The sequence below is a fragment of the Fodinicola feengrottensis genome, from assembly GCF_010993775.1.
GTDB classification, from domain to species: domain Bacteria; phylum Actinomycetota; class Actinomycetes; order Mycobacteriales; family HKI-0501; genus Fodinicola; species Fodinicola feengrottensis.
On sequence record NZ_WOTO01000019.1, the window covers coordinates 1 to 54055 of the forward strand.

The window sequence follows — 54055 nt, forward strand, 5'->3', positions numbered from 1 at the left end:
GAACTCACGAACAGCATACTTACGACACGTAACAGCGGCTTGTACGGATGTTATAGGGGCTATGAATGGTGTTAGAGGGTGTGATAGTGTCACCACCAGTTGATGGGTTGAACCAAACAGCACGGAAGTTTCGATGATCCGGCCCGCGCTGAGTCATCCTCATTCATTGAACGCACGAACAGCAGACTATACGACCGTACAGCGGCTTGTACGGATGTATAGCTATGAATGTGTTAAGGTGGTGGTCGACCACCAGTTGATGGTTGACCAACATCATGGAGGTTCGACATGCGGACCATCGCGCTCGAAGAGCACTACGTCACGCCGGAATACATGGCCAGCGAGGGCCGCTGGCTGGAGCCATACCAGCAGGTGGTCAGGCCATTGCTGGACCTCGGAGCGGGCCGGATCGCGGCGATGGACGCCGGCGGTGTCGACCTCGCCGTGCTGTCCCTGACGCGCCCCGGCGTCGCAGCAGCTCGCCTCCGAAGAGGCCATCACGCTATCTACCTGCACCCGACTCCGCCACCGACGGCCGTCACGGAGGCCATTTACGGCGGCTTCTCCGCCGATATCTCGTTCTCGCTGTCCACCACGGGCTGGGGATGGCATATCGACACCGCATTGCACGTCTTGCGGTTGATCGTCAGCGGAGTTTTCGACCGGTATCCGACTCTTCAGGTCATCGTTGGCCACATGGGCGAGACACTGCCCTTCATGTTGCCGCGTTTCGACGTGGCTTTCGCGCAGCGAATGAGCCGCCTGGAGCTGCCGGTCAGCGGTTATCTGCGCAGGAATATCAGCTACACGTTCTCCGGTTTCAACGAGCGGCCGACTTTTGACATCCTGCTGGCCCAAATGGGCGTCGACCGCATCATGTTCTCCACCGACTACCCGTACGGGTCAATGGCCACCGCCACCGAATTCCTCGCCGGTTTGCCACTGGACGAGGCCAGCCGGGAAAGCATCGCCTTTGGCAACGCCGAAAAGCTCATGAAACTGTGACTGGGCAACCGATCGGCCGCAGAGAGCGAAAGAAGGCGCAAACCCGCGACGCGATCCAACAACACGCGCTGCGGCTTTTTCACCGAGCGCGGGTACGACGCGACCACGCTCGCCGAGATCGCGGAGGCCGCCGACGTGTCGGAGACGACCCTCCTGCGATATTTCCCCACCAAACAGAGCTTGGTTCTGTGGGACGACTTCGGCACTGGCATCGCCGCGGTTTTCCGGGCGCAGCCCACCGATCTACGTCCGGTGAGCGCCTTGCGGGCCACCTTCCACCAGGTGTTCGGCGCGGCGATCACGCAGACCCAGCGAGCGGACGTACGAGCCCGGGTCGCATTGCTGCTTTCGGCGCCACCGCTGCGATCCCTGCTGCTGGACGAACTGCACGGACCGGCCCAACTGATGCGCGAGCTGATCGCCGAACGCACCGGGGCCGAACCGGACGATCTGCCGACCCGTACGCTCGGCGCTGTCATCGGTCGGCGTCTCGCTGTCCGCGCTCTTCGCCGCCGAACGAGATCCGTCCGCCGACATCCTTACTCTCCTGGACGACGCGATGGGCGAGCTCGAGCGTCTCGTCTGAAAGACTTTTCTATCGCTGCAAAGCCCACCGAAACGCTGCACCGTCGCCGACGGGACGCCAGGCCTGCACCCAGCCTGATTAGAGATCCAGGTCGACCACGACTGGCGCGTGGTCGGACGGCGATTTTCCTTTGCGGGCCTCACGGTCGACGTACGCGTCGGTGACCGCGGTCGCGAAGGGTTTGTTGCCCAGCACCAAATCGATCCGCATGCCGCGGTTCTTCGGGAACGCCAGCTGCCGGTAGTCCCAGTAGCTGAACGGCTGGTCGTACTTCAGCGGCCGTGGCAGCACGTCCCTGCAAACCGGTGCCCTGCAACGCCGCCAGCGCTTCCCGCTCGGGAGCGGTCACGTGCGTCATGCCCTCGTACGCCGACGGGTCCCACAGGTCGGCGTCGGTCGGCGCGATGTTGAAGTCACCCAGCACCGCGTACGGCCGCTCCCCCGCGGCGTCCTGGACCGAAGCCGCGCGCAGGGCGTCCAGCCACTTCAGTTTGTAGAAATAGTGCGGATGTTCGACCTCGCGGCCATTGGGGACATACACCGACCACACCCGGACCGGCCCACAGGTGGCGGCGATCGCGCGCGGCTCCCTGACCTCGATCATCGAGTCCTCGGCCTGAAAACCCGGCTGATCCGGCAGATCTCTGACGACGTCCTCGAAGCCGACCTTGGACAGGATCGCGACGCCGTTCCACCGTCCGGTGCCGTGCGCCTGCGCCTCGTACCCGAGCTCGCGGATCTCCTCGTATGGGAAGGCATCCGTCGAGCATTTCAGCTCCTGCAGGCAAAGCACGTCTGGCTCGGCCGTGCCCAGCCAGGCCAGCACCTGCGGCAGCCGGACCACGACCGAGTTCACATTCCAGGTAGCGACACGCATGCCCAGATGCTAACCGTCAGGAGCGCAGGGCGTGTTCCCAGTGGGCGCGCTCGGCGTCCAGGATGCGCAGATCGCGCATCGGGCGCCGGAGGTGGCCGCGTTGGACGATGCGTACGAACGCGGGCTCGCCGGCGGCGGCCATCCGGCGGATGCCTTCGACGTGGTCGACGATGCGGCGGCGGATGACGCGTACGAGCCGCTCGCGGTCGCGGGGGGTCAGGCCGTACGCGTCGGCGAACAGGCGCAGCCGGCGGGCTCGGTCGGGCTGTTTCCAGCCGAGGGTGGACGAGTCGCGGTCGGAGAACAGCGGGACCCAGGTCCACGCCGAATACGCCACGTCGTAGATGCGCGCGCCGGGGCTCGCGAGGTCGAAGTCGATCATCGCGAGGGTGCCGTCCGGCCGCCAGACCACGTTGTGCGGAGCCGCGTCGTGATGGCAGATGACCTCGGTGTCCGGCGGCGGCGGCCCGAAAGACCGCCAGGTCGCGCCGGCCGGCGGCACGAACCCGCGCTGCGCGTCGTGGTAGAGCCGCAGCATGGTGGCCACCGTCGTGAGCGCCTCGTCGGTGGTCCAGTGCTCGGCCAGCGGGTAGTCGCCACACTCGCCGTCCACGAAGGACAGCACTTCGCGGGACTTCTCGTCGATGCCGAGCGCGCGCGGAGCTCCCGTGTAGCCAACGGACTCCAGGTGCCGCAGCAGCGCGTGCACGGCCGGCGTCCAAGGACCGGTGGTCCGGCGGACCGTGTCGCCAACCTTGACCACCGTCGACACGTTCCCGCCATGCAGCGGGATCTCGTCGTCGTCACGCTGCTGCGACGGCGGCTGCCCGTACAAGTTGTGCGGCGGCGTCACCTGCTGAGCAATCGAGGTGTGCGGGTGTTGGTACGGCTGCGGCTGTCCGTACGGCTGTCCCTGTCCCTGCGGTTGCGGCTGTCCGTACGGCTGCCCTTGCGGTTGCGGCTGCCCGACCGGCGGGCCCTGCTGCGGCTGGCCAGGCGCCGCTGGATAGGGCGGCGGCGGTTGCTGCGGATACGGCGGCTGGCCGCCCGATCCCGGTGGACCGGGCTGACCGGGCTGACCAGGTTGTCCGGGTTGTCCGGGTGGCGGATACCCCGGCCAGTTGCCGGGCTGCCCACCAGGTCCGGGCTGTCCAGGCTGTCCAGGCGGCGGCTGGCTCACGCGGTTTCTCCCAGCAGCGCGTCGACGAACTGTTCGGCGTCGAAGGGCGCCAGGTCGTCCGGACCCTCACCGAGGCCCACCAGTTTGACCGGAATGCCCAGCTCGCGCTGGACCGCGATCACGATGCCACCCTTGGCCGTACCGTCCAGCTTGGTCAACACCAGCCCAGTCACGTCCACCACCTCGGTGAACACCCGCGCCTGGGCGAGGCCGTTCTGGCCGGTGGTGGCGTCCAGCACGAGCAGCGTCTCGTCCACTTCGCCATGCCGGGAAATCACCCGCTTGACCTTGCCGAGCTCGTCCATCAGACCGGTTTTGTTCTGCAGCCGGCCGGCGGTGTCGATCAGGACGGTGTCGACCTTGTCCTGGATGCCGCGTTTGACGGTGTCGAACGCCACCGCGGCGGGGTCACCGCCCTCGGGTCCACGGACCACCTCAGCGCCGACTCTGGATGCCCAGGTGGTCAGCTGGTCGGCGGCGGCGGCCCGGAACGTGTCGGCCGCCCCGAGCAGCACCGTACGGCCGTCCGCGACCAGCACCCGGGCGAGCTTTCCGCAGGTAGTGGTCTTGCCGGTGCCGTTGACGCCGACCATGAGCACGATCGCCGGACGGTCGTCGTGTGGCGTGGTGTGCAGCGTACGGTCGGTGTCCTTGCCGATCGCGGCCACCAGCTCCTCGGCCAGCAAGGCACGCAGCTCACCGACCTCGCGAGTGCCCAGCACCCGGGTCCGCTCGCGCAGCCGTTCGACGATCTCGCCGGTCGGCTTCACCCCCACGTCGGCGGTGAGCAGCGACTCCTCGATCGCTTCCCAGGCATCGTCGTCGAGATGCTCGCGGGAGAGCAGGGTGAGCAGGCCGCGGCCCAGCGTGGACTGCGAACGCGCCAGCCGGGCGCGCAGCCGTACCAACCGGCCGGCGGTCGGCTCCGGCACCTCCACGGCAGGGGGTGTCGGCAGCACCTGGGCCGGCGGCTTGGTCTCGACGACTCCAGGGCGAGGCGCGTCGGTCGTGACCGTGCCTGCTGGAACGCTGTCCGCTGGAACGCTGCCTTCTGACGCGCTGTCCGCTCCGCTGTCCAGTTGCCGGCGTTCGGCGCGGCGGCGCAACGCCGGCACGGCGTACGCGGCACCGCCGACAACGGCGGCCAGCACGATGATCGCGGCCACGACAATCGTGATGAGCACCGGGTCCATGGCGGCAATCCTCCCAGATTCCCACCACCACCCTCGTCACCGGCTCACAGAAACCGTCCAAAAACTCGACTTGGTGCGTTCCGGCAGCCCTCTACCGCAGCCCTTGGTGATGCCTGTCTAGTGGTCTGTCTGTGATGTGGGATGGTGGACTAGCACCGGACGGGATGCCGATCCACCCACATCCAGCCGAGTCAACGGCGTGACGCCGGCCTCCCATATGCTGCTATTTAAGACACCGCTACGTATCCTACGAACGTGCGCATTCTCTTCGCTTCCCAACCGTCGTATTCCCACCTCGTGCCGCTGGTGATCCCGGCCGCGCTGGCGGCCGTCCGAGCTGGCCACGACGTACGCGTCGCGTCCGGTCCGGTGGTGACCACCGAGATCACCAGCCGTGGCCTCGAGGCGACCGTCCTTCCGCATTCCATTCCGATGGGTCAGCTGATGGCCGATCCCCAGGTCCGGAAGAAGGTCGGCTTCGCGGCGGCCGGCTCCCGGCCCGGGAAAGCGACCACCGACCTGCCTCCCAGCATGTTCGCCGACTTTCGTCGGCGCCCTCGGCGGGCCTTTCGCCCAGGATCTGCTGAAAGTCATCGACGACTGGAAACCGGACCTCATCGTCCGCGAATCCACCGAGTTCGGCAGCTATTTGGCGGCCGAGCGCCGCGGCATCGCGCAGGCGGCGATCGACATCACGCCGATGGCGCCGTACGCGGACCCCGCGGTCCTTCAGGAAATCAACGAACAGCGTGTCGCGTTGGGCCTGGACCCCGTCGACGACCCGTGGCATCCGATGCGGAACTTCCGCGCCGGAGTGGTGCCAGAAGCCTTCTACCGGCCGGAAACTCGGCTCCCGCATGCCCATTACTACCGGCCGCCGGTGCCGTCGGACGACCGGCCGTTGGACCCGGCCATCGCCCACCTGCCCAGCGACCGGCCGCTCGTATTGGCCAGCCTCGGCTCGAACATCACCCATTTCGTTGGCGACGACGGACCGTCCATTTTAGACACCATCGTGGCAGCACTGGCCAAGCTGCCGGTCACGCGCGGTGCTGGCGTTGGGCACTGGCCGTGACCCGGCGCAGTGGCAGGGTGCGCGCGCCGACAACGTGCACTTGACCTCGTTCGTCCAGCAGAACCTGATGTTGCCGGCCTGCGACGCCTTCATCACGCACGCCGGTTTCAGCGGTACGCGGGAAGCGCTGGCCGCCGGCGTACCCATGGTCACCTTGCCGATGTTCGCCGAACAGCCGGAAAACGCGGTCCGGATCGCCGAAATCGGCGCTGGCACCGGCTTCCGACTGGAAGACGTCACCGCGGATTCGTTGCGTACGGCCGTAGAACAGGTCCTCACCGACCCCACCTACCGCTCCCACGCCCGCGGCCTGCAGCGCCAGATGCTTGCCCTGCCGCCGTTGGAAGGCTTCCTCACCGACCTGTAACTCCCGCCGACGCTAGTGATTGTGGCCTAGCGAACATCTGCGCTACTGATGACAGCTGTCACTAGACGTGCCCATTCGACTGTTTTAATGTAACGAAAGTTCGTTGGCGCCCCGACTTTCTCGGCATTCTTTCGCTGCCTCGTCAACGACTCACTGTCAAAAAGCTGACGGTCGAATACTGCTGTTGGAAGGGAAGAAATGAGTTCATTGCGAAGACTTCTGGTAGTGCTCGTCGCACTTGCCGGGGTCATCGCCGGTGCGCAGGCGCCGGTAAGCGCATCGGTGAAACCCGCCATGCCCGCCAGTGTCGACACGCAGCTCCAAATGCTCAGACAGTCCGATACGACAGTGAAATTCCGTCGCGCCACCGCCGCCGACCACCAGATTCCCGGCGCCCGGGTTGCCTTGCGCCCAGCGGGATCGGCGACACCGGCGGACAACTGTTCCGGCCTTTATCTCTGCCTTTACGCCGACGCCAATGCCGGCGGCCTGGAGATCATTATTCCCCAGGGCGTGAGCATCCCCTATCTGGGAAACGCCTGCGTTGGTGGGATCTGCTACCAGTTCAACGACCGCATGACGTCCTGGGAGAATGTGAGCTCCTGGACTTACTGCTGGTATTACGACGCGAACTACACCGGGCAGCAGAGGTTCATGGAGTACTACGGATTCAACGTACGGAACGTCGCCCCCCCCAACGACAATGACCAGGCCTCGTCGGTGCTGGCACTCGCGCCGAGCGAACAGCGAGTGACGTGCTGACTTTGGTCAAGAAAATCCCCAGAGCGAGAGGATAGCCACCCCATGACAAAGCGTTCCCTGAAAGGTGTCGTTGTCGGCGCGATGGCAGCGGCGGCCATTCTCGGCGCCGCCGCACCAGCGGCCGCGGCAACGCACGAGCCCGCCAGTCCACAGACTTTCAAGTACGTGCAGTCTTTCTTCTCATATACCTCCTGCGAATCGTACGGATACAACCACTACAACGGATACAACAACACGTGGTTCTGCACGAATGCGAGCAGCCCGGACACCTTGCCGTGGTCGCTTTTCCACGAAGACACAGCCTGACTACCACCTGGAAAGGTGATCGCATCATGAGGGAAACTCGCGGCGGCCATCGCGATGATCGCGCTCGCGGTCGGGCTCGTACTGGCCGGTCCCGGCGCTGTCAGCGCTCACCCGCTGGGCTACACCAAGTGGTGGACGGGGGTCTCCACCGTCCACATCGCCGGCATCAAGTATGACCTGACCTTCACTTTGTGGCAGAACAACGACAACGGCTATTTCCACGCCGAGGCGAACGGCTATCCGGCCGGCTACGTCGGGCTTTACAACAACTCCGGCAAGCTCATTGTCGGGGCCTCGAAAGCCGTCGCATGGGCCGACATCAACACCAACGAGGCCGGCGGCACGCTGCAGGCCTGCGGCCAGGCCACCCTGCCCGCGGACAACGGCCAGGCGGGAAATCCGACCTGCAGCGGAATCGTCGTCTGAGGCCGCTGATTTCACTTTGACTGTCGTACAAAGTCCCGCACTCGACGTCGAGTGCGGGACTTTGTACGGGACTGGATTCGATAAACCGCGCCTATTTCCAGCGGAAGTGGACGAAGACTCGACCGAAGTTGTCGGAGTCCTTTTCGATCCGGTGGTAGAGGGCCTTGACTTCCTTTTGTTGCAGGAAACGCAGCACTCGCTTCTTCAGTTGGCCGGACCCCTTGCCGGGAATGATCTCGACCAGGGGTGCCTTCTTCGTGACGGCCTCAGCCATGATGTCCTGCAGCGCTTTCTCGATCTGGTCACCTTTGTTGTAAATATCGTGCAGATCGAGTTTTAGTTTCATCTATGCCGGCTCGGGTTCGCGGATCCGCTGGCTGATCACCTGGGTGATGCCGTCGCCGCGCATGGACACGCCATACAGTGCGTCGGCGATCTCCATCGTACGTTTCTGGTGGGTGATGATCAGCAGCTGCGAGGTGTTGCGCAGTTGCTCGACAAGAACGAGCAGGCGGCCCAGGTTGGTGTCATCCAGGGCGGCCTCGACCTCGTCCAGCACGTAGAAAGGCGACGGGCGGGCCCGGAAAATGGCCACCAGCAAGGCAACCGCGCGGCGGTCAGCGACCGCTCGCCGCCGGACAGCAGCGACAGCCGCTTGACCTTCTTACCGGGCGGGCGCGCCTCGACCTCGATGCCGGTCAGCAGCATGTCGTCGGGGTCGGTCAGAATCAACCGGCCATCGCCGCCGGGGAACAAAGTGCGGAAAACAATCTCGAATTCCGCGGCCACGTCGTTGTAGGCCTCGGTGAAGACTTCCAGGATCCGCTCGTCCACGTCTTTAATGACGGTCTGCAGGTCCTTACGCGTCTTCTTCAGGTCTTCCAGCTGCGTCGACAGGAATGTGTGCCGCTCCTCCAGTGCCGCGAACTCCTCCAACGCCAGCGGGTTCACCTTGCCCAACAGCGCCAGGTCCCGCTCGGCGCGGGCCGCCCGCTTCTCCTGGACAGCCCGATCGTACGGCTTCGGGCCAGGCGCCTCCTTGCCGTCGGTCTCGGCCTTGGCGACCTCGGCCAGCGACGGCGGCACCAGCTGCTCCGGGCCGTATTCGGTGATCAGCGTCTCGATCTCGATGCCGTGGTCCTCGGCCGCCTTGGTTTCCAGCGCGTCGATCCGCATGCGCTGCTCAGCGCGGGCCATCTCGTCCTTATGGACGGCGTCGGTGAGCCGGTCCAGCTCGCTGGACAGCTCGCGCGTACGAGCCCGCAGGCTCACCAGCTCAGCGTCCACCGCGGCCCGCCGCTCACTGGCCGCATCCCGCTCGGCGGAGGCGATCTCCAGCGACATGGCGACCTTGGTGGCCGCCTCCCGGCCGGCGATCCCGACGGTCTTGGCGATGGCGGCGCCGCGGATGCGGGCCGCACGGGCCCGCTGCGCCCGCTCCCGGGTGGCCCGCTCGGCGGCGGCCGCCCGCTCCAACGACTCGGCCCGGCCGTGCAACGCACGGACGCGCTCCTCGGCCGTACGCACCGCGAGCCGCGCCTCCATCTCGCGCTGCCGGGACACCACCACCTCGGCGTTCAGGTCGTCCCGCTCATCGCTGGACGGCTCGTCGTCGACGGGCGTGTCCTCGGCCATGAACAGCCGCTCCTCCAGCGCGGTGAGGGCCTCCAGGTCCTGGTCGCGGGCCTCTTCGGCCTTGCGCCGGGCCGCGGTCAACCGCTCCGCCTCGCCGGTCGCGGACCGGGCCGCCGCGCCCAGCTGGGCGAGCTGCTCGGTCGGTCCGCGTTCATCCGGGCGTCCGACTCGTGCAACCCCTGCAGAGCCGTCTCCACCTGCGCTTTTGTCGCCGTCGCGGCACCAGTTGCGGCCTCCAGCTCGGCGGACAGGCGGCTGACCTGGTCGCCGTACTCACGGCGGTGCTGCTCGGCCTCGTCCACCGCCGCCTGCACCTCGATCAGGCTGGGCGCCGAAGCCGATCCGCCGGCGGCCCAGTCCGCGCCGAGCTGGTCACCTTCGGCGGTGACGGCTCGTACGGCCGGGTGATAAGCGACCAGAGCGCGCGCTGCAGGCAGATCCGGTACGAGCGCGACCCGGTCCAGCGAACGCGCAGAGCCTGTCGGAGGTGTTCGGGGGCTTGCACGGCATCGACGGCCCAACGGGCGCCGGCCGGCAGCGGCGGCCAGCTGTTCCGATCCACCGGCGCACCGGCTCCGCCAATCAGGATCCCGGCCTGACCGGAATCCTCCGCACGCAACAGCTTCAGGGCGGTGATCGCGTCGTCGGCGGTGGCCGCGGCCACCGCGTCCGCGATCGGCCCGAGGGCGGCCGCGATCGCCACCTCGGCGCCGGTGTCCACGGTCAGCAACGCGGCGATGCTGCCCAGCAGGCCCGGGGCGCGGTCGCCGGCGGCGAGCAGCGCGGCGGCGCCGTCCTTGCGACGCAGGCCCAGCGCGAGCGCCTCTTCGCGGGCCTTCCACTCGCTGGCCGATTTTTCGGCTGCCCGCAACGCATCGCGCAGCTCGTTGACGCGCGCCTTCGCGGTCTGGTGCTCTTCGGTGGCGGCCTCGTGCCGCTCGTCCAGGCCCAGCTCGCCCTCGTTCAGCCCGATCTGGGACTGCAGCGTGTCGAACTCGCCCTGCGCCTGCTGCGCCCGCTCGACCGCCTGCGCGATGGTGGCCGACAGCCGCTCGATCTCGTCGGCCTTGGCGGACGTACGGCTGCGGGCCGCGTTCACCTGGCCGGTCAGTTTGGCCAGGCCCTCCCGCCGGTCTGCGACCGATCGTACGGCCGCGACCAGCGCTTTCTCGGCCTCGGACAGCCGCCGTTCGATGTCCTTGCGGTAGTCGAGGGCGTCTTCCAACCGCTCGCCCTCAGTCTCCTGCAGGGCGGTGAGCTCGGCCTCCTGCTCCCGTACGGCGGCGGCTTCGCGGTCCAGCGCCTCCGGATCACGGCCGGAGGCGATCTCCTCGGCCTCGCCGGCCAGGAACCGGACCCGCTCCTCGGCCAGCTGCGCGGTGCCCCGGAACCGCTCAGCCAGCGCTGACAGCCGATACCAGGTCTCCTGCGCGCGGGACAGCGCCGGCGCCACGTCGGCGACCGCGATGTCCAGCTCGGCTTCGCGCTCGCGCCGCTGTGCCAACTCCCGCTCGACGATCCCGCGGCGGTCCCGGATGGCGGCCTCGTCGGCCACCTCTTTTTCCAGTGTTCCGCGCAAAGTCAGGAAATCGTCGGCCAACAGCCGGAGCCGGGAGTCGCGCAGATCCGCCTGCACGGTGGCGGCCCGGCGGGCCACCTCGGCCTGTTTCCCCAGCGGCTTGAGCTGGCGGCGCAGCTCCGCGGTGAGGTCGGTGAGCCGGTTGAGGTTGGCCCCCATCGCCTCCAGCTTGCGGACCGCTTTTTCCTTGCGTTTGCGGTGTTTCAGTACGCCGGCGGCCTCCTCGATGAAGCCGCGCCGGTCCTCGGGTTTGGCCTGCAACACCGAGTCGAGCTTGCCCTGGCCGATGATGACGTGCATTTCCCGGCCAATGCCGGAGTCGGACAGCAGCTCCTGGACGTCCAACAGACGGCACTTGGTGCCGTTGATCTCGTACTCACTCTCGCCGGACCGGAACATCCGACGGGTGATCGAGACCTCGGTGTAGTCGATCGGCAGCGCGCTGTCGGTGTTGTCGATCGTCAGGGTGACCTCGGCCCGCCCGAGCGGCGCCCGGCCGGCGGTGCCGGCGAAGATCACGTCCTCCATCTTGCCGCCGCGCAACGACTTGGCGCCCTGCTCCCCCATCACCCAGGCGAGCGCGTCCACCACGTTCGACTTGCCGGAGCCGTTAGGCCCCACCACGGCGTTGATGCCGGGCTCGAAACGCAGGTGCGTCGCCGACGCGAAGGACTTGAATCCCTTCAGGGTAAGGCTTTTGAGGTGCACAAACTCTCCGGACGTAGCAGTCGACTCAACAGCTCTGCCCGGCCGCGATCAGGCCGGGTGAACTTCCTTTTGGAGGCCGACGCCGAGTGAGTGGAGGTGCACCGGCGGGGAAAGGGCCTGTCGCGCAGGCTACCTGGAAGGACGAGAAATCAGGTGAGCGCGGGCTCTTCGAGTATCGAAAGTCGGATCTGATCGTCAGCTGCGGACACCGCCGCGTGAAGCCGGTCATTGTCGGCACGCAGCCGAGCGACCTCGAACTCCATCGCGCGTACCCGAGCGCGCAGCCGATGTACCTCATCGGCCAAGCGCCGATCGGGCGCCGTACCGATGTGGCCGAGCAGGGCCTTCGCCATCATGACTCCTTGTTGCAGCGCCAGCTGGTTGCGGGCGCAGACTTTTTGACCTTGGCAGTTATCTGTACTCCAAGGCGGTCACTCCAGTGTCCGCCGGGCGGCACGACCGGTCAAGTTCATCCCCCCACTGCCCGGTCACACCCCGCGCGACCAGCACAAACTCCCCAAATTCCAGGATTGGGCCGATCAGCGCTCCCTGAATCCTACCGCCAACCCACGAGCGGGCGACCAGCGCTCCACGACAGCCTCGACCTGGCCGGGCGTACGACCACCGCCGAGCACCTCGAGCAGTCGCTCACAGTCCGCTTTGGGCCCTTCCGCGACCACTTCCACACGGCCGTCGTCGAGGTTCGACGCCCACCCGCGCAACCCGAGCTCGAGTGCTCGAGCCCGTGTCCACCAACGAAAACCGACGCCCTGGACGTAGCCGCGCACCCACGCGGTCAGCCGTACAACGTCGTCCGCGGACTCCGCCACCTGCCTCGCTCCTCTTCAGAAACTTCTCATGCGTGACTCGCATTACTCTCGACGATCACCTTGAGGCGCTCCAGCGTGCGGCGGATGTTCTGGTTGTTCTCGGCCGTCCGGTCCCGCACCCCGGTGGCCGCGATGCTGGCGATCCGCAACCAGCCGGGCCGCTGGTCCCAGGTGCTCTCGGTGACGCGCGCACCGCCGTCGGCAGCGGCTATCTCGTACTCCCAGCGCGCCACCCGGGTGCCGACGGTGACCACCTCGAAGGCGAACCGGGCGCCCGGCTCGGCCGCGACGACCTCACTAATCGTCGTCCACCGCCGGTTGCCGTGCCGGTTGTTGCCACGAAACCGGACCCCGACGGCCGGGCCGGTGCCGCCGACCCACTCGCACCGGACGCATTCGACCGCGTATTCAGGCGTACGGGTGACATCGCTGACCAACGCGTAGACCTCGTCAGGCGTGGCGGCGACGGTGATCTCAGCGCTCGCGGTCGGCTCGCTGGTACGTGTCGGCATCGGTCCCCACCTCGGGTTCGCTGGCAGCCCCGGCCGGCCGCCCCGCCTTCGCAGCGTACCGGCGCGCGAGCCACGCGCAGGCCATCAGCTGGATTTGGTGGAAAAGCATCAACGGCAACACGACCAACCCGACCCCGTGCGCCGCGAACAGGATATTGGCCATCGGCAGCCCGGTGGCGAGGCTTTTCTTGGAGCCGCAGAAAACAATGGTGATCTGGTCCGGGCGGGAGAATTTCAGCGCCCGCGCCGACAGGCTGGTGACAGTCAGCACCACGGCGAGCAGCACGACATCCACCAGCAACAGCGCGAAAAGCTGCCAGCCGGACAGCCGAGCCCAAATCCCGGCCGCCACCCCGGCACTGAAAGCGGTGTAGACGACGAGCAGGATCGAGCCTCGATCGACCAGACTCAGCACCTTGTGATGGCGCTGCACCCAGTCGGCGATCCACCGCCGGGCCACCTGACCGAGCAGGAAAGGCGCCAGCAACTGGAGCGCGATGTCCTGAATGGACGATGCGTTGATGCCACCGCTCGCGGCCAGGAAGGTGCCCACCAGCAGCGGGCTGATCACCACACCGGCCAGATTGGACAGTGACGCGCTGCAGATCGCGGCAGCCACGTTTCCGCCCGCTATCGAGGTAAACGCGATCGATGACTGCACAGTGGACGGCAACACACACAAAAACAGGACGCCGGCATAAAGCTGCGGAGTAAGCACGCTCGGGACGAGCACCCGGGCGGCGAGTCCCAACACCGGAAACAGGACGAACGTCGACGCCATCACCACCGCGTGCAGCCGCCAGTGCTTGATGCCCTCCCATGCCGCCTGAGTGACAGTCTCGCGCCGTACAGGAAGAACAACAGTCCAATCACGACAGTGGTGGCACGGCTGGCAATCGCCGTCCCGATCCCGCTGGCCGGCAGCAACGCGGCCAGCCCGACGGTGGCCAGAATGGCCAGGATGAACGGATCCACCGGCAGCCGGCGAACCAGGTCCGGTAGGGATTTCACCAGTGCGCCCGGCGGGGCCGCGGCTGGCAATGCGGGCAGCTGTAGCTCGATCTGTTCATGAAAGGATCGCGCCGGATCGGCGTATCGCAGCGCGGACACGGCAGGCCCTCCTGCCCGTACGCGTTCAGGGAGCGGTCGAAATATCCGCTGCTCCCGTTGACGTCCACGTAAAGGCTGTCGAAACTGGTGCCGCCCTGTTTCAACGCTTCGGCCATCACGTCGCGGATATGTCCCAGCAACTGACCGATCGCCGGCTTGGTCAGGGTTTCGGTCGGCCGGGCGTAATGCAGTTTCGCCCGCCACAGCGACTCGTCCGCGTAATGTTGCCGACGCCGGAAATCAGGGACTGGTCCAGCAAAGCGCGTTTGATGCCGGTCGTACGCGCCCGTACGGCGGCCGCGAACGCCGTTTCGGAGAAGACCTCTTCCAGCGGATCGGGGGCGATGTGCTGCAGCGTCTCCGGCACTTCCGAAGACAGCGCCAGCTCGTACGGGACGAGGGCGTCGACGAACATACCGCCAAAAGTCCGCTGGTCCACGAACCGCAACTGCCGGCCGCCGTCGGTGAAATCCCACCGGATCCGCAGGTGCTTCTCGTCTTCGGAGTCCGCCGCCTGGACGAGCAACTGCCCGCTCATCCCCAGGTGCGCGACGACCACGTCACCGGAATCCAGCGGAAGCCACAAATACTTCCCGCGCCGCTGCGCCGACAGCACCGTCCGCCCGACGATCCGCTCGGCGAACCCGACCGCGCCACCGGCCTCGCGCCGGATCGCCCGCGGATGCAGCACCTCGACGGCGGCCACCGTCCGACCGGCCACCCACTGCTGCAGCCCAGCTCTTACGGTCTCGACTTCCGGCAACTCGGGCACCGCGAAACTGTATCCGCCCCGCTACCGCGGCAGCTCGCGCGTACCAGCCGCTGTGGCCAATCTCGCTACCCACGTCCGCAACGACTCCAGCCTTTACCGCATCGACGCGATGCGTGCGGAAAACGCACGCATCGCGTCGATGCGGTAAAAGAGTGAAGCGAGTGTCAGCGGACGTGATGGGCGGCGCCGTCGGCGAGGGCTGGTACGGACGCGGCGTCGGGCTGCCGGGAGCGCAACAGCCGCCAGGCGGCCTCGGCGGCCTCCTGCTCGGCTTCCTTCTTGCTGTGCCCGCTGCCGGAGCCGACTTCCTCGCCGTGCACCACGGCGACCGCGGAGAAGGTCTTGTCGTGGTCCGGACCGGTCGCGGTGACCTTGTACTCAGGGACGCCGAGCGAGTCGTTCGCGGTCAGCTCCTGCAGGCTGGTCTTCCAGTCCAGGCCGGCGCCACGCTCGGCGGCGTCCGAGATGACCTGCCCGAACAGCTTGAGGACGACCATCGTCGCGGTGTCCATGTCATATTGCTCGTACACCGCGCCCAGGACCGCTTCCAGGGTGTCCGCGAGGATGCTGGACTTGTCCCGACCACCGGTGGCCTCCTCGCCTTTGCCGAGGTAGACGTGCGCACCCAGGCCGCCCGGCCCGAGCTTGCGGGCCACCGCGGCCAGGGCGCGCATGTTCACCACCGAGGCGCGCAGCTTGGCCAACTGGCCTTCCGGCAGCTCCGGGTAGTCCCGGTAAAGACGCGTGGTGACGACGACGCCGAGCACCGAGTCGCCGAGGAACTCCAGCCGCTCGTTGGTCGGCAGACCGCCGTTCTCGTACGCGTACGAGCGATGCGTCAACGCCCGCATCAGCAGTTCGTCGCCGATCGGTACGCCGATGGCGGCGGCCAGCAGGTCCGCGGACGGCCGCTCGCCCTTCTTCTGACCGCCGCTGCGAGTAACGCCGATGTCCTGTCCGTTGGCTACGGGCATAAGGTCCGGGGCCGCCGGTCAGACCGCGATGACCTGGCGGCCGTTGTACTGACCGCAGACGCTGCACGCCGTGTGCGGGAGCTTGGGCGAGTGGCACTGCGGGCACGGCTGTGTCGCCACCGCCGTGGTCTTCCACTGCGAGCGACGCGAACGGGTGTTGCTGCGCGACATCTTGCGCTTCGGGACGGCCACGGTCTTAGTTCTCCTTCAAGCGGTCCGGGCGCTGGTCGCCCGTGGAATCAGCGACCGCCGTCGGCGGCGGTCCGGTTGGTGCGTCCGGGCTGGTCAACGCCTGCAGCGCGGCCCAACGCGGGTCAGCCAGGTCATGGCTGTGGTCATCCGGCAGATCATCCCAGCGGCCACCGCAGTCCGGGCACAGGCCCGCGCAGTCGGGCTGGCACAACGGGTTGGGCGGCAGGGCCAGCACGATCGCCGTGCGGACCACTTCCTCCAGGTCGATCGTGTCGTCCTTCAGCCGGGGAAGCTCCTCTTCGTCGGTGGTCTCGGCGGTCGTACTGTCCGGGAAGACGAAGAGCTCCTGCACGTCGACCACCACCTCGGTGTCGATCGCCTCCAGGCAGCGGCCGCACTCGCCAGCCAGCGGCGCGGTCACAGTGCCGGACGCGTACACGCCCTCACTCACCACTTCCAGCCGCAGATCCAGGTCAAGCAGGGCACCTTCGGGAACCGCGATCATGTCCAGCCCGAGACCCGCCGGAGCGGGCACGTCCACCTGGAAAAGCCGCATTTCGCCGGGATGCCGATCGAATTGGCGCACGCCAACAACGAACGGCGACCGGTGATCAACGCCGGCGCGGCTCTGAGTCTGACCAGTTCTGTTCTCGGGCATAGCGGTTTCTTGGCGACTTCTCCGATTGGCAACGCACGTGACGGTCTGAATGCAAACCGAAGAACGAGGCTACCCCAACGGCTCCCGAGCGTCGAAACCGGCTCCTCAGAAGGGCAGCGGCCCGGCCTCGTCATCCGCTTCGTACGGGCCGATCTCGGACAGCGCCTTCAGCTTGTCCCGGCTGCGCTCGACGAAGGCGAGGTTGCGCTGCAGGGTCTGCTCGAAGTTGGCCAGCGCGGTGTCGATGAGCTGGTCGGTCTCCTCGCGGCGCCGGTGGGCCGAGGCCTTGGCCTCGGTCCGGATCCGGTTCGCCTCGTGCTGCGCGGCCACCGTCACCTCGGCGGTGGACACCAGTCGGGCGTGCTCGCCGTGCGCCTCCCCGATGATCCGGTCGGCCTCGCGCTGACCAGCGGCGATGAGCTTGTCGCGCTCCTCCAGCAGGGCCTGCGCGCGGCGGATCTCGGTCGGCAGCTCGACCCGTAGCTCGTCCAGCAGGCCCAGCATCTCGCCACGGTTGACGATGCAGTTGGACGACATCGGCACCCCACGGGCGTGCTCCACCATCGCGGTCAGCTCGTCGATCCGGTCCAGCGAGTCCTCGGTGCTGGCCCGGCGCTCCGGTATCGGCATCGACGGGAGTGCCCCGGTGGGTAGGTCAGAGCCGTCTAGGCCGTCCACGGGTTGGTCTCCTGCCTGGAAGAACTGGTGTCTGCCGGTCTGGTCGATGTCGCTCATTGGTTCCGTTTCCCCCTGCGCCGGTCAGGCCGGCGCACCGCCCGACTCGGAGCCGGACCGGCCGAACTGCTCGACCAGCCGCTTGCGGACGGCGTCCGGCACGTGCTCCGAGACATCACCGCCCCAGCGTGCCACGTCCTTGACCAGACTGGAGGACAAGAAAGAGTGCAGCGGGTTGGTGGGCATGAAGAGGGTCTCCACCCCGGCGAGGCCGTGGTTCATCTGAGCCATCTGCAGCTCGTAGTCGAAGTCGCTGACCGCCCGCAACCCCTTGATCACCACCGGGATGTCGTTGGTCCGGCAGTAGTCGACCAGCAGCCCCCGGAACGAGTCGATCACGACATTGCCGTACGACGACGTCACCTCGCGCAGCAGCTCGATGCGCTCCTCGACCGGGAACAGCCCCTGCTTGTTCTGGTTGATCAGCACGGCCACCACGACCTGGTCATACAGCCGACAGGCGCGGCCGATGATGTCCAGGTGTCCGTTGGTGACCGGATCGAAGGAACCGGGGCACACCGCACGCCGCACCGCGAGACCTCCCGTTGCGCTCAGGCTGGGACGGCCTGACCGTACCAAAGCGCGCATTCGCCGTACGTGCGCCGACGGATGGCGCCCAGTGGTTCCGGCCACACCCACTCCGGATCCCGGGACGACCGCTCCACCACCACGACCGCCGCCGGGGCGAGCCAGCCGTTGTCATGCAGGTCCGTGATCACCTTGCCGAGATCGTCGGCCGGCAGCGCGTACGGCGGGTCGGCGAAGACGCAGTCGTACGCGTGCGGGGCCGGGGTCGCCGCCAGCCGCTCGACCGCCAGCGCCTCGACGGCGATGCCGGTGAGCCCGAGCTCGCTGATGTTGGCCCGCAGGATCGCGAGCGCCGGCCTCGCGCTCTCGACCAGCGTGACCTCCGGCGCACCCCGCGAGGCCGCTTCCAGCCCGATCGCGCCGGACCCCGCGTACAGGTCCAGGACCCGGGCCGACTCCAGGTCGACCAACGAGTCCAGCGAGGAGAACAGGGCCTCCCTCGTACGATCCGCGGTCGGCCTGGTGTGCCGCCCCGGCGGCACCCGCAGCCGCCGCCCCCCAGCCTTCCCGGCCACGATCCTGGTCACGTCCGCGAGCCTACTGACCTTGGTCCGGCTCGCCGGTCAGCCCTTGGACAGGTAGTCGGCGGAGTCGGGGTCCAGGAAGGCGCGCACGGCGGCGGCCAGGGGCTGGTGGTCAGACAGGCTCGGGTCTGCCTCCACAATCGCGGTGGCCTCGTCTCGGGCCTCCTGGATCAGGTCGTGATCGCGCAGCAGCGACAGCAGTTTGAGCTGCGATCGCCGCCCCGACTGCAGGGCGCCCAGCACGTCGCCCTCGCGACGCTGCTCCAGGTCAATCCTGGCCAGCTTGAAGCCGTCAATGTTTTCAGCGACGCTCTTCAGCCGCTGCCCGGTCGGGGTTTCCGGGGCCGTCCCGGTGACCAGCAGGCAGAGCCCGGGCGCGCCACCGCGGCCGACCCGGCCACGCAGCTGGTGCAGCTGGCTCACGCCGAAGCGGTCCGCGTCGAGCACCACCATGACGGTGGCGTTGGGCACGTCGACGCCGACCTCGATGACGGTGGTGGCGATCAGTACGTCGAGTTTGCCGGCGCCAAACGCGGTCATCACCGCCTCCTTCTCGTCGGCGGACATCCGGCCGTGCAGGATCGCGCAGCGCAGCCCGGCGAGCGGGCCCTCCATCAGCATCGGCGCGACATCCAGCACGGCCAGCAGCTCACGCTTCTCGGACTGCTCCTGATCGAGATCGGCGGGGATCTCCAGGTCATCCTCGGGCCCGCCGGTGCCGCCGGTCTCTTCGCCGATCCGGGGGCAGACGATGTAAGCCTGGCGGCCGGCGGCGACCTCTTCCCGGACCCGCTTCCAGGTCCGGTCCATCCAGCGCTGGTCACCGGCCGGCACGACGTGTGTGGTGATGCCGGCGCGGCCGGCCGGCAGCTCAGCCAGGGCCGACACCTCGAGGTCGCCGTAGACGGTGATCGCCACGGTCCGAGGGATCGGGGTCGCGGTCATCACGAGCACGTGCGGGGGCAGCTTGGACTTGGCGCGCAGGGCGTCCCGCTGCTCGACGCCGAAGCGGTGCTGCTCGTCGACGACCACCAGCCCGAGGTCGGCGAACTGGACGGCGTCGGTCAGCAGCGCGTGCGTCCCCACCACGATGCCGGCCTCGCCGCTGAAGACTTCCAGCTCGGCATTTCGCCGGGCCGCGGCCGTCATAGAGCTCTTCCCGGTCACCAACGTGATGCGGGTGGCGTGCTCGACGGCGCCCAGCTCACCGGCCATCGCGAACGGTCCGAGCAGCTTGCGCAGCGAGCGGGCATGCTGGCTCGCCAACACTTCGGTCGGTGCCAGCAGGGCGGCCTGCCCGCCCGAGTCGACCACCTGCAACATCGCCCGGAGCGCGCACACGGTCTTGCCGGAGCCCACCTCGCCCTGCAGCAGCCGGTGCATCGGATATGAGTCGGTGAGCTCACGCGACACCACCTCGCCGATCTCCCGCTGGCCCCCGGTCAGGGTGAACGGCAGCCGCGCGTCGAACGCGTCCAGCAATCCACCTCGTACGCCCGGGCGTGGCGCCGTCGGGTGCGCTCGCGCCTCATGCCGGCGCTGGGCCAGCGTGATCTGCAAGGCCAGCGCCTCGTCGAAGGCCAGCCGCGCTTTTTCGCCCTCTGCAGCAGGCCACGGCTGGAGGGCCGGTGGATCTCCCGCAGCGCGGTGTTCAGGTCGAGCAGGCCGCGGCGCGGCGCCGCAGCAGCGCCACCGACAGCGGGTCCAGCGGCGGCTCCATGGTCGCCAGCGTCACCTGCACACATCGCGCGATCGCCCAGGTCTGCACCTTCGCGGTGGCTGGATAGACCGGGATGAGCTCGCCGGCGAACACCTCCACGGCCTCCTTGGCGGCCGCCTCGGGATTGTCCGCGAAATCCGGGTCGAGCAACTCCAGCGGATCCAACGCGTTGAACTCGGCGTTGGTGATCTGCAGGTTGTTGTTGAAACGGGTCACCTTGCCGGCGAACAGCGCCCACGTGCCGACCTGGAGCTGCCTCATCCGCTGCTTCTGGTTGAAGAAGGTCAGCTTGAGCTTGCTCCGGCCGTCCCCCACGGTGACCTCGGCGATCTGCAGCCGGGAGTTCCCCTTCGCCCGCGAGGTGAACGTCTGCCGCTCGTTCATCGCCTGCACCTGCGCCAGCACGGTGACCTCTTCCCCCACCTCCAGGGAACCCAGATCGGTGTGCTCGCCACGCTCGGCATAGCGCCGGGGGAAGTGGTGCATCAGGTCGCTGACCGTGTGCATGTCCAGCCGATCGGCAAGCTTCTTAGCCGTGCTGTTCCCCAGCACGGTCCGCAGCGGCGTCTCCATCGAATGCATAACGGCTAAGAGTTTGTCATTCCACCCCGACAAGAACGGGCCGGGAGGGCTGCCCGCCGTCGATCACCTGGACTTCGGCCAGCGGCCAGCGGGCTCGTACGTGCTCCTCAACCAACGCACCCAGACCCTCGGTCGCGTCCGCGCCGGTGACCACGGTGACCAGCTCGCCCCCGGCGCCCAGCAGCCGGTCCACCAGATCGGTCAGCGCGCCTGCCAGGGCCGCGGCGGCCGGGCCGTCGGTGACCGCGATGACCTCGCCCTCCACCAGCGCCACCACATCCCCGGCGCGGGCCCGGCCGGCGACCGTCAGGGACTCCTTCGCGGCCACCACCAGCTCGGCCCAGCGGGTCGCGCCGGCCGTCTCGGCCATCGCGATAACGGTGTCGTCGAACCGCCTGACCGGGTCGTAGACAGCGGCCGCAGCCAGCGCCTGGACGGGCGAGGCGACTGGTACGACCGCGATCAGCCGGCCATCGGAGCGTGCGCTCGCGGCCGCCGCCTCGACCGGCGCGTAACCGGCCTCTCGGCGGTGTTCTTGCCGCTCAAGCACACCACGATGACCTCCCAGGCGCCGGTGGCATCGACTGCGGCTCGTACGTCGTCGCTGGTCAGCGGCCTGCTCTCGGGCACTTGCAGGACGGTCGCGCCAGCCTCGGTGAGCACGTCCGCGAGGCCCGGGCCGGGCATGATCAACAGTGCCGCGCGGCCAGGTGGCGGCTCGGGCTGGTGGACGTGCCCGGCGTGCGGTGCGTGGTCGAGCTGGTCGGCGAACCGGGTGACCGAGATCCGGTGCGGCCGACCGGCTTCCACGCCTGCCTCGATCGCGGCACCCACGTCGTCCACGTGGACATGGACGTTCCACGTCCCGCGCTCGGCATCGGCCCGTACGACGGCCAGCGAGTCACCCAGCGCCGCCAACTGTCGCCTCAGCACCTCGACCGCCGGCGCGTCGGTGTCCAGCAGGTATTGGACCTCGTACGCAGGTGCGACCGGCCGGCCGGCCGGCGCCGGCTCGTCCTCGGGCTCGGGCTCCTCGGCCAAGATCGAGCCGCCGGCCGCGACCACGCTCAACGCCTCCAGGAGCACCACCAATCCCCTGCCGCCAGCGTCGACCACGCCGGCGAGCGCCGCGAGCTGGTCGGGCGTACGAGCGAGGGCTTCGGCGGCTCCACGCGCGGCGGCCTCGCAGACCTCGACCAGATCGGTGGTGGTCTTTATGGCCGCTTCGGCAGCCGCGCGCGCCACCGACAAGATCGTCCCGTCCAGCGGTTCTTCGACCGCCGCGAAGCAGGCGTCCGCGGCCGTACCGAAAGCCGCCGCCAACTCCACCGGCGTGGCCACCGTGTGACCGGCGAGCGCGTCGGCCAGCCCACGCAGAAACTCGGCGACGATCACCCCGGAGTTGCCCGCGCGCCCCCAGCAACGCACCGCGGGCGGCCGCCCGGAGAACCTCACCGACTCGGTCCGACTCCCCCGCGTCGGCCAACGACCGGCACGCCGACCGCATCGTGAGCACCAGGTTCGTACCGGTGTCCGCGTCCGGCACCGGGAACACGTTCAGCCCGTTGATCTCGTCTCGGTGCCGCCGCAGCTTGGCCAGCCCCGCCGCACACCACCGGCGCGCGTGGGCCGCGTCGAACACGCCATCGGCGGCTGCGGGAGACGGGCTGGTCAACACGGTGTCAGAGCCTATCCGCGAGCCTCGCTCATGCCTCATCCCCTCGCGATCCCCCTCGCGCGTGGAGGCTGGGGGCGACCCGGTTTGGCCATCGCTCGTACGGCCGGTTAGGCTTGACCGGTTGCCTGCGGCGAGTTGTGACGCGGGCCTTCTTATCGTCTGAGCTCGAACCTAATGTTCTGGAGTTGCAAAGTGGCTAGCGTGTGCGACGTTTGTGGCAAGGGGCCGGGCTTCGGCATGTCGGTCTCGCACTCCCACCGTCGGACCCACCGGCGCTGGAACCCGAACATCCAGTCGGTGCGGACCCCCGCTGGCGGCGGCACCACCAAGAAGCTGAATGTCTGCTCTTCGTGCCTGAAGGCCGGCAAGGTCTCCCGCGGCTAACACTCCGGTTTCCGGAGTTTTCTGAAGTCGATCGACGGGCCCGCGGACAGCGGCCCGCGATCGTGGGTCGTCACCAACGGCACTTCGTATTTCTTTCCGCAGTATTTTGCGGGCCGCGATCGTCAATGCCGCTCACGGCACGAATCAGGGGCCTCTGGACGCGTTCCTTATTGGCTGTCCGGCGCTCGGCCCTCGGTACGAGCCCGTCTGGGCTTAGAGGCTGCGGCCGTACGAGCGGACGGCTGGTTCGTTGGCGTAGTGGCCGAAGTCCGGGATCCGCTGGTAGCCGGCACTTTTTCGTACAGCGCGATGGCTTCCGGCTGGGCCAGTCCGGTCTCCAGGATCATCCTTGCCCGGCCGGCTTGCCGAGCGGACTCCTCGACGGCCGCGAGCAGGGTCCTCGCGAAAGGCCCTTGCCGCGCGCTTCGGGACGCACCCACATCCGCTTGAGCTCAGCGTTCTCGCCAACCGTACGCCAGCCAGCGCACCCCACCGGACGGTTGGCCAGCCAGCCGACCAGGAAGACGCCCAGGGGCGGCGTGAACTCCGCTGAGCGTACGGCGGTGGCATCACCGTCCTGGTCCCCGTAGCGGCAGCTGAGGTCCGCCATCAACTCGGCCCGCAGTCCAGCGGCGACCACGTCGTCGTACGCCACCGCCTCGACGCGGATGTGCGCGAGCGTCATCGGGCGAAGTGGTCGTGACCTTGGGGGCCGTCGTACGGGCCGCCGTCGACGGTCACGGCAGGCCCGTCCTCGCCGGCTTCCAGGACCTCTCCGACCCGGATCCAGCCCGCTGGCAGCGGCACCGCCGGCGCGAAGGTGGCCAGCAGCGCGTGGTCGTCGCCGCCGGTCAGGATCCAGCGCAGGGCGTCGTGCCCCAGCGCGTTCGCCGCGTTCGCCATGGGTTTCGGGCACCGGGAAGGCGCCCGAACGCAGGTCGATCGACACCCCGGAAGCATCCGCCAGGTGGCTGGCGTCGGCGAGCAGGCCCATCACTCACGTCACACATCGCGGTCGTCCCCCCCCACCGCGGCGGCCTGCGGCCCGGCGGCGTACGGCGGCTGCGGCCGACGATGGGCCTCCACCAACATTCGAGGCGACCGGAATCCACGGGTAAGCACCGTTATGCCGGCCGCCGCGTGCCCCAACCTGCCAGCGACCGCGACGGCGTCGCCGGCCCGTGCGCCGGCCCTGGTCACCGGCGGCACCCCGGCGAGGTCGCCCAAAGCGGTCGCCGAGAGCATGATCACATCCGCCCGCGAGACGTCCCCGCCGACCACCGAAGCGCCCACCAGGGCGCACTCCTCGCGCAGCCCGTCGGCGAAGTCGTTCACCCAGTCCACCGCGGTGTCCGCTGGGCACGCGAGCCCCACCACCAGCGCGGTCGGGGTCGCGCCCATCGCGACGATGTCGGCCAGATTGGCCGCGGCCAGCTTGTGGCCCACGTCCCGGCCGGACGACCAGTCGCGGCGAAAGTGCCGGCCCTCCAGCATCAGGTCGGTGCTGACGACCACCCGGCCGTCAGTGGCGCGCACCACAGCGGCATCGTCACCGGGCCCTAACAGGCTGCTCGCCCCCTGTGGCAACCTGGCCAAAATCCCCGCAATCAAGCCAAACTCGCCGAGCTCCCCCACCGACACTGACCCTCCCGGCCGCCGAAGTGCCTGCATCCGATCACCGGACAACGCGCATACGGTAGCGTCCGATCGTTGGAAGCGGAGTCGACGACAAGGAGCGTCCCGGTGGTCCAGGCGTACATCCTGATCCAGACCGAGGTGGGCAAGGCCCGCGACGTCGCCGCCACGATCGCCGATATCGGCGGCGTGTCGAAGGTGGACTCGGTCACCGGCCCGTACGACGTCATCGTCCTCACCGAGGCCGAGACCGTCGACGAGCTGGGCAGTTGTAGTGAGTCGAGTACAGAACGTGCCGGGCATCACGCGGACCCTGACCTGCTCGGTGGTGCATCTCTAGCACCTGGTTTTCTTGCTTGCGTGCCTTCCCCGTCCACCCCTGCCCCCCACTCGCCGCGGCGCGGCCCGTACGGCGGCCTTCGTCGCTCTGCCGGTAGCCGTGGTGGCGGGACTCGCCTTCTTCGCCTTCCGCTCGGCGTCGGTCCCGTCGCCGGCGGCGAGCCCGAGCCCCGCTGCCTCTGGTCCGGTGCCGGTCACCGCGCCGCCGAGCGCGTCGGCCGCCTCGACCGCGGTCTGCGGCAAAGCGATCGGCGCGTTGCCGATCACCCTCAACGGCCAGCACTCCCGTGCGGTGACACACGGCGCCGGAGCGAGTGGTCGCTTGGGGTGATCCGCCGGTCGTCATGCGCTGCGGAGTCGCGCCCGTCACGTACCCACCCGACGCGCAGCTGCTGGCGATCAACGGGGTGACTTGGTACGGCCACGCCGTCGGCAGCAGCACCGTCGTCTTCACCAGCGTCGACCGGGAGGTCCCTATCGAGATCACCGTGCCGGCCGCCAAGGGCAACCCCTCCGACCCGATCGCCACCCTGTCGACACCGATCGCGCGTACCGTCCCCGCCAGCGCTTCACCACATCCGTCGCCGAGCCGCTAGCGCGACCGGAATTCCGGCGGCAGACTCACTGTTCACCCATACGCCACGTCAGCTTCGCCGATCGACGCCCGGATCCCTCCGGGCGTCGATCTTGGTGAGCGGGACTTCAAGCGAGGGAGGACTCATGACCCACCAGGCGCCCTTCGCCAACGGGAACGGCAGCGACAGCGCCGCCGAGGTCTACGCGCGCGCCGAGCTCTTCCGGACCGCCGGCCAGCCCGCCGAGGCCGCCCGCATCCTCGAGCCGGTGGCTGCCGAACACCCGTCCAACGCGCAGGTGCTGACCACCCTCGCGCAGGCGTACTTCCACTCCGCGCAGCTCAACCGCGCCGAGGAGACCCTCCGCCAGCTCGTCGAGGTCGCTCCCGCCGACCACTGGGCCCGCTTCGTCCTTGGTCGTACGTTGGAGCGCCAGGGCCGCTATCCGGAAGCCCTGGGGCACGTACGGCTCGCCGCCGCCATGCGCGACCATCCCGACTACCAGGCCGCCCAGAACCGCCTCGAAGGCATGGTCCGCGACTCGGTCTGATTCAGCCGGTCAGCGCAGGCCGGTGCCGCGGCGAAGGGCCGTACGGACCAGGCGGGCGACCAGCGCCGGATACGGGAGGCCGGTGGCTTCCCACATCTTCGGGAACTGCGAGATCGGCGTGAAGCCGGGCAGTGTGTTGATCTCGTTGACGATCAGCTCGTTCTCGGAAGTGAGGAAGAAGTCGACCCGCGCGAGCCCGGCGCCGTCCAGCGCGGTGAACGCCCGGCACGCACGCCGTCTCGCGAATCTCCGCGATCAGATCGGCCGGCAGGTTCGGCGGGATGTCGAACTCGGTCGCGTCGTCCAGATACTTGGTGTCGAAGTCGTACCAACCCTGCCGCGACCCCACCACCCGGATCTCGGACGGCAGGCTGGCCTCCGGCGGCCCGCCGTCCTCGCCCTCCAGCACGCCACATTCGATCTCCCGGCCGATGATCGCGGCCTCCACCAGGACCTTCGGGTCGACCGCGCGAGCGGTCGCGATCGCCGTCTCCAGCTCGGACCAGTCGGTGATCCGGCTGATGCCGATGCTGGAACCACCGCGGGCCGGCTTCACGAAGGCCGACAGGCCGAGCCGCTCCCGCTCGCTCTCACTCAGCGTCTTCTCGTGCGGCCGCAGCACCGCGTACGGGCCGCTGGGCAGCCCCTCGGCGGCGAGCAGCTTCTTCGCATACTCCTTGTCCATGGCGACCGCGGACGCGAGCACACCGGCCCCGACGTACGGGATGTCGGCCATCTCCAGCAGCCCCTGGATCGTGCCGTCCTCGCCATAAGCGCCGTGCAGCACACGGGAAGACCACGTCCACGTCGGACAGCGCCGCGACGACGCCCTCTTCCGGGCGTACGGCGAGCAGCCCGCGAGTCTGCGCGTCGGCGGGCAACACGACCTCGGTGCCGGTCAACACCTCGGGCATCTCCCGGCCGCTCTGGGCCAGTTCCTTCGGGTCGCCGCTGGTGAGCATCCACTGGCCGCGGCGGGTGATGCCGACCGGTACGACCTCGATCTCGTCGCTGCCGGCCAGTGCCGCGAGCACACTGGAGGCGCTCAGGGCCGACACACCGTGCTCGGTGCTGCGGCCCCCGAAGATCACCGCGACCCGGATCTTTCGCTGCCCACCCACCGGTCCATCGCTCATCGCTGCGACCCTACCCGGCGGCCCCCGCCGGCCTGTCGGCTACTCGACCCCGCCCACTGCTCGGACTGTCACCGTGCACAAACCCCGGCCGCGGTTTTCTGCGCCTACTGCCAGTAGTGCCGCAGGTCACAAAGGGAGCATCCTGTGCTTAAACCGCGCACGTCCCGGCCCTGGAGGAAGCATGAAACGGTGGTTCGTACGAGCGGGGCTGGCACTGACGGTGGCCCTCGCGCTGGGCTGGGCGTCGGCGCGGTCGCCGCGGCGGCGCGCGCGGCGCAGGCAGCGACCGGTGGGAACAACGACTTCTCGTGCCGGCCAAGCGCTGCCCATCCGGACCCGGTCGTGTTGCTGCACGGGACTTTCGCCACCTACTACGAAGATCTGAACTTCTTCCAGGCCGATCTCGCCAGCAAGGGCTACTGCACGTTTTCCTTGACGTACGGCGCTTATCCGCAATTCCCATTGGTCGGCGGGCTGGCGCCGATCGCCCAGTCGGCGGTGGAAATCAAGAACTACATCGAGCAGGTACGGGCCAACACCGGTGCCGCGAAGGTCGACATCGTCGGCCATTCCGAGGGCGGGCTGCAGTCCCTTTACGTGACCAAGATGGAGGGCATCTCCAGCCACATCAACCGGGTGGTCGCGCTCGCGCCGCCGACCAAGGGCGCCACCGCCTCGGGTTTGCTGACGTTGGCGGAGAAAATCCTGCCCGGCGGCAAAGCCGAATTCGACCAGATCGTGAAAACGCTGGGAATGCCGGTGTTCGCCGACGAGCTGACCGGCGGATCGGCCGTCGTGGCGCTCAACGACGGACCGGTCGCCCAGCCAGGCGTGAAATACACGATCCTCACGTCTCGTACCGACGAGCTCGTGACGCCGACGGAGAATTCCTTCGTCCGCGAGCCCGGGGTCACCAACTGGTACGTCCAGGATTTCTGCCCCTTCGACCCGGTCGGGCACATCGGCGAGGCGTACGACCTGAATGTCTGGCACCTGATCGACAACGCGCTCGACCCGGCAAACGCGACGCCGATCGCGGTCTGCGTCCTGGGCTCGCCGGGCTGATCGCCCGCACCTTCGTCACAGCCGGTCGCGACTATCGCGACCGGCTTTTAAACGTACCGAGGACTTGCCTTCTGGGTTTGTGCATGGCGACAATGCGGGATGGAGTGGGAGCCACCCAATGCGGCGGACGTGCTGTGGCCGCTGATCGATGAGATCGCGACCGAGATGATCGCGCACTGCGCGACCGAGATCCCGGCGTACCAACTGCTCCCCCAGAGCGTCCTGGAGGGAGACCTGGTCGCCAACGCCCGCGCGGTGTTGGAGCTGTTTTTCAGCACCCTCGCTGCGAAACGGGCACCTACTGAGGAAGAGCTGGCGCTCCCGGTCGCATGGGGCGCCGAGCGGGCCAGGGACGGCCTGCCGCTGGACGCGGTCCTGCAGATCTATCCGCTCGGGGCTCGCGACGCGTGGACTTTCGCGATCCGGCAGGACGGCCTGGATCTGCCTGATCTCGGCGCCAGGATCCTGGATTTCCTCACCATCGTGATGCCCAGGGTCGCCGCCGCGTATTTGCGCGAACGCGAGGCGATCGACTGGGAACAGCGCGAAAGCCGGCAGAACCTGGGCCGGTACGCTGCTCGCCGGCCGTCCCGCGCACCGCGCCGCCGAGCGATCGGGACGCAAGCTCGCGGACCGCTATCACGTCGTCGTGTTCCACCTCCCGGGCGTCGAGGCGGCGGCGGGCAGCCGAGCGGCCACCGAGCTTTTCCGTACGGTCCAAAGCAAACTCGACGCAGAGCACGACGTTCTCGCAACCTTCGAACGAGACGGCGGAGTGCTGCTGGTCCCCGGCCCGGCAGCCCGGGTCGGCCAACTGCTCGGCCGGATCGACCAGGCCGCGCGGTCATCCTGCACGGCCGGCGCCGCGGCCGCGCCGGACCACTCCGGTATCCCGGCCGCCCACCAGGAGGCCACCGAAATTCTTACGCTGGCCGAAAATCTGCACCGCGGACCGGGCGTCTACTGGTTGGCCGACCTCGCCATCGAATACCAACTCGCCCAGCCGAGCCCGGCCCGCACCAGCCTCGCCGATATTTTGGCGCCATTGCGGGAACATCCGCATCTCATCGAGGCTCTGCGGTCCTTCATCACCACCGGCTACAACCGCGGCGCGGCCGCTGTAGCGCTCAACATCCACCGGAACACCCTCACCTACCGGCTCGGCCGCATTCGTACGCTCACCGGCTACGACGCGACAAAACCAGCGGACGCTCGACAACTCGCCGCGGCGATGACGGCCTACGACATCACCACGGCGCGCACAATCGGAATCCGATTGTAACGACGTGCGGTGCCTGTCACGGCGACAAGAAGACCGCGACCGCCTCGTCGGCGAGCACGTCCGATCGTGGGGCCGCTGGATCGGTTTGGGCCAGCTGCGACAGCCCGAGGATGGCCGCGTAAGCGACCCGTGCCCGAGACGCGGCGCGGTCCGGTGGCAGGCCGAGTTCGCGGTAGGTGCTGGTCAGGACCCGCAGCCGAGCCTGGTTCACCTGACCCACCGCGTCCCTGACCCGAGGATCATTGCGGTCGCCGAGCAGGCTCAGGTGCACCGAGGGCGCCAGCGGCCGAGCGGCGTGCACGACAGTGACGAGGAGCTCGCGCAGCCGCCGCGCGCCGGATCGGCGATCGCGGTGAATTCGACAAGTCCGTCGTCGCCGTGACTTCGTACCCACTCCGCGAGAGCCGCCGCGATCAGCTCGTCCCGGCTCCGGTAGTGCGCGTAGAAACTTCCCTTGGTCACGCCGAGCGTCCGCGCCAGTGGTTCGACCGCGACCGCGGCCAACCCGCCGTCCGCCATCGCCTTCAGCGCGGCCCGCGCCCAGTCCTGGGCGGACAGCCGGGTCGACTCGTTCACCATGGCCAGCAGGATACGCCACCGTATTGACCAGTTCGACGACTGCAGGATACGGTGGCGTATCCATACTGTGCAGTATTAAGGAGGTAGGGATGGAGCACATGAAGGTTCGCCGAGTGGTCACTGGCCACGACTTCCAAGGCAAGGCCCGCGTCGTCGACGACCGCGATGTCGAGCCGATCACTTCCGGGCTGATGCCCGACTGTGCGGCCTACCGGCTGTGGGGCCGCGATGAGCGACCCACGCTCCCGGACGACGCTCGCCACACCGCGCCGAGGCATACTACCCGCCCCGAGACGGATCGCGTTTCATGATCAACACGATCCCGCCCGGCGAGCTGGTCCCGCCGACGAATGTCGACACGGCCGCGGCTTTGGCCGAACTGGAGCGGCAAATGCCGGGCGCGATGGCCGCCATGGAGCCCGACGCGCCAGGGATGCACACCACGGACAGCCTCGACTACGTCCTGATTGTCTCCGGCGAGGTCACCCTGGAACTCGACGACGGCGAGCGGACGGTGTTGCGGGCCGGTGACGTGGTCGTCCAGAACGGCACCCGGCACGCCTGGCGCAACCATGGCACCGAGACCTGCATGATCGTCGGCGTCGCTATCGGCGCGGACCGGGTCTGACCGGTCACTATCGGTGGTTTGCGTTGTTGATCTTGTTTAGTTGGTCGGTACGAAAAAGACATTCCGGACTGATGCCCGTTATGTACGGGCCAACTAACCAAGATCAACACCGAGCGTCCCGGAGGGTGACTTCGGGGCGAGATCAGGTGAGCGCGTGTTCCAGGGCCGCTGTTACGTCAGCGATGAGGTCTGCTGGGGTCTTCGCAGCCGGCGGAGAAGCGGACGAAGCCCTCGGGGACGGCGTCGCCGGGACCCCATTGGGCGCGGCGGTCGGCGGTGGAGTGCAGGCCGCCGAAGGAGGTGGCGGCGGCGACCAGGTGGGAGGCGGCGACGAAGCGGGCGACCGCGGCGGCCGAGGGGAGGGCGAAGGACAGGACAGGACGCCGCCGTGCCGGCGCATCTGGCGGCTGGCCAGCTCGTACGCGGGGTCCGCCGGCCAGCCGGGATAGCGCAGGCCGGTCACCCCCGGGGTCTCGGACAGTACCGGGATCAGGGCGAGCGCGTTCTGCGCCTGTCGGCCCAGCCGCAGGTCGAGGGTGCCTAGTGAGCGGTGCGCGAGCCAGACCTCGAAGGGGCCGGGCATCGCGCCGGCGAGCCGGCGCCAGAGCGAGAGCCGGTCGGCGAGGTCCTGGGTCGCGCAGGCGACGTGGCCCAGCAGCAGGTCGGAGTGCCCGGCGATGGCCTTGGTGTCGCTGTAGACCGCGAAGTCCGCGCCCAGCGCCAGCGGCAGCTGCCCGAGCGAGCGGGGTGGCGGTGGTGTTGTCAACCGCCACCAGCGCGCGCCTTCGCGGTGCGCGGCGGCGGCGATCTCGGCGATGTCGCACACGTCCAGGCCGGGGTTCGAAGGCGTCTCCAGCAGCACCAGCGCAGCACCGGCCAGCGCGCTCAGATAGTCGCCGGCGGTGGGCACCTCACGGACCTCGACACCGCGGGGCGCCAGGTGGTTGGCGGCGAGGGTACGGGTCGTGTAATACCCGTCACTGGGCAGCACGAGCACCTCGCCCGGACGCAGGAAATCCAGCAACAGGGCCGAAATCGCCGCCATCCCGGTGGGGAAGGCGACCACCGGGCCACCGTCCAGGCCGGCCAGCGCCCGCTCGTACGCACGGATCGACGGATGGCTGATCCGGGCGTAGCCGTCGGCCGTACCCACCGGCTGGTCACCGAGGTGGAAGGGCGCCGCGAAGACCGGGCTGGGGATCAGCGGCTGGCCCGGCTCAGCCGGCGACGCGCCACCGGTGACCACCCGAGTGCCGTCACCCCAGGTGCTGTCCGGCGCGGTGCCATCGACCGAGATCACGCCGTCTCCGATTTGGTCTCGCGGCCCATCAACTGCTTCACCGCGACCGCCGGCAGCACGCTGGCGTGACAGACCCGGACGACCTGTTCGGTCAACGGCATGTCGACGCCCGCCTTGATCGCCAGGTCCAGGATCGACCGGCAGCTCTTCACGCCCTCCGCGGTCCTGGTGGCCGCGGTCGCCTCGGCGAGGCTGGCGCCCTGGCCCAGCCGTACGCCGAAGGAGTGGTTGCGGGACAGCGGCGAGGAGCAGGTGGCCACCAGGTCACCGAGCCCGGCCAGGCCGGCGAAGGTCTGCGGATCGGCGCCCAGCGCCTGCCCGAGCCGAGCGGTCTCGGCGAGTCCGCGGGTCATCAGCGACGCCTTGGTGTTGTCGCCGAAACCCATCCCCTCGGCCATCCCGCAAGCCAGCGCGATCACGTTCTTCACCGCGCCACCGAGCTCGCAGCCAAGCACGTCGACATTCGTGTACGGGCGGAAATAAGGAGTCGTCGTCGTACGCTGCAGCCGCTTCGCCCGGCCGCTGTCGGTGCAGGCGATGACGGTCGCGGCTGGTTGCCGGTCGGCCAGCTCGTGGGCCAGGTTCGGGCCCGAGACGACCGCGACCCGGTCTTGCGACACCCCGGTGACCTCGACGATCACCTCGCTCATCCGCATGGTGGTGCCGAGCTCGATGCCCTTCATCAGGCTCACCAGGGTCGCCTCGGCGTCGATTGCCGCACGCCATCCCTCCAGCTGCCCGCGCAGCGTCTGGGACGGGATCGCGAGCACCACCAGGTCAGCGCCGGTGATCGCCTCCTGGGCGTCCGTGGTCGCGGTCAGGGTGGCCGCAACCCGATGCCGGGCAGGTATTCCTCGTTCCGGTGCGAGGCGTTGATCGCGTCCGCCACCTCCGGCCGGCGAGCCCACAACGTCACGTGGTTGCCGGCCTCGGCGAGGATCTTGGCGAACGTCGTACCCCACGAGCCGGCTCCGAGCACCGCGCTGTGCGTCGTCATGAAGTGGCTTCCCGCTTCCGGCCGGCCTTGGGCAGGGTGAACAGCGGACCGGTCGGCGCCGGTACGCCACGGATCTCGGCCAGCATCTCGCGCAGCCGGAGCATGGTCTTCTCGGTGAGCTCGTCCAGCAGCTCGACGGTCACCGGGCGATCGGCGTATTCGCTGAGGTCGATCGGCTCACCGACGACAACGGTGACCGGCGTACGCCACCGCGGCCGGAACTTGCCGGTGACCGGGTGGTGGATGCGTTGCGCGCCCCACTGCACGACCGGGATCATCGGCGCGCCGGACACAGCAGCGCGAGCCGGGCCGCGCCAGTCTTGCCTTTCATCGGCCAGAGGTCGGGATCCTTCGTACAAGTGCCCTCGGGGTGCATCAGGACCAGGCTGCCGTCGGCCACCGCGTCGACCGCGGCGGCCAGCGCCTTGGCCGCGTCGGCACTGTTGCGGTGGACCGGAATCTGGTGCGCGCCGCGAAAAACCATCCCGATGAACGGTTTGTGGAACAGCGTGTCCTTGGCCAGGAAACGCGGGTTCCGGGGCAGGTCCACGATGAAGTGCCCGAGCACCAGCGGGTCGATCTTGGAGATGTGGTTGGTGACCACCACCGCGCCGTCCGGCGGGATCAGCTCCTGCCCGCGCCATTCGTGCCTGGTCATCACCAAGATGGCCGGCTTGAGGACGGCGATCGCCAGTCCCAGCCAACCCCCCCCGCCGCACCCGCGTCACGCGCCCGTCACCCCAGTCGACACACCCATCGGCATCGCCCGATCATCACCCACCCCGTACGCCACTGTCGAGGCGGGCGCCCAGCTTTGCGTACGCGGGATTGTCCGCATAGGCGCCGTGCGTGCGTTGGACACACGCACGGCGCCATGCGGACAACCACAGCGGGCAGTTAGTTGCCGTTGGGGGCCGGGAGAACGGTGATCTGCGAAGCCGTACGCGAGGTGCCGGTGCTGCCGGGCTGGCTGGCGACCGAGATGTTGTCGCCGGGTTTGAGATTGGTGATCGCACCGGGCGTGGACGTGTAGACCTTGCCGCCAGCGGCGAGCGTGACGGTCACGTTGCCGGCCCGGGTGGTGATCACCACGGTGTTGCCGGACACCGAGGTGACGGTGCCGGTGAGGGCCACGTTCCGGCCGCCGCCAAAACCCTGGCCGCCACCGCCCTGTCCCGCGCCCTGCCCGCCACCAGCACCGCCGCCCCCCGCGCGTGCCGCCGCCGTTCGGGAAGCCCTCCCCGCCGCGGAACTGGCCGCGCTGCAAGCCGGTCGGCGCGGTGAACCGACCACTCGCGAAACCGCCGCCGAAGAGCACCACGGCGAGGACGACCGCGCCGTGATGATCAGCGGCTTGCTTGCGGGCGCCGCCAGCCGGCTTCGGGCCGCCCACCGTGCTGCCCACGATGCCGGGCTGCGCCGGCGCGACGGCATACGGGCCGGGCTGCGGCGCGGCGGCAGGTGGCGGAGGTACGGGCTGGCCGCCGAGCGGACCGGTCGGCGTGGGTGGGTTCACGGGTGGCTGGGACATGGTCTTTTCTCTCCTTGTTGTGACGAGGTCATTCGTGCCGGAGGGCCTCGACCGGGTCGAGCCGGGCGGCCTGCCGGGCCGGCCAGTAGCCGGCCAGGATGCCCACCACGACGCGCGGCCGCGACGGCGATCCCGACGCCGGTGAGGCTGGCGTGCGCGGACACGTTGATCGCGCGGCCGACCAGGCTGGTGGCGATCGCGCCGATGACGGCCCCGACGATCGCACCGCCGATGGTGACCAGCACCGCCTCCACCAGGAACTGCAGCCGCAGGTCGCGCTGGCGGGCGCCGATGGCCTTGCGAGTGCCGATCTCCCGGGTCCGCTCGCGGACGGCCACCAACATGGTGTTGGCGATGCCGATCCCGCCGATCAGCAGCGCGATGGCGGCGATGCCGATCAGGAAGTTGCTGATGATGGACGCCTGCTGGTCGGCGACCGCGAGCAGCTGGTCCTGGCTGACGATGCTGAAGTCGTCCTGCGCGGTGCCGGCGATGCCGTGCCGCTGGCGCAGCAGCGCGGTGATCTCGGCGCTGACGAAGGTGGTCACCGACGGGTCGGACACCGACAGGGACACCGAGCGTAGCGTCCCGCCGGCGACCAGCCGGTCGGCGGCGGTGGTCAGCGGTACGAGCACGTAGTCGTCCGGGTTGATGCCGCCGCCGCCCTTGGGCTGGGTGACCCCGATGACCGTGAACGGGATGCCGTTGATTTTGACGCTGGAGCCGACCGCTGACGCCGGTGTCAGACCAAGGTCCGTCACCGTTGTCGGCCCGAGAACCGCCACCGGCAGTTTGCGGTCGTACTCCAGCAGCGAGCTCATGAACGTGCCGACCTGCAGCGTGTAGCCGCGTACCTGCGACTCCGCGGCGGTGGTGCCGGTGACGGTCGTGGTGGTGTTCGACTGGCCACGTACGACCAGCGCGTTGGTCGAGACCTCCGGAGCGAAAGCGGACACGCCCGGCAACCCGCCGATCGCGGTCGCGTCGTCGGTGGTCAGCGTGGTCGCCGTACCGGCCGCGCCGCGGACGCCGCCGGTGGTGGCGGCCCCGGCCTGGACCGAGACGAGGTTGGTGCCGAGGCTGGCGACGCCCTGGGTGAGCTGCGTACGGGCGCCGTCGCCGACGCCGAGCAGCGCGACCACCGCGGCGACGCCGATGATGACGCCCAACGCGGTCAGCGCGGTCCGGAGCTTGTTGACGCTCAGCCTGCGCAGTGCAAGCCGGAGCGCTTCGAAGAGGCTCACATCCACCCCGCAGCGAGCGCCGGGTCGGTGAACTGGCCGTCGGTGAGCTGCAGCACCCGGCTGGGGCCATCGCGGCCACCCCCGGGTCGTGGGTGATCATCACCAGTGTCATGCCGTCCGCGTGCAGCTGGGCGAGCAACTGAAGGATCGACGCTCCGGCGGTGGTGTCCAGGTTGCCGGTCGGCTCGTCCGCGAGCAGCAGCTGCGGCCGGGTGACCAGGGCGCGAGCGATCGCGACCCGCTGACGCTGGCCACCGGACAGCCGCGACGGGTCGTGCTTCAACCGATCGGCGAGGCCCACCTCCAGCAGAGCCGCGGTCGCCCGCTCCAGGCGCTCGGCCCGGCGTACGCGCGCATAGACCAAAGGCGCGGCGACGTTCTCCAGCGCCGACTCCCCCGCCACCAGGTTGAAGCTCTGGAAGACGAACCCGATGGCCCGGTTGCGCAGGCCCGCCAGCTGGTCGTCGGTCAGCGAGACGGTGTCCACGCCGTCGACCAGCAGCCGCCCGCCGGTCGGCCGGTCGAGCAAGCCGAGCAGGTGCAGCAGCGTTGACTTGCCGGAGCGACGACGCCCCATCACCGCGACCGACTCGCCACGGTGCACGGCGAGGTCGATCTCGCGGACGGCTCGGACGATCTCGTCGCCCACCTGGTAGTCACGGGTCAGCTGGATCGCCTGCAGCACCGGCGCCGGGGGCGCGGTCATTTCCGGGTATTCGTACGTGGCCTGAAGGTCGACCGGCTGGTAGCCGGCCTGGTACGGATCAGTTGCCACCGGTGCCGCCCGTACGACGCCCGCCGGTGCCGCCGGTGCCGAAGCCCCCGCCGCCACCACCGAGGCCGGCGCCACCGCCGAAGCCGGTACGTCCGCCACCAGTCCCGCCGGTGGTCGTACCGGTCGACTGCTGCGGGTTGACCACGCCGGTGACCACCGTCTGGCCGACCGTGAGACCGACCACGACCTCGGTGAACTGGCTGGTGGTCAGGCCGATCTCCACCGGCGTGGTGACCGGCTGGCCGTCGCCGCCCATGAGCTGCACGGTCGGCGCGTCGTCGGTGCCGCCAATCGCCGAGGTCGGCACCGCGAGCACGTTGGCGTGCGAGGTGACCGTGACGTTTACGTCCGCGGACATCCCGGGCAGCAGGCCGGACGGCAGCGAAGAGAGGCTAAGCGAGATCGGGAAGGTGACCACCGACGACGTACCGCTGCTGGTGTTCGCCTCGACCGGCCGGGACACCACGGTCGACGGGGGTCGAGCCGCTGCCCAGTGCCGGGAAGGTGACGCTCGCGGACTGGCCGGCCGAGATGTGGCTGACGTCCGCCTCCGGCACCGACGCCTGCACGGTCATCGTGCTGGTACGTACAGACACCGCGTCGGAGCTGGGCGGCGGGACGCCGACACTGACGTTGACCGCGGTCACCACGCCGCTGAAGGGCGCGCTTTTAGGGTGGCCGCGTCGACCGCGGCCTGCGCCTGGTCGACGGCCTGTTGGGCCTGCTGGATCGCGATCTGCTGGGCGTCGGTGGTGTCGACATCGACCACTGTGTACGAGTCGGTGTTCATCGCCGGACGGACGGGCAGGGGGGTGGGCGGTGGGGCTCGGCGTCGGGTGCGCGCTCGGGCTGCTGGACGGCTTGGGGGTCGGCTTCTTCGTCGTCGGCTTGCCGCCGGTCGGTTTGGTGGTGCTCGTACGACCGCCGCCACCCGCCGCCCCCGCCGGATGAGCCACCGCTGGCACTCTGGCCGGTCGAGTTCGTACTCGTACCAGCCTGGGCCTGCGCGAGCTGTGCCTTGGCGAGCGTCAGCTGCGCCTGCTGGCTGGTCGCGTCGACGGTCGCGAGCTGCTCGCCGACCGAGACGGTGTCGCCCACCGCGACGGACACCGCCGTCACCTTCGCCGCACCGCTGGACGCCGACACACCCCGCCGGACGAGCCGCCGCTGGAGCCGCTGGCCCCCGACGTACCGCCGCTGGAACCGCCCGAGGCACCGCCACCGGACGAGCCGCCGCTGGAGCTCGAAGACCCGCCGAAGGACAGCGCGACGGTCTGCGAGGCCTGGGCCGTACCGGTCGCCTGGACCGTGTCCGAGACGGTGGTTTTGGCCACCTTCGCAGTGAGATATGTGGGTTTGCTGCTGGCGCTCGACCCGGTGGTGACGGCCCAAGCCCCGCCCCCGACTGCAACAACGACTACGACGACACCCGCGATTACCCATGCCGGCTTCAGCCGGATGCGACGTTGCATTCCACGTTTCTATGGAGCAAGCCTGTGAATGCCGTATGAAACGACTGAGCGGACCCTGAGAGGCCGGCTGGGAACTCCCAGAGGCCGTCTCCGGCCTGTCACATCGCTCGAGTGGGACAATAAAAACGGTGTCGTCGTCACTGCGATGGTCGGTCGTCGTACCGGTCAAACGGCTCGCGTACGCCAAGACCCGGCTGCGCCCAGGCCTGCCCGGAGTCAGTCACCTCGAGTTGGTGAGCCAGCCATCCCGCCGACACCGTCGCGGCCGCCCTCGCCTGCGCCGCGGTGGGCCGGGTGATCGTGGTGACGGACGATGATGAAATCGGCCCGTACTGGCCAAACTCGGCGCGATCTGCGTTCCGGACGTGCCGGATTCCGGCCTGAACCCCGGCCCCTCACGTACGGCGCCGCCGTGGCCGCCGAGCTGGCCCCTTTGGACGGCGTGGCCGCCCTCGGCGGCGACCGGCCGGCGCTGCGCCCAGCCGAGCTGGCCTCGGCCCTGGCCGCCGCCCGGATCGCCGAGCGCGCCGTGGTCGCCGACACCCCCGGCACCGGCACCGCGCTGCTCACCGCGTCGGCCGGAGTGCCCCTTCGACCCGCTTTCGGCTCCGGATCAGCGGCCGCCCACGTCGCTTCCGGCGCGGTCGCACTCGGCGGCGAGTGGCCGTCCCTGCGCCGGGACACGGACACGCTCGCCGATCTCGGCACGGCCGCGGAACTGGGCCTCGGCCCTCGTACGAGCATGCTCGTCGCCGCCGTGTCAGTGGTCGCCGCCACCTGCTAGGTCGGTTTCGTTGACCGACTGCGGCGCGAAACTGTCGTACCCACGTATTGGTGTTGAGCTTAGTTAGTCGGTTCGGTCGTTGAGTGCCGCACTTTGTCCCGCACTCGACGTCGAGTGCGGGACAAAGTGCGGCAGTCGACGGCATTGGCAGGTCATGGGGAGCGGAACGCCGCGGGAGCGGGCCGAGCCGCCGGAGCGTACGAAAGCGCTATGCCTGGCAGGCCAGGGACTGCTTGGAGCCGGCCGGGGCGCCGGCCGGGAACTGGGCGGGCTGCAGGCACTGGGCGGCCCATATCGGGACGGTGACCTTGCCGCCGTCCACCTTGAACAGCATCGCCAGCTGGTCCAGCGGTTCGCCGCCGGCGTCCTGGGCCTTGAGCAGGCCCCACGCGTACGAGCCGCCGTCGCATACCGGGCCGTTGACGAAGGTCACGTTCTTGGCCACCGCGCTGCCGCCGATCGCGGCGTAGGCGGCCTCGATCAGTTTCGGCTTGAGGGTGCTCGCGGCCTGCGGGCACGGGCCGGACTGGACCGGGCCGGGCGTGGGGGCTGGCCGGCGTGACCGCCGCGGCCGAGCCGGTCGGGGCCACCGGGGTGCTCGGCGCCGCCGCGCGGGGACTGCCGCTGGGACGCAGGAACAGGAAGGCCGCCGCCGCGACGGCTATCACCGCGACGACCGCGATCGCCGCCATCACGATCCATCGCCGACCGGACCTGGCTGCGCTCGATTCCGGTCTGACATGGGACATGCGGCATCCTCCTGAACAAGTCGGCGTGGGGTCCCCCATCATCGCGGACGTGACTTACGCCGCTGACGGCGGCCGAAGCGTTCGCGACTTGATGGTGTGGTGTTCACCAAGTCGGGGGATGATGGCCGCCGTGAGTACGACTACGGATCAGACCGCTGACCAGGCCGCCGAGCCGACCGACCGCCCCGAACAGCCGACCCGGCCTGCGCCGGCACCGCTGCCCGACGACCGGTTCATCAACCGGGAGCTGTCCTGGCTCGACTTCAACGCCCGGGTGCTGCGGCTGGCCGAGATGCCGGACACACCCCACTGCTGGAGCGGGCCAAGTTCCTGGCGATCTTCGCGTCCAACCTGGACGAGTTCTACATGGTTCGGGTGGCTGGGCTCAAGCGCCGCCAGTCGACCGGGCTGTCGGTCCGCTCCCCCGACGGACTCTCGCCGCGCGAGCAACTGGAACGGATTTCGGTCGAGGTGCGGGACCTCGCGTCCCGGCACGCCACCTGTTTCACCACCGAGGTGCAGACCGCGCTGGAAACCGAAGGCGTCCGACTGGTCCGGTGGGAGGACCTCGACGCCAGCGAACAGGACCGCCTGCACACGTATTTCCGCGAGCAGGTTTTCCCGCTGCTAACGCCACTGGCGGTCGACCCGGCGCACCCGTTCCCCTACATTTCCGGGCGGTCGTTGAATCTCGCGGTGACCGTACGGGATCCCGATGACGGCATCGAGCGGTTCGCGCGAGTCAAGGTGCCCAACAACGTGCCCCGGTTCGTGAGTGTCACGGACGGCGGATTCCTGCCGCTGGAGGACATCATCGCCGCGCACCTCTCGCAGCTTTTCGAGGGCATGGAGGTCGCCGAACAGCACGTGTTCCGGGTCACCCGCAACGCCGACCTGGAGGTCGAGGAAGACCGCGACGAGGACCTTTTGCAGGCGTTGGAAAGAGAACTGGCCCGCCGCCGGTTCGGCCCGGCGGTCCGCCTGGAGGTCGAGGAGACGATGACCGAGCGGATCCTGGATCTGCTCGTACGAGAGCTGGACGTGAGCGCCGCGGACGTGCAGCGGGTCCCCGGTTTGCTGGATTTGACGGCATTGTGGCAGATCTACGGCATCGATCGGCCGGATCTGAAAGACAAACCCTTCGTGCCGGCCACCCATCCGCGGTTCGCCGAGGGCGAGACGCCGCGCAGCGTTTTCGCCACCCTGCGGGACGGCGACGTGCTCGTGCACCATCCGTACGAGTCCTTCTCCACCAGCGTCCAGCGTTTCATCGAGCAGGCCGCGGCCGACCCGAATGTGCTGGCGATCAAACAGACTCTTTACCGTACGTCCGGAGATTCCCCGATCGTCGACTCGCTGATCGACGCCGCCGAGGCTGGCAAGCAGGTGGTCGTGCTGGTCGAGGTGAAAGCCAGGTTCGACGAACAGGCCAACATCGCCTGGGCGAAAACCCTGGAGCGCTCCGGCTGCCATGTCGTCTATGGCTTGGTGGGCCTCAAAACGCATTGCAAGGTCTGCCTGGTGGTACGCCAGGAGGGCTCGCAAATCCGTCGCTACGCACACGTGGGCACCGGGAACTACAACCCCAAGACGGCCCGACTTTACGAGGATCTGGGGCTGTTCACCGCGGATCCGGCGGTCTGCGCCGACCTCACCGACCTTTTCAACGTACTGACCGGATATTCCCGGCAGACCCACTACCGCTCGCTGATGGTCGCGCCCTACGGCATCCGTTCGGGCATTATCCGGCGGGTCGAACGTGAGGTCAGCCACGTGAAAGCCGGCCGGCCGGGACTGATCCAGATCAAGGCCAACTCCATTGTGGACGAACAGATCATCGACGCGCTCTACGGGCTTCGCAAGCCGGCGTACGCATCGATCTGCTCATTCGCGGAATCTGCGCGCTGCGCGCCGGCGTGCCCGGGGGGCTGAGCGACAACATCACCGTTCGCTCGGTGCTCGGCCGATTCCTGGAACACTCCCGGGTGCTGCGATTCGGGAACGGCTCGAATCCGGCCGAAAGTGCCGACCGCCCGGACCGATCGACCTACCGCCAGGAGTTCTGGATCGGCTCAGCGGACCTGATGCACCGCAACCTGGACCGGCGGGTGGAAGACCTCGTACAGGTCACCGACACCACCGCCCGCAAGCGCCTGGGCGACATTTTCGAGCTGCTGCTGGCCGCGGACACCGGTGGTTTCGACCTGCTGCCGGACAACACGTGGCGCCAGCGCACCGGGCCGGGCGGCGAACCGCTGCACGATCCGCAGGAGGAACTGTTGCACCGCACCGCATCTCGCGCGGACTGAGGTGACTTTGCCCATCACCGCAACGATGGCGGCCGGCTCCAGTACGGCCACCACGCCCGCTCAGAGCCACCCTGCGCGACTTTGTGGTGCCACTGTTCGTCATTGTCGCGGCCCGGCGTTGCGGTGGCCCTCGGTCAGGCTGAGCGGCACGGCTGGACGTATGGTGGCCAAGTGAGCCCGCGACCCGAGTTACGCGCCGCCGGCGGGGTGCTGTGGCGCCGCGATCCCAGCGGTGCCACCGTCATCGCCCTCGTCCACCGCCCGCGCTACGACGACTGGTCGCTGCCTAAGGGAAAGCTGGCCACCGGCGAGCATTCCCTCACCGCCGGATATCGGGAAGTCCTCGAGGAGACCGGCATCACGCCGACGCTTGGCCGGCGGCTGGTTCGTACCGAATATCCGGTGTCGATCAGCGAGAAAATCGCCCGCAAGGTCGTCGACTATTGGGCCATGCGCGCCGCTGACGGCGATTTCCAGGCCAATGACGAGGTCGACGAGCTGAGGTGGCTGACCGTCGAGAAAGCGACCGACGCGGTCTCGTACCGGCACGACCGGGCCGTGCTCGCCGCCTTCGCGCAAGCCGAGCCGGACACCACCACGATTTTGCTCGTACGACACGGCAGCGCCGGCGACCGGACCCAGTGGCGCGGCACCGACGACCTGCGACCGCTCGACCCGACCGGACACCGGCAGGCGAAGCGCGCGGCCACCGTGTTGCCATGTTTTTGGCCCGCGACGGGTGATCTCGGCCGACAAAGTCCGATGCGTGGAGACCATCCGTCCACTTGCGACAGTGCTCGGGCTGCCGGTGGTCGTCGACGACGATTTCGGTGAGGAGCGGCACGCCCGGAACTCGACGCGTGCTGGCGAACTCGTACGCGCTCTCGCGATGGCCGGCGAGCCGGTGGCGATTTGCAGCCAGGGCGGGCTTATTCCCGACACGGTCGCCGAACTGGCCGCTGCCGACGGCATAGCACTCGAAGATGTGCCGTCCCGCAAGGGAAGTGTGTGGGCACTGAGCTTCACCGGCCGCCGCCTGATCGCCGCCGACTACTACCGGACTCTGAAGCCGGAGAAGTCCTAACCACAAAGCGTGGCGGGCAGTGAAAGGACCGCTAGGCTGAAGCGGGCTAAACACGGCCGAACCGTGCCGGGAAAGGCAGCTATTGCCAAGAGTTTTTTGGTGACTCACGCAAACGCCGGGCCGACCCAGTGGGTCGGTCCGGCGTTTGCGTTTTACGGCGGTGAGTTACCGCTTGCGGGCCGGGGCCTTCTTGGCCGGAGCCTTCTTGGCCGGAGCCTTCTTCGCGGCGGTGGCCTTGGTCGCGGCGGCCTTCTTGGCCGGAGCGGCCTTCTTGGCCGGGGCGGCCTTCTTCGCGACCGGCGCCGGTCCGCGGCTCGCACCAACGGCGGTGGCCTTGGTGGTCGCCTTCGCGCCGGGGGTCTTCGGCAGCTTCTTCGGGTCGGCCACCACGGTCTTGAAGCCAGTGCCCGACGGAAAAGCCGGAACGGCGGTCTTCTTGACCTTCACCGATTCGCCGGTGCGCGGGTTGCGGGCGGTACGGGCCGCGCGAACGCGCTTCTCGAACACACCGAAACCGGTGATCGCCACCCGGTCGCCCTTGGCCACGGTGCGCTGGATCTCGTCGACGATCTGCTCCAGAGCATTCGCCGCGGTCTTGCGGTCATCGAAGCGCGTCGTCAGCGCCTCAATGAACTCGGCCTTGTTAACCATTGTCCCCTCCAGGGTACATACCGGCCCCATCGAGGCCGCTCACCGGGGAACCGTAAGGCCAAAGCGCCAAAGACACAAATATTTGCCGGCCGGAAGTCGTTGCTCAGCAACGGTTTGGGGGGCCTCGGCGGGCCCGATCGGGGCCCTTACTGGCAAACCGGGGCGCACGCTCCGGTGACCCTGCGAGGGCCCAAAAGACCGGCCGGGGCGTTCCAGTCATGCCCCAGGATCATTACCATACAAGGAAAATCGACTAAGCAAGGAAAGTGGCCGGACCACCGGCGATGCCCTCGACGGCCAACCTTGAACAGCCATCGGACCGGCGCCGCGACCGCGCCCCAAGTGCCACGGAAAAATTTTTCCAGTCCTGGCGTGTCGCGGCCGTGTCAGCGGCCTCAGATCCCCCCAACCGGGCCGATTCGGCGTCCGCGACTGCCCGACCGACGGACGCCGACCCGGCGATCCGCCGCTGTCCCGACCGACAAAACGCGGCGCCGAAAACGCGAAGGTGCCCTGCCGCTTTCGCGGGCAGGGCACCATCTGGAGCCGATGAGGTCAGGCGTCGACGGTCGTCCGGGGCAGATAGGACGGCCGGTTTCGTTCGTACGCGTCGATCTCGTCCACGTGCCGCAGCGAAAGGCCGATGTCGTCGATCCCCTCCATCAGCCGCCAGCGGGTGTAGTCGTCGATTTCAAAGGGCACGCCCTCAGAACCCCACCGCACCTCGCGGGCAGCCAGGTCCACAGTGACCTCAGTCTCGGGCTCATCGACGAGATCGTTCTGCAGTTGCTCGATGTGCTTCTGGTGCAGCACGGCGGCCAGCAGACCGGCCTTGCCTGAATTGCCACGGAAGATGTCGGCGAACCGGGACGAGAGCACCACCCGGAAGCCGTAGTCCATGAGCGCCCAGACCGCGTGCTCACGAGACGAGCCGGTGCCGAAATCGGAGCCGGCGACCAGAATCGAGGCGCCCGAGTAGCGCTCGTCGTTCAACACAAAGGTGGGATCGTTGCGCCAGGCCGAGAACAGCCCGTCGGCGAAGCCGGTCCGGGTGACCCGCTTCAGGTAGACCGCCGGGATGATCTGGTCAGTGTCGACATTGGACCGAAGCAGCGGTACGGCCCGCCCGGTGTGCACGGTGATCTTTTCCATCGCTCAGTCCTCCAGATCCGCCGGGGCGCTCAGGTGCCCGGTTACCGCGGTGGCGGCCGCCACCAAGGGCGACACCAGGTGCGTACGGCCACCCTTGCCCTGCCGCCGGCCCTCGAAATTCCGGTTCGACGTGGACGCCGAGCGCTCCCCCGGAGCCAGTTGGTCCGGGTTCATACCGAGGCACATCGAACAACCGGCGCCACGCCATTGGGCGCCGGCCGCGGTAAAGATGTCGTGCAGTCCTTCTTCTTCAGCCTGCAGCCGCACTCGCGCCGAGCCTGGTACGACCAGCATTCTCACGCTGTCGGCGACCTTGTGCCCACGGATCACCGCGGCCGCGGCCCGCAGGTCCTCGATGCGGCCATTCGTGCAGGAGCCGAGGAAAACCGTGTCGACGGAAATGTCCCGGAGCGGGGTGCCGGGAGTGAGGTCCATGTACGCCAGCGCCCGCTCGGCCGAGGAACGGGCCGAGGGATCACTGAAAGACTCCGGATCGGGCACCGTCCCGCCCAGCGGCAGGCCCTGCCCGGGATTGGTGCCCCAGGTGACATACGGGGTGAGCACGGACGCGTCGAGTTCCACCACCTCATCGAAAACGGCGTCCCACATCGGTGGCCAGCTCGCGCCACGCTTTCACCGCGGCGTCCCAATCCTCGCCTCGCGCCACGTGCCGGCGGCCCTGCAGATAGTCGAAGGTGGTGTCATCCGGGGCGATCATGCCGGCCCGCGCACCGGCCTCGATGCTCATGTTGCAGACCGTCATCCGGCCTTCCATGGACAACGACCGGATCGCGTCGCCGCGGTATTCCAGGACATATCCCTGGCCGCCGCCGGTGCCGATCTTGGCGATCAAGGCGAGAATGACGTCCTTCGCGGTGACGCCCTCGGCCAGCGAACCGGAAACCTCGACGGCCATCGTTTTGAAGGGCTTCAGCGACAAAGTCTGGGTGGCGAGCACGTGCTCGACCTCGCTGGTGCCGATCCCGAAGGCGAGCGCGCCGAAAGCGCCGTGGGTGGAAGTGTGACTATCTCCACAAACCACGGTCATTCCGGGCTGCGTCAAGCCCAACTGCGGGCCAATCACATGCACGATGCCCTGCTCGGCGTCGCCGAGTGGATAGAGCGGCACCCCGAATTCCTCGCAGTTGCGCCGAAGCGTCTCCACCTGCGTACGACTCACCGGGTCCGCGATCGGCTGGTCGAAATCGACAGTGGGGACATTGTGGTCCTCAGTGGCGACGGTGAGATCCGCACGGCGCAACGGACGGCCGGCCATCCGCAGCCCGTCGAACGCCTGCGGACTGGTCACCTCATGGAGAAGGTGAAGATCGATGTAGAGCAGATCCGGCTCGCCAGCGGCGGACCGAACCACGTGGCTGTCCCAGACTTTCTGGGCGAGGGTGCGTCCCATGCCAATTCCCGTCTGTCTTGTCATCGTGCACAGCTTGTCATCCTGCATAGTGGGATGATAATTTCGTACTGTGGGACAGACTACCAGCGGAACAGCGACCTCCGGCATCGCCGGTAATGGCAGTGCGCCTGCCAACGCGGACGGTACGGGCAGGTCGGTCGGCCGATCGATCGCCAGTGGCGTCGGCGTTCTGGACAAAGCGGTCGCCATTCTGGCCGCCACCGTGGACGGCGCCAGCCTCGCCGAACTCGTCGATCGCAGTGGTCTTCCGCGGGCGACGGCGCACCGGCTCGCGCAGGCGTTGGAGGTGCACCGGCTGTTGATTCGGGACGCGCAGGGCCGGTGGCGGCCGGGACCGCGGCTCGGCGAGTTGGCGAATTCCGCGCCCGACGTGCTGCTCAATGCCGCTGGTCCGGTGTTGACCGCTTTGCGGGACGCGACCGGCGAAAGCGCGCAGCTTTACCTGCGCCGCGCCGAAGAACGCATCTGCGTGCGTGGCCGCCGCCGAGCGGTCCAGCGGGCTGCGGGACACCGTTCCGGTGGGTGCCGGGCTGCCGATGACAGCTGGCTCGGCGGCGCAGATTCTGCTCGCCTGGGAACCGCCGGAATCGGTGCTGCCGCTGCTGCCACGGGCCCGGTTTTCCGGCCGTACGCTCGCCGAAGTGCGCCGCCGCGGCTGGGCCGCCCGCCGGCGAGCGGGAGCCGGGAGTGGCCAGCGTGTCCGCGCCGATTCGGGACCGCGGTGGCCGGGTGATCGCCGCGGTCAGCATTTCCGGCCCGATCGAGCGCCTCGGCCGCCGCCCCGGCGACCGGCACGCCGTCTCGGTCGTACGAGCCGGCCACCGACTTTCCGGTCTGTAGAAAGCCCGGAGGCCAGCTGCCGTAGTGACATGAGCACTTCTCCGCCGGACCAGGAAATCGCCACCGCGTTCAAGCTCGCGCTGGACCTGCCCGCACTGCACCTGCCCGCACAGCCTTACGTCTACCCGAAAGCCTGACCTTCGCCGCGATAGGTCGGCACCGTGTCGACAATCCGGCCGCCGTCGATGAGGTGCAGATCGTTGACGTGCTCGCAAAGTTCGCCGGCCTTGCCGTGCCGGAACCAGACCCGCTCCCCCACCCGCAGCGAGTCGGCTGCAGCGCCGCGCAAGGGCGTCTGCACTTCGCCGGCGCCCTCGGAGTCGATCATCCGCAGCCCGGCTGGGAAAACCGGCGCCGGCACCCGGTTCGGCAACTGCGGGCCGGACGCGATCCAACCGGCGCCGCCGACGGTGACGATGCCGGCCGCCGGCCGGCGGGTCACCGCGAGCGCGAACAGCGCTGACGGATAAGGCTTGAAGGCCCGGTATTCATCGAAAAGTCGCGGCGCGTAGAGGCCGGACCCGGCGGCCACCTCGGTGATCGCAGACTCCCGTACGGTCCGCTCGACACTGCCGGTGCCGCCACCGTTGACGAATTCCAGGTCGGCGAGCACCGCCACGGCCGCCACCACCGCGGCCCGGCGCTGCATCAGCTCGGCCGCGGACGCCGCCTGCACGGCCCGGATCGCGAGGCCACGCAAGGGATTGCCCGGCGGCCGGTCGCCCAGGCCGGCGATCTGCCCTTCGTACGACATGATGCCGACCAACCGGAATCGCGGCCGGTCCACGATTTTGCGGGCCAGCGTGACAGCGGAGGCGACGCTGTGCACCGGGGAGCGCCGGGTGCCCAGGTGCACCCGGCCACCGGCGAGCCGCAGGGAGGCGTCCAGGTCCAGGCACAACCGCAGCGGTGGCCCGGAAATCCCGGCGACCGCGGCCTCGATCAGGTCCAGGTGCTCGGTGCTGTCGACCATCAATGTGACGCGGGCAGCCAGCCTCGCGTCCATCGCCAGCCGCCGCAACGATCCCGCGTCGGTGGTCGGGTAGGCCACCACCACGTCATCGAAATCCGCTGCCAGCCACAGCGATTCGGCCAGCGAGTACGACAGAATCCCGGCGAAACCGTCGATCGCCAGCACCTGGCGCAGGATGTCCCGGCAGCGCACCGATTTGCTGGCCACCCGGATCGGCCGGCCGGCGGCCCTGCGGACCAAGTCGGCCGCGTTTGCCCGCAACGACGGCACATCCACCACCGCGAAGGGGGGCGCGAGACCAGCGGTGGCCTCGTCCAGGATGGCGCGGCTGAGCTGCGGGACGGGATTGCGGGAGAAGTAACAGTCATCGTCACGCCCGGCCCGCCGCGGCCGGCCGGCGACGTTCTCGACGGGCCGGCCGAGCGGCCCGCGTCGACGGTGCCAGTCGGTTCGCCCGGCTGAGCGCGGCGAACTGGTCCGCGCTCGCGTCCAGCACCGCGAGGGCCTGCGCGGAGTCCCGGTCCACCAGCCAATTCAGCGTCAGTCCGTCCAGCAACGTCACCAACATCCGGGCCAGTACGTCCAAAGGCAGCAGCCACTCGACTCGACCTCGCACGCGACTCCGATCCGCTCGATCATCTCCCGGCAGCCGGCCTGATACCGCGCGTACTGCCGCTGAGCCAGGTCCTCCAGCCCGGGCGTACGCAGCGCGACCTGAGTCAGCTCGTACAGCACCTGATGCTCTCCAGGGGCTTCCTCGACCAGCTGCCAATACGCCCGGAGTGCGCCGCGAATGGTCACCTCAAGACCGTCTTCGGGCGTCAGCACGTCGGCCGCGGCCCGCACCTCGCGGGCCACCATCTGCTCCGCGAGCTCACCGAGCAGCTCGTTCTTGGACCGGAAACAGTAGTGGAAACTGGAAAGTGGCATGCCTGCCTCGGCGGCGATGGCCCGGGTGGTGGCCGCGCCGACGCCGTCGGCGGCCATCACCCGGAAGGCGGCGGCGACCAGCTGGCGCCGCCGCTCCTCGGCCGGGATTCGTACCACGGGGGCCTCCTCGTCCGTCGCAGGATCCCAGAATGCGGTCGGCCAACCGTCTTAGTCAAGCGTTTCGGACACTTGACTAAGACGGTTGACCCATTCACACTTGCCGGCATCGCGGCGAGAGGATGCCCTGTTGAGAGCCACTGTGACAGCCAACGGACCGGGCCGCCTGCCGGCGGACTTCGACTGGGGCGTGGCCACGTCCGCGTACCAGATCGAGGGGGCGAGCGACGCCGACGGCCGCACGCCATCGGTGTGGGACACCTTCGCCGCGGAGCCCGGCCGGATCGCCGGCGGCGACCTCGCCGACCCCGGTTGCGACCACTACCACCGGTGGCGGGACGACCTCGATCTGCTGGCCGGGCTCGGCGTCCACTCGTACCGGTTCTCGATTTCCTGGTCCCGGGTGATTCCGGGCGGTCGTGGTACGGGCAATCCGCGAGGACTCGCTTTCTATGACCGTCTTGTCGACGCGTTGCTCGCCGCCGGAATCGACCCGGTGATCGCGCTCTTTCACTGGGATCTGCCGCAGGACCTGCAGGACGCGGGCGGCTGGACCGCTCGCGACACCGCTTACGCTTTCGCCGACTACGCCCTGGAAATCGGCACCGCGCTGGCCGACCGGGTGAGCCGCTGGGCGACCATGAACGAGCCGTTCGAACATTTCGCGCTGGGCCACGTGATCGGCCTGCACGCGCCCGGCCAGACGCTGACCGGCGACGAGGCTTTCTCGGTGGCACACCATCTTCTGCTTGGCCACGGCCTCGCCGCGCAGGCGCTGCGGACCACTGGCGCCCGGCAGGTCGGCCTTATCAACAGCTATGCACCCGTACGACCGGCATCCACGGACCCGGCCGACGGCCCCGCCGTTTCCGCGCTGGATGCGATCCAAAACCGGCTTTTCACCGATCCGGTGCTGCTCGGCGGATATCCGGCCGGGCTGGAAGCGTTCGGGATGGACCCGCACGGCGCCCTGGTACGGCCCGGCGACCTGCAGGAAATCGCCACCCCGCTGGACTATTTGGGCGTCAACTACTACACCGTCCTTGGTGCCGGCGCACCGCAGGACGGCGACCCACTGCCATTTCGACTGACAGATCCGCCCGGGTACGAGCACACCGCGTCCGGTTGGCCGGTGGCGCCGGTCGGGATGCGGGACACTCTGCAGATGTTGCGAGAGCGCTACCAACAGGCCCTGCCGCCCTTGTACGTCACCGAAACCGGCGCGGCCTACGACGACAAGCCGGACGCCGAAGACTTTTGTGACGACACCGAGCGGATCGCCTTCCTGCGCGCGCATGTGGCCGCGGTCGCCGACGCGGTCGAGGCCGGTGTGGACGTACGCGGCCTGATGGTGTGGTCACTGCTGGACAACTTCGAGTGGGCCGAGGGCTTCGCCAAACGCTTTGGCCTGGTGCAGGTGAACTTCGAAACCGCCAAGCGCACCCCCAAAGCCTCTTACCAGTGGTACCGAGATCTGATCAAGCAGCAATCCGAGGCGACCTCGTGAGCGCCGTACAACCGGTGCCACTCGCCGATCATCCGGTGGCGTTGACCGAGCCGAAAGTCCGGGTGTCCCGGCTGTGGATCGCCCTGCTGTCACTGTCCAATGTGGGGCTGTGGCTGGCCTTCCTCACGCCGGTGGAAATCCTGCTGCCCAACCAGATCGCCGCGCTGGACCCGACCGGCAAGGTGATCGCGCTGAGCTGGGTGACCGGCGCGGGCGCCGCGGTGTCGGTGGTGGCCAACCCGCTTTTCGGCGCGCTGTCGGACCGTACGGTCTCCCGCTTTGGCCGCCGGCATCCGTGGACCCTGTGCTCGATGATCACCGGCGCGATCGCGGTGGTGTTGGTGGGCCTGCAAACCAGCGTGCTGGGCGTCGCGATTTGTTGGATGGCCGTGCAACTCTGCCTGAACGCGATGACCGCGACGCTGACCGCGGCGGTGCCAGACCGGGTGCCGGCCGAACAGCGTGGCCTGGTGTCGGCGTGGGCCAGCCTGCCGCAGGTGATCGGCCCACTGATCGGCATCGCGCTGGTCACTGTCCTTATTGCCAGCCAATCTGCCGCGTACGCCGCGCTGGCCGTTCTGTTGATCGCGCTGGCGCTGCCGTTTGTGTTGCTGACCAAGGATGATCCGCTGCCCCCGCAGGCTCGGCCGGCCTGGTCCCTGAGCCGATTTCTGCGCGGCTTCTGGGTGAGCCCGCGAGCGTACCCGGACTTCGCCTGGGCCTGGGCGTGCCGTTTCCTGGTCCAGCTCGGCAACTTCATGATGACGCTCTACATTCTCTACTTCCTCACCGACGCCGTGCACTATCCCGATCCGCAGACCGTTTTCTCATTGTCACGGCCGCTTTCAGCGCCGGCATCCTGCTCACCTGCATCACCGGCGGCGCCATCAGCGACCGGCTGGGCCGGCGCAAGGTCTTCGTCTTCGGGTGTTCGATCGTCCAGGTGATCGGATCGCTGATCGTGGTCGGCTGGCAGACCTGGCCGGCCACCCTGATCACCGGACTGGTGCTGGGCCTCGGATTCGGGATGTACTTGAGCGTCGACCAGGCGCTGATCACCCAGGTGCTGCCGGTTGCCAAGGACCGCGCCAAAGATCTCGGCATCATCAACATCGCCAACTCCGCGCCGCAGGTGCTCGCGCCCGCGGTGGCCGGGGTGGCCATCACCTATCTCGGCGGATATCGCGGCATGTTCCTGCTCGCCGCGGTCGTCACCTTGCTCGGTGCCCTCGCCGTCATCCCGATCCGGAGCGTTCGATGACTTCACCCATCTCCCGCTGGTCCAACTGGGCCGGCAACCAGCGCGCCACCGGCGTGACCGTGCACCATCCGCGTGGTACGGCCGAAATAGCCGCGACGGTGGCGCGGGTCCGGTCCGGCGGTGGCCGGCTGAAGGCGATCGGCAGCGGCCATTCCTTCACCGCGATCGGGCGGCCGGAAGGCCATCAGGTGGCTTTCGACCGGCATGCCGGACTCGTCGCGCTGGACCGCGCGACCGGCCTGGTGACCGTCGAGGCCGGTATGACTATCCGTACGCTCAACGCGATCCTGCGCCAAGCCGGGTTGTCGATGACCAATCTTGGTGATATTGACAAGCAAACTGTCAGCGGCGCGGTCTCCACTGGTACGCACGGCACCGGCGCCACCTTCGGCGGGATCGCCACCCAGATCCGCGGGCTGGAACTGGTGGTGGCCGACGGCACCGTGCTGACCTGTACGGCCAAGGAAAACCCAGAGGTCTTCGCCGCCGCCCGGGTCGGGCTCGGCGCGCTGGGACTCATTTCGACGGTCACTTTCCAGACCGAGCCGGCTTTCGCGATTTGCGCGGAAGAAGGACCAATGCCTCTAGACGAGGTGCTGTCCGGTCTGGACGCGCTCGCCGACGGGACCGACCATTTCGAGTTCTACTGGTTCCCGCACACCGAGGTGGCGCTGACCAAACGCAACACCCGGCTGCCGTACGACACCCCGCTTTCGCCTTTGCCACGCTGGAAAACCATGGTGGACGACGAGCTGCTCTCGAACGTGGCCTTCGCCGGCGTGATCGGGCTGTCCCGGCGGGTGCCAGCTGGCATTCCGCGGCTGAACCAGCTCACCGCTCGCGCGCTGGGCGCCCGTACGTTCACCGACTACTCCTCGGAGATCTTCGTCTCGGCTCGCCGGGTGCGGTTCGTGGAGATGGAGTACGCCGTGCCGCGCGCCGACTTGGCGGCTGTGGTCACCGAAATCCGGTCCATGATCGAGAGCACCGGCCTGCGGATTCCGTTCCCGATCGAGGTGCGAGTGGCCGCGGCGGACAACATCGCACTGTCCACGGCCGCCGGCCGGGAGAGCGGCTACGTCGCCGTCCACCTGCCCATTGGCACCGACTTCTGGCCGTACTTTCGCGCGGTGGAAGCGATTGCCGGTCAGGTGCAAGGCCGGCCGCACTGGGGCAAAATGCACAGCCTCGACGCGTCCGCGGTGCGTGAGCGCTATCCGCGGTTCGACGAGTTCGTCGCGCTGCGCGACAAGCTCGACCCGACCGGACTGTTCACCAACGCCTATCTCGACCGGGTGCTGGGCGGTCGGAGCTAAACCTTCGCGCGCATTCCGTCGGTGACGACGGTGACCAGGTGTCCGACCCGGCTCGGATCGGGCAGCTGGTCTTTGGCTCGCAGGCAGCCAAACAGCAGCGCCCACACGTCGTCCAGATCCAGGTCAGGGCGAACCGCGCCGGCGGCCTGAGCCCGCCGGAGCAACTGGCCGGCGACCTTCCAGATCTGCTCGGACCCGCCGCGAAATCCGTAACCGCTGGACAACTCGAGCGCGTCGACCAACGCCTTGTTCAGCGATGCCTGCTCGATCTTGCGGGTGAAGAACTCGAAGAAAGCGGCGCCCGCGTCCGGCGTCGCCAGCAGTGCCTCCCCGTCCCCCAGCAGCCCCTGCACCCGCTCGGCGACGACCGCCTCAAAAAGCGCCTCTTTGGTGGGAAAATGCCGATAGACGGTGCCGGCGCCGACGCCGGCCCGGCGGGCGATCTCGTCCAGCGGCACCGCGAGACCCTGTTCGGCGAAGACCTCCTCGGCAGCCGCCAACACTCGGAGCCGGTTGCGGCGAGCGTCGGCTCGCATCGGGGGGGGGCCGCAGTTTCCGGCGCGGCAGCGGCAACCGCGGTCTCTTTCGCCATCACCCGAGTATCCCCTTTTCTCGGCTTTTGACAAACGGGGCGAGCGTTCCGTATATTTGAAGAAGCGGGGCGTACGTTCCGCTTGCATTTTCGGGGGACGAGGAGAGACATAAGCACAACGGCGGCGACCCCCAGGTCGTCGTGGTCGAATTCGAGGCGTACGGCGTCACGGTCAGCACCGGCGAGAAACTTCCGGCACTCACCGCCTGATTCCGACCTTTTCTCAGGAGATCCCATGGTTGACAACAGCCCCCGCAAGGTCGTCGAGCGATTCATCGAGGCCTCGGCCCGA

64 protein-coding genes and 12 pseudogenes (1 of these 76 cut by a window edge) are annotated in these 54055 nt (G+C 68.6%); 24 read left to right on the top strand and 52 right to left on the bottom strand.

What is annotated here, in order from left to right; genetic code table 11:
- The first annotated feature begins 288 nt into the window (after positions 1–288).
- Entirely contained in the window at positions 289–1005 is a 717-nt protein-coding gene (locus GNX96_RS18585) for an amidohydrolase family protein (protein ID WP_163569065.1), read from the top strand.
- On the top strand, positions 1006–1755 hold the full coding sequence (locus GNX96_RS18590; protein WP_163569154.1) for a TetR/AcrR family transcriptional regulator: 750 nt from the start codon (positions 1006–1008) through the stop codon (positions 1753–1755).
- Here GNX96_RS18590 and GNX96_RS18595 read toward each other — a convergent pair.
- From GNX96_RS18595 to ftsY, 3 genes and pseudogenes are all read right to left on the bottom strand, one after another.
- Positions 1670–2468, bottom strand: a pseudogene (locus GNX96_RS18595) (exodeoxyribonuclease III). The gene GNX96_RS18590 and the pseudogene GNX96_RS18595 sit on opposite strands and share 86 nt — an antisense overlap.
- A gap of 16 nt (positions 2469–2484) precedes the next feature.
- Positions 2485–3648: an aminoglycoside phosphotransferase family protein gene (locus GNX96_RS18600; protein WP_279580763.1), complete on the bottom strand. Its 1164-nt coding sequence runs from the start codon at positions 3646–3648 to the stop codon at positions 2485–2487.
- A complete protein-coding gene (gene ftsY, locus GNX96_RS18605; RefSeq protein WP_163569066.1) occupies positions 3645–4841 on the bottom strand; it encodes a signal recognition particle-docking protein FtsY in 1197 nt (398 codons plus the stop codon). The genes GNX96_RS18600 and ftsY overlap by 4 nt, the downstream gene beginning before the upstream one ends.
- 649 nt (positions 4842–5490) lie before the next feature.
- Here ftsY and GNX96_RS52995 point away from each other — a divergent pair.
- The 5 genes from GNX96_RS52995 (at position 5491) to GNX96_RS18625 (ending at position 7777) form a co-directional block, all read left to right on the top strand.
- Complete coding sequence (locus GNX96_RS52995) at positions 5491–5916, top strand: hypothetical protein (RefSeq protein ID WP_279580764.1); 426 nt, start codon at positions 5491–5493, stop codon at positions 5914–5916.
- Positions 5900–6283, top strand: coding sequence for a glycosyltransferase (locus GNX96_RS53000; protein ID WP_279580765.1), 384 nt, complete (start codon positions 5900–5902; stop codon positions 6281–6283). Before GNX96_RS52995 ends, GNX96_RS53000 begins: the two co-directional genes overlap by 17 nt.
- A gap of 198 nt (positions 6284–6481) precedes the next feature.
- Positions 6482–7045 carry a peptidase inhibitor family I36 protein gene (locus GNX96_RS18615; RefSeq protein ID WP_279580766.1) on the top strand — a complete coding sequence of 188 codons (564 nt, stop codon included), beginning with the start codon at positions 6482–6484 and terminating at the stop codon, positions 7043–7045.
- 42 nt (positions 7046–7087) lie between these two features.
- Entirely contained in the window at positions 7088–7351 is a 264-nt protein-coding gene (locus GNX96_RS18620; protein WP_163569068.1) for a hypothetical protein, read from the top strand.
- A 54-nt stretch (positions 7352–7405) separates the two neighbouring features.
- Positions 7406–7777 (top strand): hypothetical protein, encoded by a 372-nt coding sequence (locus GNX96_RS18625; protein WP_163569069.1) that lies wholly within the window; start codon positions 7406–7408, stop codon positions 7775–7777.
- Between the two features lie 91 nt (positions 7778–7868).
- Here the strand turns inward: GNX96_RS18625 and GNX96_RS18630 are convergent, their stop codons facing one another.
- The 20 genes and pseudogenes from GNX96_RS18630 to GNX96_RS64025 all read right to left on the bottom strand — a co-directional run.
- The gene (locus GNX96_RS18630; RefSeq protein ID WP_163569070.1) at positions 7869–8123 is read right to left on the bottom strand and encodes a Smr/MutS family protein; all 255 of its coding nucleotides are present in this window, start codon (positions 8121–8123) and stop codon (positions 7869–7871) included.
- Positions 8124–8893, bottom strand: a pseudogene (locus tag GNX96_RS67260) (chromosome segregation protein SMC); the annotation flags it as partial.
- Positions 8894–9489: 596 nt separating this feature from the next.
- Complete coding sequence (locus GNX96_RS67265; RefSeq protein ID WP_452124484.1) at positions 9490–9726, bottom strand: hypothetical protein; 237 nt, start codon at positions 9724–9726, stop codon at positions 9490–9492.
- A 5-nt stretch (positions 9727–9731) separates the two neighbouring features.
- The gene (locus tag GNX96_RS67270) at positions 9732–11699 is read right to left on the bottom strand and encodes a chromosome segregation SMC family protein (protein ID WP_452124485.1); all 1968 of its coding nucleotides are present in this window, start codon (positions 11697–11699) and stop codon (positions 9732–9734) included.
- A gap of 149 nt (positions 11700–11848) precedes the next feature.
- On the bottom strand, positions 11849–12052 hold the full coding sequence (locus GNX96_RS18640) for a hypothetical protein (RefSeq protein ID WP_163569156.1): 204 nt from the start codon (positions 12050–12052) through the stop codon (positions 11849–11851).
- 186 nt (positions 12053–12238) lie between these two features.
- Entirely contained in the window at positions 12239–12529 is a 291-nt protein-coding gene (locus GNX96_RS18645; protein WP_163569071.1) for an acylphosphatase, read from the bottom strand.
- Between the two features lie 26 nt (positions 12530–12555).
- On the bottom strand, positions 12556–13041 hold the full coding sequence (locus GNX96_RS18650) for an SRPBCC family protein (RefSeq protein ID WP_163569072.1): 486 nt from the start codon (positions 13039–13041) through the stop codon (positions 12556–12558).
- Positions 13004–14055 (bottom strand): annotated as a pseudogene (locus tag GNX96_RS18655) (bile acid:sodium symporter family protein). Before GNX96_RS18655 ends, GNX96_RS18650 begins: the two are co-directional and overlap by 38 nt.
- Positions 14049–14923: pseudogene (mutM, locus tag GNX96_RS18660) on the bottom strand (bifunctional DNA-formamidopyrimidine glycosylase/DNA-(apurinic or apyrimidinic site) lyase). The pseudogenes GNX96_RS18655 and mutM overlap by 7 nt, the downstream one beginning before the upstream one ends.
- 164 nt (positions 14924–15087) lie before the next feature.
- Positions 15088–15897, bottom strand: coding sequence for a ribonuclease III (gene rnc / locus GNX96_RS18665; RefSeq protein WP_163569073.1), 810 nt, complete (start codon positions 15895–15897; stop codon positions 15088–15090).
- 18 nt (positions 15898–15915) lie between these two features.
- Positions 15916–16089 carry a 50S ribosomal protein L32 gene (gene rpmF / locus GNX96_RS18670; RefSeq protein WP_163569074.1) on the bottom strand — a complete coding sequence of 58 codons (174 nt, stop codon included), beginning with the start codon at positions 16087–16089 and terminating at the stop codon, positions 15916–15918.
- Positions 16090–16093: 4 nt separating this feature from the next.
- The gene (locus tag GNX96_RS18675; RefSeq protein ID WP_279580767.1) at positions 16094–16675 is read right to left on the bottom strand and encodes a YceD family protein; all 582 of its coding nucleotides are present in this window, start codon (positions 16673–16675) and stop codon (positions 16094–16096) included.
- Positions 16676–16852: 177 nt separating this feature from the next.
- A complete protein-coding gene (locus tag GNX96_RS18680; protein ID WP_279580768.1) occupies positions 16853–17482 on the bottom strand; it encodes an ATP synthase subunit B family protein in 630 nt (209 codons plus the stop codon).
- Positions 17483–17506: 24 nt separating this feature from the next.
- On the bottom strand, positions 17507–18013 hold the full coding sequence (gene coaD / locus GNX96_RS18685) for a pantetheine-phosphate adenylyltransferase (protein ID WP_163569076.1): 507 nt from the start codon (positions 18011–18013) through the stop codon (positions 17507–17509).
- A 20-nt stretch (positions 18014–18033) separates the two neighbouring features.
- A complete protein-coding gene (rsmD, locus tag GNX96_RS18690) occupies positions 18034–18597 on the bottom strand; it encodes a 16S rRNA (guanine(966)-N(2))-methyltransferase RsmD (RefSeq protein WP_163569077.1) in 564 nt (187 codons plus the stop codon).
- A gap of 36 nt (positions 18598–18633) precedes the next feature.
- Complete coding sequence (locus tag GNX96_RS18695) at positions 18634–20154, bottom strand: ATP-dependent DNA helicase RecG (RefSeq protein ID WP_313885699.1); 1521 nt, start codon at positions 20152–20154, stop codon at positions 18634–18636.
- A 91-nt stretch (positions 20155–20245) separates the two neighbouring features.
- Positions 20246–20887: an ATP-dependent DNA helicase RecG gene (locus GNX96_RS61205; protein WP_313885700.1), complete on the bottom strand. Its 642-nt coding sequence runs from the start codon at positions 20885–20887 to the stop codon at positions 20246–20248.
- A 25-nt stretch (positions 20888–20912) separates the two neighbouring features.
- Positions 20913–21446 (bottom strand): hypothetical protein, encoded by a 534-nt coding sequence (locus GNX96_RS53005; RefSeq protein WP_279580769.1) that lies wholly within the window; start codon positions 21444–21446, stop codon positions 20913–20915.
- A complete protein-coding gene (locus GNX96_RS53010) occupies positions 21359–22351 on the bottom strand; it encodes a DAK2 domain-containing protein (protein WP_279580770.1) in 993 nt (330 codons plus the stop codon). Before GNX96_RS53010 ends, GNX96_RS53005 begins: the two co-directional genes overlap by 88 nt.
- A gap of 10 nt (positions 22352–22361) precedes the next feature.
- A pseudogene (locus GNX96_RS64025) lies at positions 22362–22613 on the bottom strand (hypothetical protein); the annotation flags it as partial.
- A gap of 153 nt (positions 22614–22766) precedes the next feature.
- Here GNX96_RS64025 and rpmB point away from each other — a divergent pair.
- A complete protein-coding gene (rpmB, locus tag GNX96_RS18705; RefSeq protein WP_163569078.1) occupies positions 22767–22958 on the top strand; it encodes a 50S ribosomal protein L28 in 192 nt (63 codons plus the stop codon).
- Between the two features lie 167 nt (positions 22959–23125).
- Here the strand turns inward: rpmB and GNX96_RS53015 are convergent, their stop codons facing one another.
- The 5 genes from GNX96_RS53015 to GNX96_RS18725 all read right to left on the bottom strand — a co-directional run bounded on the left by GNX96_RS53015 (position 23126) and on the right by GNX96_RS18725 (position 25199).
- Positions 23126–23398 carry a GNAT family N-acetyltransferase gene (locus tag GNX96_RS53015; RefSeq protein ID WP_390624062.1) on the bottom strand — a complete coding sequence of 91 codons (273 nt, stop codon included), beginning with the start codon at positions 23396–23398 and terminating at the stop codon, positions 23126–23128.
- Positions 23302–23643, bottom strand: a complete 342-nt coding sequence (locus tag GNX96_RS18710; RefSeq protein ID WP_279580772.1) for a GNAT family N-acetyltransferase — start codon at positions 23641–23643, stop codon at positions 23302–23304. The genes GNX96_RS53015 and GNX96_RS18710 overlap by 97 nt, the downstream gene beginning before the upstream one ends.
- A complete protein-coding gene (locus tag GNX96_RS53020; protein WP_279580773.1) occupies positions 23640–23861 on the bottom strand; it encodes a hypothetical protein in 222 nt (73 codons plus the stop codon). The genes GNX96_RS18710 and GNX96_RS53020 overlap by 4 nt, the downstream gene beginning before the upstream one ends.
- Positions 23862–23960: 99 nt before the next feature.
- Complete coding sequence (locus GNX96_RS18715) at positions 23961–24896, bottom strand: thiamine-phosphate kinase (RefSeq protein WP_452124486.1); 936 nt, start codon at positions 24894–24896, stop codon at positions 23961–23963.
- A gap of 33 nt (positions 24897–24929) precedes the next feature.
- A complete protein-coding gene (locus GNX96_RS18725) occupies positions 24930–25199 on the bottom strand; it encodes a hypothetical protein (protein WP_163569079.1) in 270 nt (89 codons plus the stop codon).
- Positions 25200–25243: 44 nt separating this feature from the next.
- Between GNX96_RS18725 and GNX96_RS18730 the strand changes: the two are divergent.
- Together GNX96_RS18730 and GNX96_RS18735 are read left to right on the top strand one after the other, a co-directional pair.
- Positions 25244–25528 (top strand): annotated as a pseudogene (locus tag GNX96_RS18730) (DUF3515 family protein); the annotation flags it as partial.
- Between the two features lie 124 nt (positions 25529–25652).
- Entirely contained in the window at positions 25653–26057 is a 405-nt protein-coding gene (locus tag GNX96_RS18735) for a tetratricopeptide repeat protein (protein WP_163569081.1), read from the top strand.
- Between the two features lie 9 nt (positions 26058–26066).
- Here the strand turns inward: GNX96_RS18735 and GNX96_RS64030 are convergent.
- Positions 26067–27178 (bottom strand): annotated as a pseudogene (locus GNX96_RS64030) (D-alanine--D-alanine ligase family protein).
- A 204-nt stretch (positions 27179–27382) separates the two neighbouring features.
- Here GNX96_RS64030 and GNX96_RS18745 point away from each other — a divergent pair.
- On the top strand, positions 27383–28258 hold the full coding sequence (locus tag GNX96_RS18745) for an esterase/lipase family protein (protein WP_279580775.1): 876 nt from the start codon (positions 27383–27385) through the stop codon (positions 28256–28258).
- Between the two features lie 15 nt (positions 28259–28273).
- On the opposite strand, the gene GNX96_RS18750 is transcribed toward GNX96_RS18745, so the two are convergent.
- Positions 28274–28882, bottom strand: a complete 609-nt coding sequence (locus GNX96_RS18750) for a hypothetical protein (protein ID WP_163569082.1) — start codon at positions 28880–28882, stop codon at positions 28274–28276.
- Between the two features lie 25 nt (positions 28883–28907).
- On the opposite strand from GNX96_RS18750, the gene GNX96_RS18755 reads away from it, so the two are divergent.
- Positions 28908–29540 (top strand): PucR family transcriptional regulator, encoded by a 633-nt coding sequence (locus tag GNX96_RS18755; protein WP_163569083.1) that lies wholly within the window; start codon positions 28908–28910, stop codon positions 29538–29540.
- 16 nt (positions 29541–29556) lie between these two features.
- Here GNX96_RS18755 and GNX96_RS53040 read toward each other — a convergent pair whose 3' ends face one another.
- Together GNX96_RS53040 and GNX96_RS53045 are read right to left on the bottom strand one after the other, a co-directional pair.
- On the bottom strand, positions 29557–29811 hold the full coding sequence (locus GNX96_RS53040) for a hypothetical protein (protein ID WP_279580776.1): 255 nt from the start codon (positions 29809–29811) through the stop codon (positions 29557–29559).
- Positions 29802–30119, bottom strand: a complete 318-nt coding sequence (locus GNX96_RS53045) for a TetR/AcrR family transcriptional regulator (RefSeq protein ID WP_279580777.1) — start codon at positions 30117–30119, stop codon at positions 29802–29804. The genes GNX96_RS53040 and GNX96_RS53045 overlap by 10 nt, the downstream gene beginning before the upstream one ends.
- Positions 30120–30208: 89 nt before the next feature.
- Here GNX96_RS53045 and GNX96_RS53050 point away from each other — a divergent pair, with 89 nt between their 5' ends.
- Positions 30209–30430 carry a hypothetical protein gene (locus GNX96_RS53050; protein ID WP_279580778.1) on the top strand — a complete coding sequence of 74 codons (222 nt, stop codon included), beginning with the start codon at positions 30209–30211 and terminating at the stop codon, positions 30428–30430.
- On the top strand, positions 30427–30747 hold the full coding sequence (locus GNX96_RS53055; protein WP_279580779.1) for a cupin domain-containing protein: 321 nt from the start codon (positions 30427–30429) through the stop codon (positions 30745–30747). The genes GNX96_RS53050 and GNX96_RS53055 overlap by 4 nt, the downstream gene beginning before the upstream one ends.
- Positions 30748–30889: 142 nt before the next feature.
- Here the strand turns inward: GNX96_RS53055 and GNX96_RS18770 are convergent, their stop codons facing one another.
- From GNX96_RS18770 to GNX96_RS53075, 12 genes and pseudogenes are all read right to left on the bottom strand, one after another.
- Positions 30890–32047, bottom strand: a complete 1158-nt coding sequence (locus GNX96_RS18770) for a PLP-dependent transferase (RefSeq protein WP_279580780.1) — start codon at positions 32045–32047, stop codon at positions 30890–30892.
- Positions 32044–33044, bottom strand: a pseudogene (locus tag GNX96_RS18775) (NAD(P)H-dependent glycerol-3-phosphate dehydrogenase). Before GNX96_RS18775 ends, GNX96_RS18770 begins: the two are co-directional and overlap by 4 nt.
- On the bottom strand, positions 33041–33322 hold the full coding sequence (locus GNX96_RS53060) for a hypothetical protein (RefSeq protein WP_279580781.1): 282 nt from the start codon (positions 33320–33322) through the stop codon (positions 33041–33043). Before GNX96_RS53060 ends, GNX96_RS18775 begins: the two are co-directional and overlap by 4 nt.
- Positions 33319–33702: a lysophospholipid acyltransferase family protein gene (locus GNX96_RS53065; RefSeq protein ID WP_279580782.1), complete on the bottom strand. Its 384-nt coding sequence runs from the start codon at positions 33700–33702 to the stop codon at positions 33319–33321. The genes GNX96_RS53060 and GNX96_RS53065 overlap by 4 nt, the downstream gene beginning before the upstream one ends.
- Positions 33703–33941: 239 nt before the next feature.
- Positions 33942–34478, bottom strand: coding sequence for a hypothetical protein (locus GNX96_RS18785; RefSeq protein ID WP_163569084.1), 537 nt, complete (start codon positions 34476–34478; stop codon positions 33942–33944).
- Between the two features lie 78 nt (positions 34479–34556).
- Entirely contained in the window at positions 34557–35819 is a 1263-nt protein-coding gene (locus tag GNX96_RS18790; RefSeq protein WP_163569085.1) for an ABC transporter permease, read from the bottom strand.
- A 238-nt stretch (positions 35820–36057) separates the two neighbouring features.
- Positions 36058–36525, bottom strand: a pseudogene (locus tag GNX96_RS53070) (ABC transporter ATP-binding protein); the annotation flags it as partial.
- Between the two features lie 58 nt (positions 36526–36583).
- The gene (locus GNX96_RS18800) at positions 36584–37057 is read right to left on the bottom strand and encodes a hypothetical protein (RefSeq protein ID WP_279580783.1); all 474 of its coding nucleotides are present in this window, start codon (positions 37055–37057) and stop codon (positions 36584–36586) included.
- Positions 36987–37241: a hypothetical protein gene (locus GNX96_RS18805; protein WP_163569087.1), complete on the bottom strand. Its 255-nt coding sequence runs from the start codon at positions 37239–37241 to the stop codon at positions 36987–36989. The genes GNX96_RS18800 and GNX96_RS18805 overlap by 71 nt, the downstream gene beginning before the upstream one ends.
- On the bottom strand, positions 37238–37384 hold the full coding sequence (locus GNX96_RS18810) for a hypothetical protein (RefSeq protein WP_163569088.1): 147 nt from the start codon (positions 37382–37384) through the stop codon (positions 37238–37240). Before GNX96_RS18810 ends, GNX96_RS18805 begins: the two co-directional genes overlap by 4 nt.
- Entirely contained in the window at positions 37381–37704 is a 324-nt protein-coding gene (locus GNX96_RS18815) for a hypothetical protein (RefSeq protein WP_279580784.1), read from the bottom strand. Before GNX96_RS18815 ends, GNX96_RS18810 begins: the two co-directional genes overlap by 4 nt.
- Before the next feature lie 5 nt (positions 37705–37709).
- Positions 37710–37928: a hypothetical protein gene (locus GNX96_RS53075; protein WP_279580785.1), complete on the bottom strand. Its 219-nt coding sequence runs from the start codon at positions 37926–37928 to the stop codon at positions 37710–37712.
- 451 nt (positions 37929–38379) lie between these two features.
- Between GNX96_RS53075 and GNX96_RS18825 the strand changes: the two genes are divergently transcribed.
- The gene (locus tag GNX96_RS18825; protein WP_279580786.1) at positions 38380–38850 is read left to right on the top strand and encodes a glycosyltransferase family protein; all 471 of its coding nucleotides are present in this window, start codon (positions 38380–38382) and stop codon (positions 38848–38850) included.
- A gap of 208 nt (positions 38851–39058) precedes the next feature.
- Here GNX96_RS18825 and GNX96_RS18830 read toward each other — a convergent pair whose 3' ends face one another.
- Entirely contained in the window at positions 39059–39295 is a 237-nt protein-coding gene (locus GNX96_RS18830) for a hypothetical protein (RefSeq protein ID WP_163569090.1), read from the bottom strand.
- 425 nt (positions 39296–39720) lie between these two features.
- Here GNX96_RS18830 and GNX96_RS18835 point away from each other — a divergent pair.
- From GNX96_RS18835 to GNX96_RS53080, 3 genes and pseudogenes are all read left to right on the top strand, one after another.
- Positions 39721–41908: pseudogene (locus GNX96_RS18835) on the top strand (RNA degradosome polyphosphate kinase).
- Between the two features lie 171 nt (positions 41909–42079).
- On the top strand, positions 42080–42742 hold the full coding sequence (locus tag GNX96_RS18840; protein ID WP_279580787.1) for an NUDIX hydrolase: 663 nt from the start codon (positions 42080–42082) through the stop codon (positions 42740–42742).
- Positions 42702–42992 (top strand): hypothetical protein, encoded by a 291-nt coding sequence (locus GNX96_RS53080; RefSeq protein WP_279580788.1) that lies wholly within the window; start codon positions 42702–42704, stop codon positions 42990–42992. The genes GNX96_RS18840 and GNX96_RS53080 overlap by 41 nt, the downstream gene beginning before the upstream one ends.
- A 165-nt stretch (positions 42993–43157) precedes the next feature.
- Here the strand turns inward: GNX96_RS53080 and GNX96_RS18845 are convergent, their stop codons facing one another.
- The 3 genes and pseudogenes from GNX96_RS18845 to leuC form a co-directional block, all read right to left on the bottom strand.
- Entirely contained in the window at positions 43158–43643 is a 486-nt protein-coding gene (locus GNX96_RS18845) for an HU family DNA-binding protein (protein ID WP_163569091.1), read from the bottom strand.
- 555 nt (positions 43644–44198) lie between these two features.
- Positions 44199–44795 (bottom strand): 3-isopropylmalate dehydratase small subunit, encoded by a 597-nt coding sequence (gene leuD / locus GNX96_RS18850; RefSeq protein WP_163569092.1) that lies wholly within the window; start codon positions 44793–44795, stop codon positions 44199–44201.
- 3 nt (positions 44796–44798) lie between these two features.
- Positions 44799–46206 (bottom strand): annotated as a pseudogene (gene leuC, locus GNX96_RS18855) (3-isopropylmalate dehydratase large subunit).
- Between the two features lie 169 nt (positions 46207–46375).
- Between leuC and GNX96_RS18860 the strand changes: the two are divergent.
- A pseudogene (locus tag GNX96_RS18860) lies at positions 46376–47067 on the top strand (IclR family transcriptional regulator).
- A gap of 121 nt (positions 47068–47188) precedes the next feature.
- On the opposite strand, the gene GNX96_RS18865 reads toward GNX96_RS18860, so the two are convergent.
- The 3 genes from GNX96_RS18865 to GNX96_RS18875 all read right to left on the bottom strand — a co-directional run bounded on the left by GNX96_RS18865 (position 47189) and on the right by GNX96_RS18875 (position 49087).
- Entirely contained in the window at positions 47189–48319 is a 1131-nt protein-coding gene (locus GNX96_RS18865) for a type III PLP-dependent enzyme domain-containing protein (RefSeq protein ID WP_279580789.1), read from the bottom strand.
- Positions 48320–48410: 91 nt separating this feature from the next.
- Positions 48411–48626: a hypothetical protein gene (locus GNX96_RS18870; RefSeq protein WP_163569093.1), complete on the bottom strand. Its 216-nt coding sequence runs from the start codon at positions 48624–48626 to the stop codon at positions 48411–48413.
- Positions 48599–49087 (bottom strand): TetR/AcrR family transcriptional regulator, encoded by a 489-nt coding sequence (locus tag GNX96_RS18875; RefSeq protein WP_163569094.1) that lies wholly within the window; start codon positions 49085–49087, stop codon positions 48599–48601. The genes GNX96_RS18870 and GNX96_RS18875 overlap by 28 nt, the downstream gene beginning before the upstream one ends.
- Positions 49088–49217: 130 nt before the next feature.
- Between GNX96_RS18875 and GNX96_RS18880 the strand changes: the two genes are divergently transcribed.
- The 4 genes from GNX96_RS18880 to GNX96_RS18890 are packed head-to-tail and all read left to right on the top strand — an operon-like array spanning position 49218 to position 53171.
- On the top strand, positions 49218–50594 hold the full coding sequence (locus GNX96_RS18880; protein ID WP_279580790.1) for a GH1 family beta-glucosidase: 1377 nt from the start codon (positions 49218–49220) through the stop codon (positions 50592–50594).
- Positions 50591–51541, top strand: coding sequence for an MFS transporter (locus GNX96_RS18885; RefSeq protein WP_279580791.1), 951 nt, complete (start codon positions 50591–50593; stop codon positions 51539–51541). The genes GNX96_RS18880 and GNX96_RS18885 overlap by 4 nt, the downstream gene beginning before the upstream one ends.
- Positions 51424–51855, top strand: coding sequence for an MFS transporter (locus GNX96_RS53085; RefSeq protein ID WP_279580834.1), 432 nt, complete (start codon positions 51424–51426; stop codon positions 51853–51855). The genes GNX96_RS18885 and GNX96_RS53085 overlap by 118 nt, the downstream gene beginning before the upstream one ends.
- A complete protein-coding gene (locus tag GNX96_RS18890; RefSeq protein ID WP_279580792.1) occupies positions 51852–53171 on the top strand; it encodes a D-arabinono-1,4-lactone oxidase in 1320 nt (439 codons plus the stop codon). Before GNX96_RS53085 ends, GNX96_RS18890 begins: the two co-directional genes overlap by 4 nt.
- Here the strand turns inward: GNX96_RS18890 and GNX96_RS18895 are convergent.
- On the bottom strand, positions 53168–53707 hold the full coding sequence (locus GNX96_RS18895; RefSeq protein WP_163569095.1) for a TetR/AcrR family transcriptional regulator: 540 nt from the start codon (positions 53705–53707) through the stop codon (positions 53168–53170). The genes GNX96_RS18890 and GNX96_RS18895 overlap by 4 nt on opposite strands.
- Positions 53708–53998: 291 nt before the next feature.
- Here GNX96_RS18895 and GNX96_RS18900 point away from each other — a divergent pair, with 291 nt between their 5' ends.
- A protein-coding gene (locus GNX96_RS18900) for a nuclear transport factor 2 family protein (protein WP_163569096.1) crosses the window boundary here: on the top strand, positions 53999–54055 show its start. It continues 384 nt past the right edge of the window; the window shows 57 of its 441 coding nt (coding positions 1–57); it begins with the start codon at positions 53999–54001; its stop codon lies beyond the right edge, outside the window.

Excerpts from the sequence above, each read along its gene's own strand:
- GNX96_RS18615 (WP_279580766.1), top strand. The coding sequence starts at position 6,482 with ATGAGTTCATTGCGAAGACTTCTGGTAGTGCTCGTCGCACTTGCCGGG.
- GNX96_RS18715 (WP_452124486.1), bottom strand. The coding sequence starts at position 24,896 with ATGCCCGGCACGTTCTGTACTCGACTCACTACAACTGCCCAGCTCGTC.
- GNX96_RS18825 (WP_279580786.1), top strand. The coding sequence starts at position 38,380 with ATGATGAAATCGGCCCGTACTGGCCAAACTCGGCGCGATCTGCGTTCC.
- GNX96_RS18680 (WP_279580768.1), bottom strand. The coding sequence starts at position 17,482 with ATGAGCGACATCGACCAGACCGGCAGACACCAGTTCTTCCAGGCAGGA.
- leuD (WP_163569092.1), bottom strand. The coding sequence starts at position 44,795 with ATGGAAAAGATCACCGTGCACACCGGGCGGGCCGTACCGCTGCTTCGG.
- GNX96_RS18585 (WP_163569065.1), top strand. The coding sequence starts at position 289 with ATGCGGACCATCGCGCTCGAAGAGCACTACGTCACGCCGGAATACATG.
- GNX96_RS53055 (WP_279580779.1), top strand. The coding sequence starts at position 30,427 with ATGATCAACACGATCCCGCCCGGCGAGCTGGTCCCGCCGACGAATGTC.
- GNX96_RS18650 (WP_163569072.1), bottom strand. The coding sequence starts at position 13,041 with ATGCCGACACGTACCAGCGAGCCGACCGCGAGCGCTGAGATCACCGTC.
- GNX96_RS53060 (WP_279580781.1), bottom strand. The coding sequence starts at position 33,322 with ATGATCCCGGTCGTGCAGTGGGGCGCGCAACGCATCCACCACCCGGTC.
- GNX96_RS53050 (WP_279580778.1), top strand. The coding sequence starts at position 30,209 with ATGGAGCACATGAAGGTTCGCCGAGTGGTCACTGGCCACGACTTCCAA.
- GNX96_RS18630 (WP_163569070.1), bottom strand. The coding sequence starts at position 8,123 with ATGAAACTAAAACTCGATCTGCACGATATTTACAACAAAGGTGACCAG.
- GNX96_RS18620 (WP_163569068.1), top strand. The coding sequence starts at position 7,088 with ATGACAAAGCGTTCCCTGAAAGGTGTCGTTGTCGGCGCGATGGCAGCG.
- GNX96_RS61205 (WP_313885700.1), bottom strand. The coding sequence starts at position 20,887 with ATGGAGACGCCGCTGCGGACCGTGCTGGGGAACAGCACGGCTAAGAAG.
- GNX96_RS18710 (WP_279580772.1), bottom strand. The coding sequence starts at position 23,643 with ATGACGCTCGCGCACATCCGCGTCGAGGCGGTGGCGTACGACGACGTG.
- ftsY (WP_163569066.1), bottom strand. The coding sequence starts at position 4,841 with ATGGACCCGGTGCTCATCACGATTGTCGTGGCCGCGATCATCGTGCTG.
- GNX96_RS53065 (WP_279580782.1), bottom strand. The coding sequence starts at position 33,702 with ATGACCAGGCACGAATGGCGCGGGCAGGAGCTGATCCCGCCGGACGGC.
- GNX96_RS18785 (WP_163569084.1), bottom strand. The coding sequence starts at position 34,478 with ATGCCGTCGCGCCGGCGCAGCCCGGCATCGTGGGCAGCACGGTGGGCG.
- GNX96_RS53045 (WP_279580777.1), bottom strand. The coding sequence starts at position 30,119 with ATGGTGAACGAGTCGACCCGGCTGTCCGCCCAGGACTGGGCGCGGGCC.
- GNX96_RS18640 (WP_163569156.1), bottom strand. The coding sequence starts at position 12,052 with ATGGCGAAGGCCCTGCTCGGCCACATCGGTACGGCGCCCGATCGGCGC.
- GNX96_RS18890 (WP_279580792.1), top strand. The coding sequence starts at position 51,852 with ATGACTTCACCCATCTCCCGCTGGTCCAACTGGGCCGGCAACCAGCGC.
- GNX96_RS53020 (WP_279580773.1), bottom strand. The coding sequence starts at position 23,861 with ATGGCGAACGCGGCGAACGCGCTGGGGCACGACGCCCTGCGCTGGATC.
- GNX96_RS18735 (WP_163569081.1), top strand. The coding sequence starts at position 25,653 with ATGACCCACCAGGCGCCCTTCGCCAACGGGAACGGCAGCGACAGCGCC.
- GNX96_RS18845 (WP_163569091.1), bottom strand. The coding sequence starts at position 43,643 with ATGGTTAACAAGGCCGAGTTCATTGAGGCGCTGACGACGCGCTTCGAT.
- rnc (WP_163569073.1), bottom strand. The coding sequence starts at position 15,897 with ATGCCCGTAGCCAACGGACAGGACATCGGCGTTACTCGCAGCGGCGGT.
- GNX96_RS18895 (WP_163569095.1), bottom strand. The coding sequence starts at position 53,707 with ATGCGAGCCGACGCTCGCCGCAACCGGCTCCGAGTGTTGGCGGCTGCC.
- GNX96_RS18625 (WP_163569069.1), top strand. The coding sequence starts at position 7,406 with ATGATCGCGCTCGCGGTCGGGCTCGTACTGGCCGGTCCCGGCGCTGTC.
- GNX96_RS18810 (WP_163569088.1), bottom strand. The coding sequence starts at position 37,384 with ATGAACACCGACTCGTACACAGTGGTCGATGTCGACACCACCGACGCC.